The sequence below is a fragment of the Micromonospora sp. CPCC 205546 genome (assembly GCF_036902715.1).
GTDB lineage: Bacteria > Actinomycetota > Actinomycetes > Mycobacteriales > Micromonosporaceae > Micromonospora.
The window spans coordinates 1-57,018 of the sequence record NZ_JBAKHL010000009.1; the positions used below are offsets into that span (position 1 = coordinate 1).

The window sequence follows — 57,018 nt, forward strand, 5'->3', positions numbered from 1 at the left end:
CACCGCTTTCCCGGCCCGGGTCGGTGCCGGTGGCCATCCGCGCGGCCGGCGGCGCCGCGCCCGGCGGCGCTCCCGGGTCGGTGCCGGTCGGGTTGCCGACGCCGGCGGCCACGGCCGCCGACGAGGCGCTGACCGAGTCGCCCGTCGGCGTGCCGGCGAACGGCGGGCTGCGGTGCCCGGCCGGGCGGGGCTGCTCGACGAACGCCACGTGCCGCCACGAGTTCGCGGTCAGCGCGCCGGTGTTGTCGTACGACATGCCGAGCAGGTCCAGCCCCGAGCCGGGGACGTCGTTCCACTCCTTGCAGGCCACCTCGCACGCCTTGCAGCCGATGCAGACGCTGGTGTCGGTGAAGAAGCCCATCCTGGGCGGGGCGTCGGTCCAGCCCGCCTCCGGGGCGGGATCCAGCGGCCCGGAGAGGCTGTGCGGGTCAGGAAGCATCGCGGCCCTCCCCGGCGCCGTCGGCGGGAGCCGGCGGGCCGAGCGCCCCCGGCGTGAGCGTGGGGGCCGGGTGGCCGGGCACGATGCCCGCCCGCCGCTGGTAGTCGGCCACCAGGTCCAGCAGGGCGGGGCCGGTGGGCCGCCGGCCCGGGCGCACGTCACAGGTTCCGATCTTGCTCTCCTGGATCAGCACGTTCGGGTCCAGGGTGATCCCGAACAGGTCGTTGGCCGAGTCGCCGGTCACCAGGCCCTCGAACCCGAAGTGGTACGGCAGCCACACCTGGTGGATCACGCGGCCGTCCACGCGCAGCGGGGTGAGCCGGTCGGTGACGAGCACCTTCGCCTCGATCACGGCCCGGCCGCTGACCAGGTGCGCCCAGCCCAGGTGCGCCAGGCCCACCTGCGCGGCCAGCTCCGGGGACACCTCGACGAACATCTCCGGTTGCAGCTCCGCCAGGGGTCGCACCGTACGGCTCATCCCGCCCGCCGTGTGGTGCTCGGTGAGCCGGCTGACCGTGAACACGTACGGGAAGACCTGGCTGTGCTCCTGCGGCGGGCTCGGGTTCACCGAGTTCACCGGGTGCGCGTACACCTTGCGGGTGGGGTTGGCCTGCTGCCGGTAGAACGGGTTGCGCACCGGCGACTCGGCCGGCTCGTAGTGCGTCGGCAGCGGGCCGTCGAGCACACCGCTGGGCGCGTACAGCCAACCCTTGCCGTCGCCCTGCATGACGAACGGGTCGTCGCCGGCGATCCCCTCCGGGCCCGAGGCGCCCTGCGGCGGCCGGTACGTCGGCGGCTTGGTGCGCTCGAAGTCCGGCACGTCGTAGCCCGTCCACTCCCCGGCGTCCGGGTCCCACCACACGTAGCGCTTGCGCTCGCTCCACGGCCGGCCCTGCGGATCCGCCGAGGCGCGGTTGTAGAGGGTGCGCCGGTTCGCCGGCCACGCCCAGCCCCACTCGGCGGCCACCCAGTCCTGCTCGTGGCGCGACCGTCGCCGCGCCGCCTGGTTGACGCCGTCGGCGTACACCCCGGAGTAGATCCAGCAGCCGACGGCGGTGGAGCCGTCGTCGCGGGCCTCGGCGAACGCGGACAGCGGGCGTCCGGTCGCCACCTCGTAGCCGTTGATCTCGCGCAGCACCGCCTCGGCGCTCGGCTCCGCGTGCGGGCCGTGCGTGGGATAGTCCCAGGCCAGGTCGAGCAGCGCCCGGTCGCGCGGCAGGTCGGAGCCGGCCAGCTTCTCCCGCAGCCGCAGCCCCAGGTGGTAGAAGAACCACAGCTCGGAGCGGGCGTCGCCCGGCGGGTCGACGGCCTTCTCCCGCCACTGCAGCAGCCGCTGGGTCTGGGTGAAGGTGCCCTCCTTCTCCACGTGCGAGGCCGCGGGGATGAAGAACACCTCCGTCTTGCACTGCTCCGGCACGATCTCGCCGGTGGCGACCTCGGGGCTGTTGCGCCAGAACGTGGCGCTCTCGATCATGAACAGGTCGCGGACCACCAGCCAGTCGAGGTTGGCCATGCCGAGGCGCTGCGCCCGACCGTGCGTCGAGCCGACCGCCGGGTTCTGCCCGAGCAGGAAGTAGCCGCGCACCTTGCCGTCGATCATGTTCAGCACCTGCTGGTACGTCCCGTGGTCGCCGGTCATCCGGGGCAGGTATCCGTAGCAGAAGTCGTTGTCGGGCGTCGCCGCGTCCCCCCAGTACGCCTTCAGCAGGCTCGCCGCGTAGGCGCGGGCGTTGCCCCAGAAGCCCTTCTGGCCGGGGTGGCGGATGCTGTCCACCCACTCGTCGAAGGTGGGGTGGTCGGCGTGGTGCGGCATCGGCAGGTAGCCGGGCAGCAGGTTGAACAGCGTCGGGATGTCGGTGGAGCCCTGGATGCTGGCATGCCCCCGCAGAGCCAGGATGCCCCCGCCCGGACGGCCCATGTTGCCCAGCAGCAGCTGGATGATCGCGCCCGTACGGATGTACTGCACGCCGACGCTGTGCTGCGTCCACCCCACCGAGTAGATCAGCACGCCGGTGCGCTCCCGGCCCGAGTTGGCCGTCCACGCCTCCGCCAGCTCGAGGAACTTCTCCCGCGGGATGCCGCAGACCCGCTCCACCATCTCCGGGGTGTAGCGGGCGAAGTGCCGCTTGAGGATCTGGTAGACGCAGCGCGGGTGCTGCAACGTCTCGTCCCGCTCGACCTGCCCGCCGACCTCGGCGCCGTGCGACTCGTGGCGCAGTCCCGCGGCGGTGTCCCGCTCCTTGGCGGTGTGCCCGCTGCCGGAGTCCGACTCGTGCCCCGCGTACTGCCAGGAGTCCTGGACGTAGCTGCCCGTCTCGGGGTCGAAGCCGGAGAAGAAGCCGTCGCCGTCCTCGGTGTCGACGAACTGCTCGCTGACGATCGTCGCGGCGTTCGTGTAGGCCAGCACGTACTCCCGGAAGTCCAGCTCGTTCTCCAGGATGTAGCGCACCACGCCGCCGAGCAGCGCGATGTCGGAGCCTGCCCGGATCGGCAGGTAGGAGTCGGCCAGCGCGCTGGTGCGGGTGAAGCGCGGATCGACATGGAATACTTTGGCGCCGCGCCGCTTGGCCTCCATCACCCACTGGAAGCCCACGGGATGGGCCTCGGCCATGTTCGAGCCCTGGATGACGATGACGTCAGCGTTGGCGACGTCCTGCTGGAAGTCCGTCGCGCCACCGCGACCGAAGCTGGCCCCCAGACCGGGGACGGTGGCGGAGTGTCAAATGCGCGCCTGGTTCTCGATCTGCAGCGCCCCCATCGCCGTGAACAGCTTCTTGATGAGGTAGTTCTCCTCGTTGTCCAGCGTCGCCCCGCCCAGGCTGGAGATGCCCAGCGTGCGGTTCAGCGGCCGGCCCTCGGTGTCGACGTCCTCCCAGGTCTCCGCGCGCGCGGCGAGGATCCGGTCGGCGATCATGTCGAGCGCGACGTCGAGTTCCAGATCCTCCCACTCGGTGGCGTAGGGCCGCCGGTAGCGGACCTTCGTCTGCCGCAGCGGGCTGGTGACGAGGCTCTTGCTGGCCGACCCCTTGGGGCACAGCCGGCCCCGGGAGATCGGGCTGTCCGGGTCGCCCTCGATCTGGGTGACCGCGCCGGCCTTCACGAAGACGCGCTGGCCGCAGCCCACCGCGCAGTAGGGGCAGACCGATCGGGCCACGCTGTCGGCGGTCTGCGTCCGGGCCGTCAGCTCCGCCGACCGGTCGGACTGCGCCGCGGCGCCCCGCCCCAGCGGGTCGGTGCCGGTGAGCTGCCGGTAGACCGGCCAGCCCTGGATGAAGGTCCGCAGGCCCACGCGACACCCCCTCTCCCGGCCCGTACGACGTCGCCATCTTGAACATAGGCCAGGCCGCCTGGGACCGCGACCCGTGCCGCCCGATCGGCACCCCCACGCCCACGTCCGGGACCGGGCCGGCCATCCCGACGCTCGCGTCCGCGCGCCAACTCGTGCCCTGATGCTCGCGTCCGCGCCAGGTCGCACCCTGATGCTGTCGTCCGCGACCGGCGGTCGGCCCGCCCGGGGTACGGGTGTCGGAGGGGTCTTCGCGGCGGCCGCCCCGAGCACGCTCCAGGTCGACGACGAGTGCCCCTGGCACGACGCCGCCCCCGGGCCCTGGGGCTCGGGGGCGGCGCTGGTGTCGGTGTGCAGGTCGCCTCTCGGCGAGTGGCGCGACGCGGCTCCAGCCGGACGGTATTCCGCGAAGGCAATTTAGGTGAGGCCCGGGGACACTGGTCACACCGACACCTGACTCAACGGACGGTCCCCCGCCCGTGTTCCGACCCCCACCATGACCGCCGTCACAGCCCGACGGCGCCCGCGCGGGCGCCACGTCGCCTCGCCCACGCCGGGCACCACGTCGCCCTGGGCTACCGCCGCGACGGTGACGTTTCACCGGTTCGGACGCGGGTAGCTGACCGTCGTGACCGACGACGCACCCGTGACGGACGCGCCCGCGATCGAGGAGCCGGACACCCGGCGCCTCGACGACCTGCTGGAGGATCTCTACCACGGCCAGGAGCGGATCAGTCAGGCGGACATCTACCGCCGGGCCGTCGCCGCCGAGCTTCCGGCGCAGCTCCTCACCCGCATGGCCGCCCTGCCCGAGGGCGAGTACGCCGTGGACGAGGTGGCCGACCTGCTCGGCGGTTCGGTCACCTGACGCCCGGCGGGCACGGCCCGAGCGGGCCGGGACGACCCGTCGTGGGGCGAGACCGCCGCCCACCGTCCCCCGGGGGCGGACGGCCTTCGCACCGGAGGCCGACGAGCAGTGAGGAGAGCGAGATGTCGCACCACGAGGAAGAGCACGAGGAACTGCCGGCGCTCGGCCAACCCCCCAAGGGCCGCGACACCCTGCCGGAACCCGACTTCGCCAACGAGCACGACCGCACGGCGGTCGACCGGGACATCATCACCGGGGCGGACGCCGACGAGCGCGAGCCGGAGGCCTCCCGGGGCTGGGCCGGCGAGGACCACGGCACGACCCCCACCTGATCCTGGTACGACACGACGAGGGGGCCGGCTCGCGTCGGCCCCTTCGTCGTCGTGTACGTCCTGTCAGTCCTCGTCGTGGTCGCCCTCGGCGGCCTGCTGCGCCACCGCGTACGCCATCTGCAGGAAGTCCGAGGCGGCCACGGCGGTCAGCGCGGTCGCCACCAGGCGGGTGAGCCGGGGGGCGAGCACCAATCCGCCGGTGAGCCCGGTGGCGATCCAGACGGCGAGGCAGAACGGGCAGCTCAGCAGCTCACCGATGGCGTGCCGGGTGGAGCTGCCCTGGTCACGGACCTGCTCCATCACCTCGCCGCTGCCGATCGGCTTGTCGTACCGCGTGAACGGCGCCCGCAGCGGGCTCGTCACCGCGTCCTTTGACAGCAGCCGGCTCAGCTTGTGCGTGGCGATGCTGAGCAGCACCACGTCGGAGGGGGCGGGGCGCTCGGGCACCGGCCGGCCCGTCGCCCTCACCAGGCCGGCGATGCCGGCGGTCACCCCGGCGTAGGTGCCCATGGCCGCCAGGTAGCCACCCAGCGGCCGGTGTTCGTGCGGCGCGTACGCCTGGCGCAGCCGCGCCACCTTCTCCTTAACGGCGCTCACCCGGTCTCCTCGGTTCTCGCTCGCGGTCCGGCTCAGCCGGCCTGCAGGTTGTCGGCCACCTCGCGGGCGAGGCTGTCCAGCGCCTCGTCGGCCAGCCGCTCGGCGTCCGCTCCGCCGGTCAGGTCGAGCCGCATCCGGGCGCCACCGGCCTGGGCGGGCTCCACCCGGATCTCGGCGGACCACTGCTCGGCGGCGCTCCACCGGGCCCGCAGCTCCTCCGCGCTGATCTCCTCCGCCGGGCTGCCGTCGGCCCGCAGCGGCTCGGGCAGCCACGCCGACGCCCGGGCGGGGTCGGTGGCGGTGCTGAAGACCACTTCCGGCGGCGCGGACATCCCGCGCTCGGCGTACGCCATCACGCGTCCCGCAGCCGGCTCGGGTCGACCTCGCGGCCGGGGTGCCGGGCGAGGTACTCGGTCTCCAGCTCGGCGGTGCGCCGCAGGTGGTTGGCGAGCGCGGAGTCCGACGCGTGCCGCAGGGTGTCCAGGCGCGTGCGGTGCAGGCTGTGCACCTCCCGGATCAGGTCCTCGTCGGCCAGCTCGGCGGGGTCGACGCCGAGCAGCTCGCCGTCGGGCGGATCCGCCTCGCCGGAGGCCCGGTCGTGGACATGGTCGCCGTCCCACTCGGGCATCCGCTGCTCCGGGCTGCCGAAGTCGTCCTGCCGTACCGATCCCGTCATGATCGACCCCCTGCTCTGGTTTGGGCTCGCGTCTAGACGGATGCCCACACCGGGTGGCACCAAACCATCCCCGCGCCTACGACACCGTGTCGGAGACACCGGCGACCCCCGGTACTCTCGATGCCATGAACCGGCTCTGGACCCCGGCGTGGATCGCGCGCCACGTGGCCATGGTCGTGCTGGTCACCGGTTTCCTGGGGCTGGGCTGGTGGCAGGTCAGCCGGGCCGCCGCAGGCAACGCGATCAGCTGGGGCTACGCCGTCGAGTGGCCGATCTTCGCGGGCTTCGTGGTCTTCGTCTGGTGGCGTGAGGTCCGGCACACGCTGCGCGGGCGGGCGGAGACGACCGACGCGCCCGGGCAGGCGTCGGCCCCCGCCGGGACGCCGGCCGACGCCCCGACCCGTCCGGTCGTACGCCGACCGGTGCGCGTCGCCCGCGGGTCCGCAGCCGCCGACGGCGCTGAGGACGGCGACCTGGCCGCCTACAACCACTACCTGCAATGGCTGAACGACAACCCGGGCGCCAAGCCCGGTGACTACCCCGGCTGAGGCCGGGCGCGAAAGGACGGACGACGGTGGGCGCAGCCCTGACCCGGTACCGAGTCATCGCCTGGATCGTCGGCGTGGCGCTGATCCTGCTGGTCGTGATCGGCATGCCGATGAAGTACGGCTTCGACGACCCGATCCTGGTGGAGACCGTGGGCCAGGCCCACGGCTTCCTCTACATGCTCTACCTGGTGGCCGCCTTCGACCTGTCCCGTCGGGCCGGCTGGCCGCTGAAGCGGATGGTCCTGGTGATGCTGGCCGGCACGGTGCCGTTCGTCTCCTTCTACGCCGAACGCCGGGTCAGCTCCTGGGTGACGGCGGAGCAGTCCGAGCGCGCCCCGGAGCCGGTCGCCGGCTAGCTAGCGCCGGGGCCGCCACGGGTCGGCCGAGGCGAGCGGTTCCTCCCAGCCGCCGTAGCGGTTCATCTCCCGGGCCCGACGCAGGGCCCGGGAGACCTGGCCGAACTGCCGCTCGTCGTCGCTGCTGAACAGCAGCACCCGCTCCCCGCGCCGCCGGCCCCACAGCTCGTACGGCGGCGGTCGCCACCGGTCCCCCACCAGCGCCACCAGCACCGGCAGCAGGAACACCAGGCCGAGGACGAGGTACGCGCCCGCGGTGAGTCGTTGCAGCCCGCCGGTGAAGCCGAGCAGCAGGCCGACGCCGCCGATCATCGTGCCGGTGACCACTGCGGCCCGTACCGCGACACGGTCGTGCGGCCCGCGGCCGGTCTGCAGGTGGGTCAGGTCGGTGACCTGCCAGCTGTTGCGCCCGACGGTGAACCGGTCGACCGTCACGATGATCCCGGGCCGGGCGTAGAGAAGCGTGTTCTTCGTCGCGGTCGCCCATGGTGACCGCGTCTGTCGTGTGGCGCCCTGAGGGTTCATGGTTCTACCTCCCGCGGCTGGTGCCGGGTCGGCTCCCGTCGACGGTCTCGCATCGGTGCCGGTCGACGGGATTCCCGGCTGCGCGCTTCATTGTGTGGCGCACGTGCCAGCCGCGATGGCGATTTCGCCTCGCGTCCGGCGCAGGCCTCCGCGCGGTCCGCCGGTTCCGACCACCGTGTCGGGCTTGTCGGGCATACCGGGCCAGGTTCCTACGTCATGCGTCGACAACGACGATTGTCGTGAATCGCCCGATCGACGACAATGGCCGCCGCAGCGTGTGGCGCCCCGAGAAGCCGATCACCCTCGGTGGTCGTCGTGATCGACAATTTCCGCCCCTCGACCAACTTTCGCCCCTGCTTCAACTGCGCATCACTCCTGCCCCGGGATAGGTTGTCCGGGCCGGCCCGGTCGATCGCCGTCCACCCGGACAGCACCGGCCCGGTGTCGTCGGGGGCGTCAGCAGCCCACGGCGGCCGGTGGGAGAGGAGCCTTCCGCTCTTGTCGTCCCTCAGGAACACGCTGCGCGCCCTGGCGGTGGTCGTGGTGTCGGCCACGCTGCTCGCACCCGCGGTGCCCGCCCGGGCCGAACCGTCCCCCGCCGAGCTGACCCGGCGGATCGAGAACTCCTCCACCCAGCTCGAACACGTCGTCGAGGCGTACAACAAGCTCCGCGAGGAGATCAAGGCCAACGAGGCCGCCGTGGCACGGGTGCAGAGCCGCATCGGCCCCCTGGAACAGGAGACCGAGCGGAGCCGGGCGGACGTCGGCGAGATGGCCGTGACCGCCTACAAGACCGGCAGCAACCTGACCACCGCGGACGCGCTGCTGCGTCCCGGCGGCGCCGACACCCTGCTCGACCGGCTCGGCCTGCTCGACCAGCTCGCCCGGCAGCGGCAGGAGAAGATCTCGAACTTCACCGGCAACCAGCGCCGGCTGCTCGACGAGAAGACCCGGCTCGAGGTCACGCTGGGCCGGCAGGCGGTGCAGGCCCGCGAGATGACCGCCACGAAGAAGCGGATCGAACGCGACCTGGCCGAGCTCTACGAGCTGCGCCGGCAGGCGTACGGACGGGCCACCGAGAAGCCCGCCGCGCGGCCCGACAGGGCGAAGGAGGCACCGGCGGTCTCGGGGCGGGCCGGCGTCGCGGTGCGATACGCGTACGGCGCGCTCGGCAAGCCGTACGTCTGGGGCGCCGACGGGCCGAACGGCTACGACTGTTCGGGCCTGACCTCGGCGGCGTGGCGGGCGGCCGGCAAGTCGCTGCCGCACAACACCCGGATGCAGTGGGGAGCGGTGGCCCACATCAGCCGCGGCGAGCTGCGCCCCGGCGACCTCGTCTTCTACAGCGGGCTCGGGCACGTCGGCCTCTACGTCGGCGGCGGCCAGGTGATCGACGCGCCCAGCGCGGGCCGCAACGTGCTCAAGCGGGGCATGAACCTGATGCCCATCCAGGGCTACGGCCGGGTGCGCTGAACCCCGGCGAGTACGGCGAACGGGCGGCGTCCCCTGTCGGACGCCGGCCGTTCGCCGTTGTTCCTACCCTGCTCAGGCCGCCTGGGGGGCCTCCGCCCGGGCCAGCTCGCGGAGCCGACCGAGCGCCTGGATCTCCAGCTGCCGGATCCGCTCCCGCGACAGCGAGAAGCGCGAGGCCACCTCGGTCAGGGAGTGCTCCCGGCCGTCCTCGAGCCCGTAGCGGGCCCGCATGATGCCGGCCGAACGGTCGTCGAGGTGGTTGAGCAGGCCCTCGATGCGTTGCCGCTCCAACCCGGTGAGGACGATCTCCTCCGGCGACGGTGCGTCGCTGTCGGCGACCAGGTCACCGAGGTTGGTGTCGCCGTCGTCGCCCACCGGGGTGTCCAGCGAGACGGTGTCCTGCGACCAGCGGACCAGTTCGTTGACCCGCTCGACGGTGACCCCCAGGGCCGCCGCGATCTGCTCCGGCTCCGGGTCGCTGCCCAGCTCGCGGGTGAGCTGACGCGCCACGTTACGCATCCGGTTGACGTCCTCCACCAGGTGCACCGGCAGTCGCACGGTGCGCTCCTGCTGGGCGATCGCCCGGCTGATCGCCTGGCGGATCCACCAGGTCGCGTAGGTGGAGAACTTGTAGCCGCGCACGTAGTCGAACTTCTCGACCGCCCGCACCAGGCCGGTGTTGCCCTCCTGGATCAGGTCCAGCATGGGCATGCCCGAGCGGACGTAACGGCGGGCGATCGACACGACCAGTCGCAGGTTGGCCCGGATGAACAGGTCCTTGGCCCGCTCGCCCTCGGCGACCAGCCGCTCCAGGTCCTCCCGGTCGACACCGGCGGGGACGCGGTCGTCGCCGAGCAGGTGCTCGGCGTAGAGGCCGGCCTCGATCGCCTTGGAGAGGTCGACCTCCCTGGCGGCGTCCAGCAGTGGCGTCCGGGAGATCTCGTGAAGGTAGACGCCGACCAGGTCGCGCTCCTCGGCAACCTCGTCGGTTCGCATGCCGATGTTCTTGTCCACGTTTCCCACGGTCCCCTCGCTCGCGCCGGTTGCCCGGTTCCTTGCCATCCCCACGTCCATCAGCCCTCCCCCGTAACTTCCCGCTGTGCCCACCGGTGCTGACACCTGCACAACAGTTGAGACGCGTCGGGGATTCCATGTCGTGAGTCGAAAGTGTCACGAATGCCTGATAATCCGCTGAGAGCGCGATCCATGTTTGCTGTCAGCACCCCATGTGGCGGCTCTCCGATGGGCACCACACCCGGGGCGACGGATCGACGGGACGCCGTCCCCGGACCATGGCAACACCGGCCGGCCCGAGACACAGCGACCCGGGTCACCGTCGCGCTGCGATCCTGGTCACTGCCAGACACGCAGCGGTGGACCGGTCGGTTCATCCACGCCCGTGCTAATACCCCACCCCCCGGTGAACAATCCGGGAGGTGGATCCATGCCGCGTGTGACGGCAGTCGCACGGCGGGTGGGGCTGGCCCGGAGGGCTGTGACTGCGGGCCGGGGACTGCGGGGCGGTGGGTGGCGCCGGGGCTGAGGCCCGGGGTGGATCAGGAGCCGAGCAGGGTCAGGGCGCCACGGACCTGGTCGGCGGCGCGGACCAGGGCGGTCCGCGCGACGGACACGTCCGCCCCGGAGACGAGCGAGACCAGCGCCACCTTCATGTCGCCGTCGGCCTCGGCGAGGGCCCGCCGGCAGATCTCCTCCGAGCAGCCGGTGGCCTCCATCAGGATCGAGATCATCCGGCCCCGGAGCTTGGCGTTGGTGGCGACCATGTCGATCATGAGGTTCGAGTAGACCCGGCCGAGCCGCACCATCACGCCGGTGGAGAACGTGTTCAGCACCAGTTTCTGCGCGGTGCCCGCCTTCATCCGGGTCGACCCGGTGACGACCTCCGGCCCGGTGTCCACCCCGATGAAGACGTCCACCGACCGGGCGGCCGCCGCCTCCGGGTTGGCGCAGAGCAGCACGGTCGAGGCCCCCTTCGTCCTCGACGCGGCGAGCGCCCCCAGGACGTACGGAGTGCGTCCACTGGCCGCGAGTCCCACCACCAGGTCTCCGGACCGTACGCAGTCGGCGGCCTCGGCCGCGCCGCCCCGGTCGTCGTCCTCGGCGTCCTCGACCGCCCGCCACATGGCTTCCGGCCCGCCCGCGATGTGGGCGCAGAACCAGTGCCGGGGAGAGTTGAAGGTGGGTGCGAGCTCGGCGGCGTCGAGCACGCCGAGCCGGCCGGAGGTGCCGGCACCGAAGTAGTGCACCCGGTGCCCGCCGCGCAGGGCGGTCACCGCCAGGTCCACCGTCGCGACGATCTCGTCGAGGACGGCCGCGACGGCGCCGGGCACCCGTCGGTCCGCTTCGTTGATCACCCTGAGCACGTCGCGGGTCGACATGAGGTCGAGGTCCACGCTCAGCGGGTTGCGCCGCTCAGTCGGTGCGCCGACCCGGATCACCGGCCGGGCCGCCACCGGGGCCGTCGCCTCGTGGGGTTCCACCGCGCCCGCCGTCATGCCCGCCTCCGTCCCGGACCGACCCGGTGCGACCGGACGGCCTCGGCTGTCGCTTCGAGGGCCTTCCTCGCCCGGGACCGGTTGCGCGCGGCCACCCCGACGAAGAGGCAGTCGACGACCGTGAGCTGGGCCAGCCGGCTCGCCATCGCCCCGGAGCGGTAGGTGGTCTCCCGGGCGGCCGTGGTGAGCACGAAGTCGGCGACCTCGGTGATCGGTGACCGGGGGAAGTTGGTGAGCGCCACCGTGGCCGCGCCCCGGGCCCGCGCCTGCTCCAGCACCTCGATCACGTCGGAGGTGGTGCCGGTGTGCGAGATGCCGACCGCGACGTCGCCGCGCGCGAGCAGCGCGGCCGAGGTCAGCGCGGTGTGCACGTCGGGGAAGTAGAAGGCGGTGCGGCCGATGCGGTGCAGCTTCTGCTGGAAGTCCGAGGCGACGAAGCCGCTGGCGCCCGCCCCGTAGACGTCGATCCGGCCCGCACCCGCGATGGCCTCGACCACCTGCTCGCAGATCGCCGGATCGAGCTGCTCGGCCGTCTCCTCGACGGCCCGCGCGTCGTTGAAGGCGATGGTCGCGATGATCTGGGCGAGGTCGGCCCCGGGCGGGATGTCGCCGCCGACGACCCGGGCGTCCGGCGGCTCGATCCGGCGGGCGGCCTCGGCGGCCAGCCGGATCCGCAGCTGCGGGTAGCCGTCCATGCCGACGGACCGGCAGAACCGGATGACGGTCGCCTCGGATGTCTCCGCGGCGGTGGCGAGGTCGGTGATGGTCCGACGCGCGGCGTCGGCCGGGTCGGAGACCACCAGCCGGGCGACCCGCTGCTCGGCCGGCGACAACGACGGGAGCAGGCCGCTGATGTGGACGATCAGCCCACCCGGCTCGTGACTCGCAGAAATCTTCGGACTCTTCGCCACGGATGAAACTTACTTTCACAGGGCGTGAGCGTCAACCATGACTGCGCGTATTGGGAAAAGTACCGCCCGCCCGGACGCACCCGTTTCGTCCAGCGTGCCATGCCCACGGGCGGCGCCGCTTCCTGACGGGGCCAGCACGGGAGTGCCGGCGCTCCACCGGTCCTCGTGCGCCCCTCGTGCAGACCATGCCATCCCGCCGCCCGTCGCGGTGCCCCGGCATCCGCAGCCCGGCCCGCCCCACCAGTGTGGCGGCCGCCGCGCGTCGCCAGCGGCCGGCGCCCGACAGGACCTCGCCGGCGGCCGCGCTCAGACGGCCAGCGGGGCGATCGTGACCGGTTCCGCGTCCGGCGGGGTGGGCACGACGGCGGGTCCCGCGTCGCGCCCGTCCGCCAGCCGGTCGCCGCGGTCGTCGGCGGACGCCAGCCAGCCGGCCATGTGGGCCTGGATCTGCCGGGAGACCTCCTCCGGCGGGCGCCCCGCGTCGACCACCACGAAGGTCGGGTATTCCGGAAGGGTCCGGTAGGCGGTGTCGGCGGCGGTGAGGTAGCGCATGCTCTCGTGGTCGGTGCCGCGCTGCTCGATCCGCCGGTACGCCTCGGCCGGATCGACGGTCAACAGGAAGGTCACCTGCGGTCGCGGGAACATCCGGTAGCCGGCCCGGGCGAACCGCTCCCAGCGTTGGCCCCCGTGCGCCCGGATGCTCGCGTACTGGCAGGCGGAGTAGCGGTCCATGACCGCGACCCGGCCGGTGGCCAGGCAGCTCAGCAGGGCGACGGCGATCGCCAGCCAGCGGAGCACGGACTCCACCGCCAGCATCCCGCCGCGCCCGACGAGCCGCTGGGCGTCCGGGCGGCCGAGGCGGTGTGCGAGGCGGCCCAGCCAGCGCCGCCCGCCGGCGTTGCGGTGGTAGGTGGCGGGGCGGCCCGCCGCGGTGAGCGCGTCGGCCAGCCGGTGCGCCTGGGTGGTCTTGCCCGAGCCGTCGATGCCGATCAGGGCGACGGCGCGCAATCGGGCCCTGCCGCGCCGCGCCACCGGTGATCTGGACACCCTGCACAGGCTATCCGACCCACGCTCGCGATCCTCGGAGATTTGTGCCGTGTGCTCCCGGTTGACCCCGACCGTGCTTCCTGCCAGGTGTGGCCCGCCGGGATGCCGGGTACCGGAGTTGGATCAGCCGCCCACCACCTTCGACGGGAGACGCCAATGGCAGAGCGCGGGGACGAGAGCCTGGTGCACACGCTGAAGAAGGTCGCCGCCGTGCTCAAGCAGGAAGAGATTCCCTTCGCGCTCGGGGGCAGCTTCGCCGTGTACGCCCACGGCGGTCACTCCAGCGAGCACGACGTGGACTTCCTGATCCGGGAGGCCGACGTGGAACGCTCCCTGGAGGCGCTGGTCGCGGCCGGGTTCACCGCCGAGCGCCCGCCCGAGGACTGGCTGGTGAAGGTCTTCGACGACGGGCGCATGGTGGACCTGATCCACCGGCCGATCGAGACGCCGGTGACCGAGGAGACGTTCGCCGACACGGTCGTGCGGCCGGTCGACGCGATCCACATGCCGGTCCTCTCGGCCACCCAACTCATGGTGCACAAGCTGCTGAGCTTCTCGCAGCACTACTGCGACTTCGCCCGGGGTCTGCCGCTGGCCCGCTCGCTGCGGGAGCAGATCGACTGGGAACGGGTACGCAAGGAGACGCAGCACTCGCCGTACGCGGAGGCGTTCCTGGTGCTGCTGGACCGGCTGGAGGTGGTGCCGCGTTCCGGCACCCCCGACGGAGAGGGGAGACCGTGACCGAGCACCGCGACGTCGCCACCGGACCGCCCGACGAGTACGTGGAGGCGGAGATCCACCGGCTGCTCACCGAGGATCCGGACGTGGCCGAGCAGGGCATCACCGTCCTACGCCGGGAGCGCGGCCTCGTGCTCTACGGCGAGGTCGAGAGCCCGCACCGCCGGGAGGAGATCCTGCGCCGGGTGGCCCAACGCTTCCCGGACGTGCCGATCACCAGCGACATCGGGGTGATCCGCGCGCAGGCGCCCACGGAGATCGAGCAACTGCCCTGAGGAGGTTCCATGGTGATCCGGATCGCCGCCGTGGGCGACGTGCATCTGGACGAGGACGTGGTCGGCCGGTTCCGGCCGGCACTGGACGAGCTGCCCGAGCACGCCGACGTGCTGCTGCTCGCCGGCGACCTGACCCGGCACGGCACCGAGTCGGAGGCCCGGTGCGTGGCCACCGAGTTCGGCGGGCTCGGCGTGCCGGTGGTGACCGTGCTGGGCAACCACGACCACCAGTGCGACCAGGTGCCGCAGGTGGTCAAGGTGCTCGAGGACGCCGGGATCACCGTGCTGGAGGGTGACGGCGTCGTGCTGGAGTGCGCCGGCGGCCGGCTGGGCGTGGCCGGGGTGAAGGGATTCGGCGGGGGGTTCGCCGGCCGCTGCGCCAGCGACTTCGGGGAACCGGAGATGAAGTCCTTCGTCCGGACCACCACCCAGAGCGCGGACGCGCTCTCCGCCGCGCTGCGGGGCCTGGACTGCGACGTGCTGGTGGCGCTCACCCACTACTCGCCGGTGCCCGACACGCTCGCCGGGGAGCCGCTGGAGATCTACCCGTTCCTGGGCTCGTACCAGCTCGGCCAGGCGATCGACTCGGCGCCGACCGCCCTGGCCCTGCACGGGCACGCGCACGCCGGCAGCGAGCGGGGCACCACCCCCGGCGGGGTCCGCGTCCGTAACGTCGCCCACCCCGTGATCAAGCAGGCGTACAGCGTCTTCCACCTGGGCGAGCAGCTCGATCAGGCCCAGGTTTCCGGCGTCGGTGGCCCGGGTATTCAGCAATCATGGAGCTGATTCTCTGGATTCTCGCAGTCGTACTCGTGGTCGCCGGCATCTTCGCGCTGTTCCGGCGGCAGATCCTCTGGGGCGTCGTCCTCATCGTGGTCGGCCTGCTCGTCGGGCCGGGTGGTGTGAGCATCTTCAATTGACGAGGCGGCTACAGGCCGCCGTTCAGGACCCACCGGGGTCGTCGCGACCGGAACTCCGTCCTCCCGACAGGAGCCTCCGGCCGTGACGACCCCGGTGTCGTGCCGTCCGGAGGGTGACCGCGGGTTTACCGTCCACCTCCGGCGGCAATATCTCGACCATGGAGATGTCTGGGAGCGCTGAACGGGCCGGCGGCGCCCGGCAGTGGTGGGCACTGCTCGGCTTCGGGGCGGCGGTGTTCGTCGCCGCGGCGATCGGCGGGCTCGGCGTGCAGGGCACCTCGACCGAGTACGCGAGCCTCGAACAGCCCGCCTGGGCTCCCCCGTCCTGGCTCTTCGGACCGGTCTGGAGCCTCCTCTACGCGATGATCGCGGTGGCCGGCTGGCTGGTCTGGCGGCGGGTCGGCTTCGGCCCGGCCCTCTGGGCGTGGATCGCACAGCTGGTGCTCAACGCGATCTGGACCCCGCTCTTCTTCGGCGCCGGCCGCTACGGGCTCGCCTTCGTCGAGATCCTGCTGATGTGGGTGGCGATCGGCGTGACGGTCGCGCTCTTCCGCAAGGTGTCCCGCCCGGCGACGTTGCTGATGTTGCCCTACTGGGCCTGGGTCACCTTCGCCGCCGCGCTGAACTTCGCCATCTGGCGGCTGAACGCCTGAGCCGGGCCCGGCCCCGCCACGCAGGCCCCGCCACGCCGGGCCACGACGGACACCGGCCACGACGGCACGGGGCCCCGGCGCACGGCCGGGGCCCCGTCGTCCGCTCAGCAGCGGGGCACGCCGGGGATGTACCCGTCCGAGCCGGTGTAGACGTACGCGTCGGCGATGAAGCGGCCGGCGCCGATCCGGTCCCAGATCGTGCTGGTGCCGTAGGTGCCGGTGACGCTGGTGCCGCTGGTCTGACACTGGATGGTCACCTTGGCGCCGTCGGCGACGGTGCCCACGGCGGCGTAGCCGGTGCCGGGGCCGGAGCGGACGGTCAGCGGCGTACCGCTGGTGTTGACCGTGCCGGAGCCGGCGCTGCTGCCGCAGCCGTTGTCGCTGGTGTAGTTCCTGGTGCCCCAGTAGAGGGCGAGCGCGCCGTTGAACCGCACCTGGATGTCGGCACCGTTGAGCCGCTGCTCGTAGTGCAGGTGCGGGCCGCTGGAGCCACCGGTGCTGCCGACCCAGCCGATCACCTTGCCGTAGCCGACGCTCTGGCCCACGGAGACGTTGAAGCCGTTCAGGTGGGCGTAGTAGGTGTGGTAGCCGCCCGCGTGACTGATCCGGACGTACTTTCCGTAACTGGTTCCGCCGAGATCGGTCACCCGGTCGACCGTGCCCGGGGCGCTCGCCACCACGGGGTCACCGAGGTCGTCCGTGCGGTTGAAGTCCACCGCGTACGCCGGGCTGTGGCCGGTCCGGGTCTGGCCGGACCAGGACTGCCCGCACGGGAACGGCACCTTGAACGTGGGGGCGGCCATCGCCGGGGCCGCCGGGAGCAGCACGCCCACCGCCAGCAGACCGGCCGCCAGCAGGCCCAACCACCGCTTGCCCATCCAGCACCTCCTATGTCGAAATCCTTCGATCACCTGCCCTCAGGGTGACAGAAAATGCCATCGATGGAAAGAGGTCGAATTCCCGCGTGGGAGCGTGCCCAACAGGGGGTCTACGGGTTTCCGGATTGTTACTCGCTCGTGTCCGGATAGGGGTGGACCAGCCCAGATGCAAGCGCTTACATGTGGTGACGCCCATCGGACCGGCGCGGGTTCGATCCCTGACGCGCCGGCAAGGAAGGAGAACGGCATGGCGTTTGCCAGATCACGCCAGGCTTTCGCGATCGCCGGCGTACTGGGGCTGGCGCTGAGCGCCACGGCCTGCGGCACCGGCAACGACAAGAAGAGTGACTCCGCGGGGGGCTCCGCGGAGTGCGCCGCATACGAGAAGTACGGCGACAACGACGGCAAGAAGGTGACGGTCTACTCGTCGATCCGGGACATCGAGGCCGACCGCCTCGCGGAGTCCTGGAAGCAGTTCGAGGACTGCACCGGCATCGAGATCGACCACGAGGGCAGCGGCGAGTTCGAGGCCCAGCTCCCGGTCCGGGTCGACGGTGGCAACGCCCCCGACATCGCGTTCATCCCGCAGCCGGGCCTGCTCAAGCGCTTCGTCGACTCGGGCAAGCTCAAGCCCACCAGCGCCGACACCAAGAAGATGGCCGAGGAGAACTACCCGGCCGACTGGCTGAAGTACAGCACCGTCAACGGCCAGTTCTACGGCGCCCCGCTCGGCTCCAACGTGAAGTCCTTCGTGTGGTATTCGCCGAAGACCTTCAAGGAGAAGGGCTGGACGGTCCCGACCAGCTGGGACGAGCTGATCAAGCTCAGCGACCAGATCGCGGCCGCCGGCACCAAGCCGTGGTGCGCCGGCATCGAGTCCGGTGAGGGCACCGGCTGGCCGGCCACCGACTGGGTCGAGGACCTGATGCTGCGGACGCAGACCCCCGAGGTCTACGACCAGTGGACCACCCACGGCATCCCGTTCAACGACCCGAAGGTCGCCGAGGCCCTCGACCGGGCCGGCACCATCCTCAAGAACGAGAAGTACGTCAACGGCGGCTTCGGCGGCGTGAAGAGCATCGCCACCACCTCCTTCCAGGAGGCCGGCGTGCCGATCACCACCGGCAAGTGCGCGCTGCACCGCCAGGCGTCCTTCTACGCCAACCAGTGGCCGAAGGGCACCAAGGTGGCCGAGGACGGCGACGTCTTCGCGTTCTACTTCCCGGCCATCGACCCCGCCAAGGGCAAGCCGGTGCTGGGCGGCGGCGAGTTCGTCGCGGCCTTCGCCGACCGTCCCGAGGTCCAGGCCGTGCAGACCTACCTCGCCTCGGGTGAGCACGCCAACAGCCGGGCCAAGATCGGCGACTGGGTGTCGGCGAACAACAAGCTCGACCTGGCCAACGTCGCCAACCCCGTCGACAGGCTCTCCGTCCAGATCCTCCAGGACAAGTCCACCGTCTTCCGCTTCGACGGCTCGGACCTGATGCCGGCGGCCGTCGGCGCGGGGACGTTCTGGAAGGGCATGGTCGCCTGGATCAACGGCAAGGACACCAAGTCGGTCCTCGACGGCATCGAGAGCAGCTGGAAGTGATCTGAACCGGGTGGGCCGGTCCGCGCACGCGGGCCGGCCCACCCGGCTGATCAGAGACCTGGGAGGGTCGATGGAGTTCGACTTCGCTGCGGAACAGCCGAAGTTCCTCATGCTGATGTACGGGCTGGTCGCCTTCGTCGCGGTGGTGGGCGGTCTGCTCCTGCTCCTCGACGTGGTGCCGGCCTGGTTCGCCCGCCGCCGGGAGGGGCAGATCATCGCCGCCGCCGCGAGCGGCGCCCCGCTCCCCCGCCGGCGCAAGCCGCGGGAGGGCCTGTTCGCGCTCTTCTTCCTGCTGCCGACGCTGCTGCTGCTCACCATCGGGCTGGTGGTCCCGGCCATCCGCACCACGCTGCTCTCGCTCATGGACGCGAGCGGCAACGACTGGGTCGGGCTACGCAACTACGGCTGGATGTTCTCCGAGGACTCCATCGTCCGGGTGTTGATCAACACCCTGGTCTGGGTGCTCCTCGTGCCGCTGGTGGCCACCTCGTTCGGTCTGCTCTACGCCGTGATGGTGGACAAGGCCCGGTTCGAGGCGGTGGCCAAGTCGCTGATCTTCCTGCCGATGGCGATCTCCTTCGTCGGCGCGAGCATCATCTGGAAGTTCGTCTACGCCTACCGGGGCGAAGGGCAGGAGCAGATCGGCCTGCTGAACCAGATCGTGGTCAGCCTCGGCGCCGAGCCGAGGCAGTGGCTGCTGGACTCGCCGCTGAACACGCTGCTGCTGATCGTGATCATGGTCTGGATCCAGGCGGGCTTCGCGATGGTGGTGCTCTCCGCCGCGATCAAGGCGATCCCCGCCGACATCGTGGAGGCGGCCCGGCTCGACGGGGTCACCCCGTGGCAGATGTTCTGGCAGATCACCATGCCGAGCATCCGGCCGGCGCTGATCGTGGTGGTGGTGACGCTGTCGATCGCCACCCTCAAGGTCTTCGACATCGTCCGGACGTCCACCAACGGCAACTACGACACCAGCGTGATCGCCAACGAGATGTACAACCAGGCGTTCCGGTACGGCCAGAACGGGCAGGGCTCGGCGCTGGCGGTCTTCCTGTTCATCCTGGTGATCCCGATCGTGATCTACCAGATCCGCAACCTCCGTCAGCAGCGGGAGGGCTGAGATGACCACCGCAACGCCCACCGTCGCCGCCGGGACCCAGAAGACCGACGGCCGGGGCACCAACACCGCCGGACGGGTCCGCAAGCGGCTGAACAGCCGCACCGCGACCCTCGTCTCGATCATCATCGCGATGCTCTGGACCATCCCCACCTTCGGCCTGTTCATCTCCTCGGTCCGGCCGGAGGACGAGATCAAGAGCAGCGGGTGGTGGACCTTCTTCACCAACCCGTCGTTCACCCTGGAGAACTACCAGGAGGTGCTGTTCGGGCGCTCCTCGTCGTCGGGGCAGCTCGCCAGCTACTTCATCAACTCGCTGGCGATCACCATCCCGTCGGTGCTCTTCCCGCTCGCCTTCGCGGCCCTCGCCGCGTACGCGCTGGCCTGGATCAACTTCCGGGGCCGGGACTGGATGTACATCGCGATCTTCGCGCTGCAGATCGTGCCGCTGCAGATGGCCCTCGTGCCGCTGCTGAAGTTCTTCTCGACCGGCGTCACCATCGGCGGGGTCACCGTCATGCCGGCCTGGGACCTGGTCGACGAACAGAAGTTCGCGCAGGTGTGGTTCGCGCACACCTGCTTCGCGCTGCCGTTCGCCGTCTTCCTGCTGCACAACTTCATCTCGCAGCTGCCCGGAGAGCTGATGGAGTCGGCCCGGGTCGACGGGGCCACCCACCCGAAGATCTTCCGCTCGATCGTGCTGCCGCTGATCACCCCGGCGCTGGCCGCGTTCGGCATCTTCCAGTTCCTCTGGGTCTGGAACGACCTGCTGGTCGCGCTGATCTTCGCCGGTGGCGGCGACGAGACCGCCCCGCTCACCGTCCGGCTGGCCGAGATGGCCGGCACCCGGGGCAACGAGTGGCAGCGGCTCACCGCTGGCGCGTTCGTCTCGATCGTCGTACCGATGATCGTCTTCCTGTCCCTCCAGCGCTTCTTCGTGCGCGGCCTGCTCGCCGGCAGCGTCAAGGGCTGAGGGGTCTCCGCCGCCGCCGGGACCACCCGGCGGCGGCGGGGACGGGCGGAGCGGGGGATAGCGTGACGAATATCGACGATGTCGCACGCCTGGCCGGGGTCTCCACCGCCACCGTGTCCCGGGCGTTGCGCGGGCTGCCGACGGTCTCGGCCGCGACCCGACGCCGGGTGCTCGCCGCGGCCGAGCAACTGGACTACGCCGTCTCACCGAGCGCCTCACGGCTGGCCGGCGGGCGCACCGGCACCGTCGCCGTCGTGGTCCCCCGCATCACCCGGTGGTTCTTCGGCACCGTCGTCGAGGCGGTCGAGGACATCCTCCAGCAGGCCGGCTACGACCTGCTGCTCTACAACCTCGGCGGGCGGGAGCAGGTCCGTCAGCGGGTGCTGCGCACCGCCAACCTGCACAAGCGCGTCGACGCGATCATGCTGGTCGCCACGCCGCTGCGCTCCGCCGACCTGACCGCCCTGACGAAGCTGAAGCTGCCCGGGGTGACCATCAGCTCCGGCACGGTGGTGCCCGGCTGGCCCTGGGTACGCATCGACGACGTGCGCGTCGCGCGGACCGCCACCCGGCACCTGCTCGACCTGGGGCACCGGCGGATCGCGCACATCTCCGGCGACCCGGACGACGAGCTGGCCTACACCACCCACCTCGACCGGCGACGCGGCTACCGCGACGCGCTTCGCGACGCCGGGATCGACCCGGACCCCGTCCTCGACGTGGAGTCGCAGTTCACCATCAGCGGCGGTACGCGGGCCACCGAGGAACTGCTCCGGCGCGGCGACCCGCCGACGGCGATCTTCGCGGCCTGCGACGAGATGGCGATGGGGGCGATGACCGCGCTGCGCGACGCCGGCCTGCGGGTGCCGCAGGACGTCAGCGTGATCGGCGTCGACGACCACGACCTGGCCGGCGTCCTCGGGCTGAGCACGATCGCCCAGCCGGCGGCGGAGCAGGGCCGGCTCGCCACGCGGATCCTGCTCGACCCGCTGCACGGCCGCGCCCTGCCGACGGGGAGCAACCCCTATCTCGACACGCCGGGGTCACCGGTGATCCTGCCCACTCGGCTGATCGTGCGTGAATCGACCGCACCACCCCGGGCACACTAACGGGAAAACCGCCGACGCCCGGCAGCGTCCGACCGTCCGGCTCGACACACGGGAGAAGGCCCTGAACAGCAACCCGACGCACCAGGACACGACCGCCGGCCCGGCCACCGGTTGGTGGACCAGGGCCACCATCTACCAGGTCTATCCGCGCTCCTTCGCCGACTCCGACGGCGACGGGATCGGTGACCTGCCCGGCATCACCGCCCGCCTGGACCACCTCGTGGAACTGGGCGTGGACGCGCTGTGGCTGTCGCCGTTCTACCCGTCCCCGCAGGCCGACGCCGGGTACGACGTGGCCGACTACCGCGACGTGGACCCGCTCTTCGGCAGCCTCGCCGACGCCGACCGGTTGATCGCCGAGGCGCACTCACGCGGGCTGCGGGTCATCGTCGACCTCGTGCCCAACCACACGTCGTCGGCGCACCGGTGGTTCGCCGAGGCGCTCGCCGCCGCCCCCGGCACCCCGGAGCGCGACCGCTACGTCTTCCGCGACGGCCGGGGGCCGGACGGCGCACAGCCCCCGAACGACTGGCAGAGCGTCTTCGGCGGGCCGGCCTGGACCCGCGTCACCGAGGCCGACGGCCGCCCCGGGCAGTGGTACCTGCACCTGTTCGACTCCGGTCAGCCCGACCTCAACTGGGACAACCCGCAGGTACGGGAGGAGTTCCTGGACGTGCTGCGGTTCTGGCTGGACCGCGGCGTCGACGGCTTCCGCGTCGACGTGGCGCACGGCCTGATCAAGCAGGCCGACCTGGCCGACTGGCAGGAGCCGCAGGAGATCCTCTCCGGTCAGGAGATCGACAAGCCGCGCCCCCCGATGTGGGACCAGGAGGGCGTGCACGAGATCTACCGGGAGTGGCGGCGACTGCTGGACGGCTACCCGGACGAGCGGATCCTGGTCGCCGAGGCGTGGGTCGAGCCGGCCGAGCGGCTGGCCCGCTACGTCCGCCCGGACGAGATGCACCAGGCGTTCAACTTCGAGTACCTGCTCGCCGCGTGGACCGCGCCGGCCCAGTACGCGGTGATCACCCGCTCGCTGGAGGCCACCGACGCCGTCGGCGCCCCGACCACCTGGGTGCTGTCCAACCACGACGTGGTCCGGCACGCCTCCCGGCTGGGGCTGCCGATCGGCGGCAAGCGGCCCAACGGCATCGGCGCCGGCGACCCGCAGCCGGACGCCGCCCTCGGCCTGCGCCGGGCCCGGGCGGCCACCCTGCTGATGCTCGCCCTGCCCGGCTCGGCCTACCTCTACCAGGGCGAGGAGCTGGGCCTGCCCGAGCACACCACGATGCCCGACGAGGCCCGCCAGGACCCGACCTGGAAGCGCAGCGGACACACCGAGCGGGGTCGGGACGGCTGCCGGGTGCCGATCCCGTGGGAGGCCGACGCCCCGTCGTACGGCTTCGGGCCGACCGACGCGAGCTGGCTGCCGCAGCCGTCGCTCTGGGCGGAGTACGCCCTGGACCGGCAGCGCGACACGCCCGGCTCGACGTACGAGCTGTACCGCACGGCGCTGCGGCTGCGCCGCGAGCACGGGCTCGGCGAGGGCACGCTGCGGTGGCTCGCCTCCGGCGACGAGGTGCTCTCGTTCCGCAACGGCGCGCTGACCGTGCTGACCAACTTCGGCGACGTGGCCGTGCCGCTGCCCGCCGGGACCGAGCTGGTGCACGCCAGCGCCCCGCTGGACGACGACGGCGCCGTTCCCACCGACGTGACCGTCTGGGTCCGCCCGAACTGACGCGGCGGAGGGGTCCTTCGGCAACGGCCGAGGGGCCCCTCGCGCTACAGGCGCTCGGCGCGGTCGTGCAGCAGGTCGCGCACGGCGCCGATGTCGCCCGGCGAGGTCCGCGAGGCCAGCCAGTACATGACGCCCGTCGGGATGAAGAAGAGCTGGAAGGCCGCCAGCCCGACGGCGTAGTTCAGCGGCGGCGGGAAGGCCGCCCGCAGGCCGTGGAAGGCCACCCCGACCAGCCCGTTGCCGGCCGCCCGGCCGACGCCGTTGACCAGGTTGCCCAGGCTGTAGACGGTGCCCCGGTGCTCGGGCGGGTTGACGTCGGCGATCAGGGCGAACCAGTTCGGCGAGTTGGCCGAGGTGAGCGCCAGCGCCACCACGGCGGTGAGCAGGCTCAGCCCGACCGTCGGCTCGGTGACCACGCTGGCCAGCACGGCCCGCACCACCGCCCCCGATCCGGCGCCGTCGGGCACGTCGATGCGTACGGGCACGAAGAAGAGCACCAGGTAGAACGGCAGCGCCGCGAGGATGCCGACCGCCGCGACCAGCGCCCGGCCCCGGGGCGTACGCCGTTGCAGCGCGTCGCCGACCAGTCCGCCCACGATGGAGAGCACCCCGCCGAGCTGGAACAGGGTGGCGAAGACGCTGCCCACGACCACCGCGGTCGCGGCGGTGTAACCCTGGTCCTCGGCCCGCTCGGCGAAGAGCACCGGCAGCCAGACCAGCGACCCGAAGGCCGCCTGGGCGGTCAGTCCCTGCAGGATCAGCCAGCGGTTCGTGCGCCGGCTGAGGATCCTCGGCAGGTCCGCCCGGCTGATCCGGTAGTCGTACTCGGCCCCGGCGGCGAGCGCGTCGGCCAGCTCCGGCTCGCTCTGCCCGCGCCGGATGTCGTAGGTGAACAGGTAGGCGACGGTCGCCGCGAGACCGACCCCCGTCAGCAGCAGGAACGGCCGCCGCCAGTCGGCCGCCCCGAGCAGCCCGCCGACCAGCGTGCCGGCCAGCGTGCCGACGCCCTGGGACAGTCCCCAGAAGCTCATCACCAGCCCCCGGCGGCGCGGCGAGATCAGGTCGGTGACGACCGAGAACCCGACCGACCCGACCGCGCCCAACCCGATCGCCGCCAGGACCTGCGCCGCCAGGAACGCGGGGTAGTTCACCGCGAACGCGCTGCCGCCCGTGCCGAGCGCCCAGATCACGGTGCCGACCATCAGCAGCGGCTTGCGGTTCGCACGGTCGCCGACGTACGCCCAGCCGACGGCGGCCACCGCGCTGGCCAGGAAGCTCACGGCGGTGACCAGGCCGAGCAGCCGCTGCGGCACCTCGAAGGCGTCGGAGATGGGCCCGTACAGCGGGGGCACCAGACCGATCGCGACGTTGTCCAGCGAGGCGAGCAGCACGAAGACCACGACGCTGTAGAGCCGGTGCGCGGGCGTCCCGCCCCGGGCCCGCGCCGGCCCGCCCCTGGTCAAGGTCATGTGCGGCAGCCAACCAGGATCAGGTCACGAGCGGGTGACGACGCGCGGGCGCGCCGGGCGCTCAGAGATAGCCGCCGATCGCGGGAGGGGCGGCGGGCACGGCAGGCGTACCCGCCCGCAGCGCGTACAGCTCGGCGAGGGTGGCGCCCTGCGGCGGCACCCCCGCCGCCGAGCCCAGCCACCCGGTCGCCTCCTCGTGGGACAGGGGTCCCACCTCGATGCGGGCCAGGCAGCGCCCCGGGCGGACCACCGCCGGGTGCAGGCGGGACAGGTCCTCGTTGGTGGTGATCGCGACCAGCACGTCGCGCCCCTGCCCGAGCAGCCCGTCGGTCAGGTTGAGCAGCCGGGACAGTGCCTGGCCGGCGGCCTGCTTCGCCTCGCCCCGGATCAGCTCGTCGCAGTCCTCCAGGATGAGCAGCCGCCACCGGCGGCCCGTCCCCTGCTCGCCGTCCTCGTCGCCGACCGCCACCTCGGACAGGTACGCCGTGTCCGCGAAGAGCACGTCCGGGTCGAGCACGGCGTCGACCTGACACCAGTCGCGCCACCGCCGGGCGAGGGCGCGCAGCGCCGTGGTCTTCCCCGTCCCGGGCGCCCCGTGCAGCAGCACCAGCCGCCCGGAGAGGCGCTCCGGGGTGGTCGCCATCAACTCGTCGAGCGCGTCACGTGCCGCGGCGGCGTAGTTCGACCGGATCGCCGTCCACTCCGGCGCGGCGATGGCGCGTACGTCGCGCTGACTGCCCCGGCGGGGGTTCTGGTGCCAGAAGCCGATCCGGCCGGCGCCCGGGTCCTCCGGTTCGGCGGCGCCGTCGACGATCCGGTCGAGGGCCGGGCGACCCACCTCCTCGGAGACCGCCGTGACCGTCACCTCGGCGCCGCGCCCCTTCCAGGTGACCACCCTGGCCGTCCAGCCGTCGCCGGCCAGCAGGCGGGACAGCTGCCGGTTCTCCACCGCCGTACGCAGCACCCGCCCGTCGGGGGCGGTCAGCGGCGCGTCGGGACGCACCCGGGAGAGCCGGACCGTGTGCGACCACGGGTGCCGCCCGGTGACGAAGTCCGCCAGGACCAACGCGTCGATGACGTCGCAGGGGGTGTCCGCGTCGTCGTACTGGAGCATCGAGGGAATGCCGGTGCCGGGCGCCGCGTCCGCTTCGGGGGTGGTTCGCATCCGTCGATGATCGCGAGCCCGGGCGCGCCCGTACAGTCGTTTACCCCGCCACGGCGTCGACCCGGTCGAGGAAGTGCCCGCGGGCGGCGGCGTACCGCTCCCGGACGGCGGGGACGGGGGCGGCGGCGTACTCCTCGGTGCCCGCGACGGACCACGCGGGGGCCGCCGCGCCGCCCAGGGCGACCCAGGCGGCCTGGCGGGCCGCGCCGTCGGCCACGTACTCCCCGGGCGGCGGGACGACCACCGGCACCCCGAGGACCTGCGGCGCGATCCGGCGCACCGCCACCGAGCGGGCACCCCCGCCGACCAGGATCACCCGATGCACCGTGGCGCCCTGGGCGGTGAGCGCGTCGAGGCCGTCGGCGAGCGCGCAGAGCAGCCCCTCGACGGCGGCGCGCGCCAGGTGCGCCGCCGTCGAAGTGCGCAGGGTCAGCCCGTGCACGGCACCGGACGCCAGCGGCCGGTCGGGCGTGCGCTCACCCTCCAGGTAGGGCACCATGACCAGCCCGTCCGCGCCGGCGGGGGCGGCGAGCGCCAGCCGGGCCAGCTCGTCGAGGTCGACCCGGAGCATGGCCGCGGCAGCGTCGAGCACCCGGGCCGCGTTGAGCGTGCAGACCAGCGGCAGGAAGCGGCCGGTGGCGTCGGCGAAGCCGGCGACCGCGCCGCTCGGGTCGGCGGCCGGGGAGTCGGCGACGCTGAACACGGTGCCCGAGGTGCCGATGGAGACGACCACGTCGCCCGGCACCGCGCCGACGCCGAGCGCGGCGGCGGCGTTGTCCCCGGTGCCCGCGCCGAGCACCGCCCCGTCGGGCAGGCCCGGGAGGGCGTCGGGGCGTGCGGCGCCGGCCGGCTCCGCCGGGCCGAGCACGCCCGGCAGGTGCGGCCGCCCGCCGAACGCCCGCTCCAGCAGGTCGGGGCGGTAGTCGCCGGTGGCCGGGGACCAGTAGCCGGTCCCGCTGGCGTCGCCCCGGTCGGTGCGCAGCGCCGACAGGCCCGGCGCGCCGGCCAGCCGCCAGGTCAGCCAGTCGTGCGGCAGACAGACCGCCGCCACCCGGGCCGCGTGCCCCGGCTCGTGCCTGGCCAGCCAGCGCAGTTTCGTGACGGTGAAGCTGGCCACCGGCACGCTGCCCACCGCCTCCGCCCAGAAGCGGCGGCCGGCCTCCCCGCCGCCGGCCTCCTCGACCAGCTCGGCGGCGGCCCCGGCGGAGCGGGTGTCGTTCCACAGCAGGGCCGGCCGGACCACCCCGCCCGCCTCGTCGAGACAGACCATGCCGTGCTGCTGCCCGGCGACGGAGATCGCCGCCACGTCGGCCAGCCCGCCCGCGGCGTCGACCGCCGCGCCCAGCGCGGACCACCACGCCGCCGGGTCGACCTCGGTGCCGTCCGGGTGCGGCGCCCGACCCTGCCGGAGCAGGGCGCCGGTCTCCGCGTCCCGGACGACCACCTTGCAGGACTGGGTCGAGGAGTCGACCCCCGCGACGATCGCCATCGCCGGCGGCCTCAGCGGGCGCCGAGCAGGTGCTCGACGGCGAGCTGGTTGAGCCGGACGAAGCCGAAGCCCCTCGCGGCGGCGGTGTCGACGTCGAACTCCTCGAACGCGCTACGGTCGGCGAGCAGCTCGGCGTAGCCCTCCCCCGGGGCCAGCGTCGGCGTGCCCAGCTCGGCGACCCGGCTCGCGGCCAGCGACCCGGCGACCTCCGGGTCCGCGCGGAACGCCGCCGCCCGCTCCTTGAGCAGGAGGTAGGTGCGCATGTTCGCCTCGGCCGACGCCCAGACGCCGGCCATGTCCTCGGTGCGCGAGGGCTTGTAGTCGAAGTGCCGGGGGCCGTCGTAGGCGGGCACCCCGCCGGGACCGCCGTGCTCCAGCAGGTCGACCAGGGCGAACGCGTTGAGCAGGTCGCCGTGGCCGAAGACGAGGTCCTGGTCGTACTTGACGCCGCGCTGACCGTTGAGGTCGATGTGGAACAGCTTGCCCTGCCAGAGCGCCTGCGCGATGCCATGGGCGAAGTTCAGGCCCGCCATCTGCTCGTGCCCCACCTCCGGGTTGAGCCCGACCAGTTCGGGGCGGGCCAGGGTGGAGATGAAGGCCAGTGCGTGCCCGACGGTGGGCAGGAGGATGTCGCCGCGCGGCTCGTTGGGCTTCGGCTCGATGGCGAAGCGCAGGTCGTAGCCGGAGTCGACGACGTACTGGCAGAGCAGGTCGACGGCCTCCCGGTAGCGCTCCAGCGCGGACCGGACGTCCTTGGCGAGGTCGTACTCGGCGCCCTCCCGGCCGCCCCACATCACGAAGGTGCGGGCGCCGAGTTCCGCGGCGAGGTCGACGTTGCGCAGCACCTTGCGCAGCGCGTAGCGCCGCACGTCGCGGTCGTTGCTGGTGAAGCCGCCGTCCTTGAAGACCGGGTGGGTGAAGAGGTTGGTGGTCACCATCGGCACCACCATGCCGGTCTCGTCGAGCGCCTTGCGGAAGCGGGCCACGTGCCGGTCCCGGGTGACGGCGTCGACGCCGAAGGGCACCAGGTCGTCGTCGTGGAACGTGATCCCGTACGCCCCCAGCTCGGCGAGGCGGTGCACCGCCTCGACCGGGTCCAGCTCGGGACGGGTGGCGTCGCCGAACGGGTCGCGGGCCTGCCAGCCCACCGTCCAGAGGCCGAAGGAGAACTTGTCGGCGGGGGTGGGACGGGGTGCCATGGCAGACCTCCGGGTGTCGTCCGCTATTTGTTCAGTGGTTGAATTATTTGACCGGCCTGTGGCAGTGTCAAGGGGTGACCCGACCCGACGCCCCGGCCGGGGCGGTGCGGCAGGGCAGCCTGCGCGAGTGGAACCTCGCCCTGGTGCTCGACCGGATCGCCGCCGCCGACCGCCCGCCCTCCCGGGCCGAGCTGGCCGCGGGCACCGGTCTCACCCGGGCCACCGTCTCGGCCGTCGTGGAGGACCTGCTCGCCGGCCGGTTGGTCGCCGAGGCAGAGCCGACGCCCCGCACCGGCGCCGGGCGGCCCTCGCGAGGGCTGGTGCTCGCCACCGACGGCCCGGCGGGGCTGGGCCTGGAGATCAACGTCGACTACCTGGCCGCCTGCGTGGTCGACCTCGCCGGCCGGGTCCGCCACCACCGGGTGCACCGCGCCGACCTGCGCCCCCTCTCCCCCGCCGAGGCGCTCGCCCGGCTCACCGACCTGGCCGCCCGCGCCCGCGCCGACGCCACCGGAGAGGGGCTCACCCTGGCCGGCGCGGCCCTGGCCGTTCCCGGCCTGGTCGACGACGCGGGCCTGGTCCGCCTCGCCCCGAACCTCGGCTGGCGCGACGTGCCCGTCCCCGCGCTGCTCGGCGCCGGGCCGCCGCTGACCGCGCACGTCGACGGCGTACCCCCGCTGGTGGTCGACAACGAGGCCAACCTCGCCGCCCTGGGCGAGCTGCACGCCGGGCCGACCGGCCGGGCCAGCTTCCTGCACGTCTCCGGCGAGGTCGGCATCGGCGCCGGGATCGTGCTCGACGGGTCCCTGTTCCGGGGCGCGCGCGGCTGGAGCGGCGAGATCGGTCACATCCCGGTCCGGCCCGACGGTCCGCCCTGCCGCTGCGGGGGCCGGGGCTGTCTGGAGACGTACGCCGGTCAGGAGGCGATCCTGGCGGCGGCCGGGCTGGCCGGCGCGGACCTCCCGGCGGACACCGCGACGACCCGGCTGGCCGAGCTGGCCGGGGCCGGCGACCCCGCCGTGCTACAGGCCCTCGCGGGGGCCGGGACCGCCCTGGGCGTCGCCGTCGCCGGCGTGGTGAACCTGCTGGACCTGGACACCGTGGTGCTCGGCGGCGGATACGCCCCGCTGGCGCCGTGGCTGCGCCCGCCGGTGCTCGCCGAGATCTCCCGCCGGGTGCTCACCGCGGCCTGGTCGCCGGTCACCGTCCGCCCGGCGGCCCTCGGCGCCGCCGCCGCGGCCGTCGGCGGGGCCGGTTCGGTGGTACGCCGGATCCTGGCACGTCCGGCCGGTTGGCTGGCCCGCCCGACCTGAGCCCCGTTCCTCCGATGGCGGCGCGGCTCGGCCTCGGTACGCTTGCCCCGAGGCAACGACCCCCATCCGAGGAGTGCACGACCAGCATGCGCACAGGTCGACAGACCGGGGCGCCCGGCGAGCGGCGGTGACCACCGCCTCCCGGGGCGGTGTCAGGGGTCCCACCGACGGCGGGCGGCCCGCCCGCTCCGGCCGTTCCCCCGACCCCGCGCGACCCGCCAGCTCCGGGCTCACCCGCGAGGTGCTCGACGGGCTCTCCGAGGCGGTCGTGGTGGTCGACCGGGCGGGGCTGGTGACGCTGGTCAACGCGATGGCGACGGCGCTGCTCCCCGAGGCCGCGCCCACCACGGACCTGACCACCTGTGCAGTGCCGGCCGTGGCCCGGGCGGTGGGGTCGGGGGCGGCCAGCTTCGACGCCGAGCACGGTGGCCGCCGGCTGCGCGGCGTACGGCGCGACCTGGCCGACGGGCGGCACGCCTGGTACGTGCGGGACGTGACCGAGGAACACGCGCGCGTCGAGGCGCTGCAGGTCGAACGCTCCCGGACGGTGTTCCTCGCCGAGGCCGGCAGCCGTCTCGGCCTCTCCCTGCAGCGCGAGCAGACCCTGCGGACCACCACGACCCTGCCCGTGCCCTACCTCGCCGACCTGGCCGTGGTGGTCCACCTGCCGCCCCCGCCCGCGCAGGGCCAGCCGCACTGGGTCCGGTACGACGGGAGAGACCCCGCCCCGACGAGCGGGCTGGCGACCTGGTCCCTGACCGGCTCCCTGCCCGGGCTGGCCGAGGCGCTGGCCGGCCACCCGGTGGGCCCGTCCCCGTGGCCCGACGGGGCGGCGGTCGACCTGACCACCGTGCTCCCGCCCGACTTCGGCAGCCCCGGCACCGTGCTCGTCAGCCCCATGCGGGGCGCCGGACGCACCACCGGCGCCCTGGTGCTCGTACGCCGCGCCGGGCGCGCCGGCTTCGCCCGCCGCGACGTCGAGCTGGCCCGGGAGTTCGCCGCCCGCGCGGGCGCGGCCCTCGACGCCGCCGAGCTCTACGGCGAGCAGGTCCACCTCGCGCGGGTCCTGCAGAACAGCCTGCTCCCGCCCGGCCTGCCGGCCGTGCCGGGCGCCGCCCTCGCGGGCGGGTACCGGGCGGCCGGCGACCGGCTGCGCATCGGCGGCGACTTCTACGACGTGTTCCCCGTCCCCGCAGGCGCGATCTTCGCCCTGGGCGACGTGGCCGGCAAGGGTGTCGGCGCGGCAGTCCTCACCGGGCGGGTCCGCCAGTCCCTGCGGACCCTGCGCCTGGTCGAGCAGCGGCCGCTGGAGCTGATGCGGCTGCTCAACGAGGCACTCTTCGACGCCCCGGACGCGGCCCGGCGCAGCCAGTTCACCACCCTGCTGCTCGGCACCCTCGACGCGGTGCCCGGCGGCGGAGTCGCCGTCCGGATCGCCGGCGGCGGTCACCCGTCCCCGCTGCGGGTCGACGCCGACGGCGCGGTCACGTCGGTGGCCGTCGGCGGGATGCCGGTGGGCGCGCTCGCCGCCGCCCGGTTCGCCGAGGTCGACCTCCGGCTCGGCCCCGGCGAGCTGCTGCTCGCGTACACCGACGGGGTGGTCGAGGCGCGCGGCGGGCCCGACGGCCAGGAGATGTTCGGCGAGGAACGGCTGCGCGCGGCGCTGGCCTCGGCCGCCGGGCTGGCCCCGGCCGCGCTGGTCGACCGGCTCCTCGAACTCGTCGACGGATGGCTCGACGGGCAGCACCAGGACGACATCGCCATGCTGGCCGTCGCGGCGGCACCGGCCTGAGCGGCCTCCTCGTCCGGCTACGGCGCCCGGGTCAGGCCGTCCGGGCCACCCGTGCTCCGGTGCCCGGCCGTTCCTGCGTCGGCAGGTCGACCGGACGGCCGGACGGTGCGCCCGGCCACGGGCCGGCCGCCTCGACGGACTGCACGGAGGCGCTGCGGTGGCGCGCGGCCTCGTCGAACTCCCGCATGCCCCGCAGCAGGGCCTGCCGCCCCTCGGGGGTCATGTCGGCGAGGATCGCGGCGAGCTGCTGACGCCGGTCGTCGCGCAGCTCGGCGAGGAGCCGGCGGGCCTCCTGGGTGAGGTGCAGCGAGATCTCCCGCCGGTCGAACCGGCCGGGCTCGCGTTCCAGCATGCCCGCCGCCACCAGGCGGTCGCAGAGCCGGCTGGCGGAGGAGAGCAGCATGTCGAGCCCGGTGGCCAGGCGGCGGAGGTTGATTCCCTCGTGCTGCTCGACCAGCATGATGGCGCGCAGCTGCGCGCCCGAGACCCGACTGGTCGTCCGCTCCCGCGCGGCCTCCCAGACCGTCAGCAGGGCATCGGCCACCGCGTCGAGCTCGACCGCCATACTCGTCTCGGGTCCGTAGGGACCGGGTACTTCCGCCATGGTGGGCCCGAGCGTACTCCGAATCCACTGGTCTGGGCTCGTGCCGAAGGAGCGACGATGAGCGAACCGGTCAATCAGGCACGGCGCGTCCTCAACGAGGCGCCCGCGGACCTCCTGCTGGACCGGATCGCCGACGTCCTGGCCGCGGGCTACGGGACCACCCGGGTGGACCTGCTCCAGGTCGACTACCGGTTGGCGGCGCTGCTGCCCCTCGTCGGGGAGGAGCCCGTCACCACCCCCGGGCACCCCGCCTGGCGCTGCTTCGACCACCAGAGCCCGATCGTCGCGGACGACACCGGCTACCTGCCGGTGTCCATGCGCGGGGAACGCCGGGGCGTGCTGGTGGTGGCGCCCGCGCCGACCGGGCGGGAGACGCTCGACGAGCTGACGGAGATCGCCACCGCGCTCGCCCACGAGATCGCCGCGGTCACCGAGGGCACGGACGTGTACCGGGTCGCGAGCCGCAGCAGGCGCCTCACCCTCGCCGCCGAGATGCAGTGGGAGATGCTCCCCGGCCGCAGCCGGACCCGCCCGTCGTTCAGCCTGGCCGGGCAGCTCGAGCCGGCGTACGCGGTGCGCGGCGACAGCTTCGACTGGTCCGACGACGGCAACCGGGTCTGGCTGTCCACCATCAACGGCACGGGCGAGGGGGTGGCCGCGGCGATGCTCACCTCGCTCGCCACCCACGCGCTGCGCAACGCCCGCCGCTCCGGGCTCGGCCTGGCCGACCAGGCGGCCCTCGCCGACCAGGCGATCTACGACCTGCACCGGGGCGACCAGCACCTCGCCGCGCTGCTGATGGAGCTGGACCTGCGCTCGGGGCTGCTCACCGTGGTCGACGCCGGCTCGCCCCGGCTGGTGCTGCTGCGCGACGGGAGCACCCGGGAACTGCCGCTGGAGGCGCAGTTCCCGCTCGGCATGTTCGAGGCCACCGACTACCGGGAGCAGCACTTCGAGCTGTGCCGCGGCGACCGGCTCTTCGTGGTCAGCGACGGCGTCATCGACGCCACGGGGCGGAGCGTCCGCTACGGCGAGAGCGCGCTGGAGCGGTTCCTGCGCCGGACCGGGCCGATGGAGCCGCTGGACGCCGTCCGCTCGCTGATCGGCGACCTGCGCGCGTTCGTCGCCGGCGACCTGAGCGACGACGCGGTGGTGGTGTGCCTGGACTGGACCGGCCCCCAGGACTGAGCGCCGGGGACGCTCAGTACGCCCCGCGGCTGTTGAGCACCGCGCCGAAGGTCTTCCACAGGATCGTCAGGTCGGCGGCGAGCGACCAGTTCTCCACGTAGTAGAGGTCCAGCCGGATGCCGTCCTCCCAGCTCAGGTCGGACCGGCCGCTGACCTGCCAGAGCCCCGTCATGCCGGGCTTGACCAGCAGCCGGCGGGCCACGTCGCCGTCGTAGCGGGCCACCTCCGAGGGCAGCGGCGGGCGCGGCCCGACCAGGCTCATGTGCCCGAGCAGGACGTTGACCAGCTGCGGCAGCTCGTCCAGCGACCACTTGCGCAGCAGCCGCCCGATCCGGGTCACCCGAGGGTCGTCGCGCATCTTGAACATGAGGCCGTCGGTCTCGTTGCGGGCGGCCAGCGCGGCCAGCAGGGCGTCGGCGTCGACCACCATGGTGCGGAACTTGTAGACGCCGAACTCCCGCCCGCCCTGCCCCACGCGGGTCTGCCGGAACAGCACCGGCCCCCGACTGTCGATCTTGATCGCCAGCGCGACGACGGCCAGCAGCGGCAGCAGCAGGGTCAGGGCCACCGAGGAGACGGCCCGGTCGACGAAGCCCTTCACCAGCTTGCGGGCCCCGCGGAACTCCGGCGCCTCGACGTGGATCAGCGGCAGCCCGGCGACCGGGCGGGTGTGGATGCGCGGGCCGGCGACGTCGGTCAACGCCGGGGCCACCACCAGGTCGATGCCGGTGCCCTCCAACTGCCAGCCCAACCGGCGCAGCCGGGTGGCGGTCAACTCGCCGGAGGCGGTCACCGCGACGGTGTCCGCGCCGATGGCGGTGGCCGCCTCGGGGATGCCGCGGAACGAGCCGACCACCGGCACGTCGCCCAGCCGCTGCGCGACCGGGGCGAGCAGCGCGTCCGGGATGCAGGCACCGACGACCTGGTAGCCCGCGTACGGCTCGCGGCGCAGCGTGTGCACCAACTCCAGCACGTGCGCCGTGTCGCCGACCACCAGCACCTTGCGCGACCAGCCCGCCCCCTCGGAGCGGGCCCGGTGCAGGCGCTTGCGGGCGGCGAACCGGGCGACCTCCAGACCCAGCATGCCGACGGCGAACGAGATGCCGAGGAATCCCCGGGAGACGCCGACGTCGGCGATGTAGCCGGCGATCGCGACGCCCCCGGCGAGGCGCAGGCTGGCGGTGCTGACCCGGCGGTACTCGTCGGCGCCGTAGCCGAGGACGCGGTCGTCGTAGCAGCGCAGCACGCGCAGCGAGACCAGCCAGGCGACGACCAGCCCGGGAGCGACCAGGATGTAGGGGATCTTCGAGCCGCCGGGGGTGTCGCCGCCGAACCGGGCGACGTAGCCGACGAGCACGGCGACGGTCAGGACGGTGGTGTCCAGCACCACCAGGGACCGGATGTAGGCGCGCTCGCGGGCGCGGGCCGGCCCTGGTCGTGGTTTCTCCGGTTTCGACGACGTGCTGGCGGGGGTCAACAGCGTCGCTGAGGTCACCGGCCCTCCCCACTTCGGTCGACGACGGCCCGTACGGCAGGCCCGCGTCGCGGGTCGACCGAAGGGGCACCAGGACATCCTGCCCCGACAACCACGGTCGCCGATCGCTTCGGACGCATTACCGTCACTACTTTCCCCGAGGAACACCCTTCCGGGAAAGGGCCCACGGCGCCCGGTCCTGTGCGACGGGTCCGCCCCGCGCTGTACTGCGGCTCAGGTGGGAGCCTTGCGCAACGCGATCGCCTTCAGGAAGATGTCGCCGATCCTGGTGGGGTCCTCGGTGACGAAGGCGCCGCCACCGGTCACGTCGGTGATCGACTTCAGCTCGGCCTTGCTCACGTCGCCGCCGATACCGATGATCACGACCTGCACCGGCCGCTCCGGGTCCTTGATCTCGTCGAGTTCGCTCAGCAGCTTCTGCTGCGTGATGCCGTCGGAGTCCTCGTTCTTGCCGTCGGTGAACAACACGACCGAGTTGACCCGGCCCGGCTCCCAGTTGTCCTGCACCTGCTGGTACGCCGCCAGCACCGTGTCGTAGAGGCCGGTGTTGCCGGTCGAGGAACGGATCGCGCCCAGCGACTGCTCCAGCTTGCCGCGCTGACGGGACAACGGCCCGATCGGAAGCAGTTCCCGGTGGTCGCGGTTGCCCACCAGGCGGGTGGAGAACGTCCAGAGGCCGATCGACCAGGAGTCGTCGAAGAGGTTCAGTCCCCGCCGGGCGGCCTCGACGGTGACCTGCTGCCGGGTCGCGTTGCCGGCGTTGGCCACCTTCTCCTTCATCGACCCGGAGACGTCGATCACGGCGAGCATCCGGCCGGACTGGGTGGCGATCGACCAGCTGGACACGGCACGGTCCATGGCCTGCGGGTCGAGCCCGCCCGTGGCCGAACCGCCGCCGTTGGCCGGCGGGGTCGCGCCGCCGGCCGGGCTGGGCGCGCCCTGCGGCGCGTCGAAGCCCGCGCCCCAGTTGCCGTCCGGCGCGCGCAGCGACTGTCTCGCCAGCCGGTCGCCGAAGCCGTCGGTGGTGAGCACCTCGTAGAGCACCCGCGCCGCCGACGCCTTGGCCGGCTCGATGCCGGGCAGCACCGCGTACGGGTAGTCCAGCGGCGCGGGGGCCGGCTCCAGGTAGAGCGCCGCCAGCGGCACCGGCGGCTTCTTGCTGTTGTACTGGATCACGTCCTCTTCCGAGAGCGCCGCCGCCCCCAGGCTGCTGGCGATCGTCGTGGGATCCGAGGCGGTGGGGAACCGGGCGAGCAGGTCCGGCCGCAGCGCCGAGCGGTCGGTGGCCAGCGCCCGCAGCGCGGCGACCTTCTCCTTCTCGGCGTCCGGGCCGCCGGAGGCGCTGGCGGCGGCCGTCAGCGAGAGCAGGCCGGACAGGCCGGCGGCGTCGCGGGTCGGCTCGACGATCCCGGTGCGCAACGGCTTGTCGCTCTGCACCTGCTGCAGGAGCTGGGTCCAGCTGAACTTCTTCTGCGGCCAGCCCAGCCGCGTGGCGATCGGCACCGGCATCGCCACGACCACGGGGCTGCGCGCGATGGACGCCCCGTTGCCCGGCTCGAAGGCGGTGGCGCCACCGGTCTTGAGCCGCAGCAGCCACGTGGAGGAGTCGGGTACCCAGACGTCCGGGCTGACCGACGTGCCGCTGGCCTGCCCCACGCCGGCCAGGGTGACGCCGTGCTTCGCCGCGACCGTCGCCGCCACGTCGACCGGATCGGTGGCCGCGACGTTCACCGCGATGCAGGTGCCGCCCACCGCGGCGCCGTCCTTCACCCACTGCGCGGCGGCGGCGTCGACCGCCGGGGCGAGTTCGGCCGCGACCGCGACGGAGAGTTCGATCCGGCCCGAGCAGTCGGGTTGTGCCAGCTGCTGGTAACCGAACCAGCCGCCGGCCGTGACGGCGAGGACGCCCACGGCAGCGGCGGCGGTGGCTGCGTGAAGGTTCCTACGCATGCGATGGCGGCCTGCTGACACCTGACCATCTTGCGGACCCGTCCAGACGACTGCCACGGGCCGTTCGGACGAAAGTTACGCAGGAGAAATAGTTGATCGCTAAATTGTCACCATGAGTGAGGATGCCGCCTCATCGTGTTGACATCGGCGACATCGTTGCTGGTCAGGGCAGCACGCAGGTGGGGCTCGCCACCGCCACCGGCTCGCCGACCGGAGCCGGGACGCCGGTGGCCGCGTCCACCCGGAAGGCCCGCACCATGTCGGCCCGCTCGTCGGCGACGTAGAGGTGCTCCCCGGTCAGGGCGAAGTGCCGCGGCCACTCCCCGCCGGTGTCCACCTCGGCGACCAGTTCCGGCAGCTCGCCGGCGAGGGCGAAGACCGCGACGGTGCCCGCGCCCCGGTTGGCGACGTAGAGGAAGCGCCCGTCCGGGCCGACCGCGATCTCCGACGGCTGGACGTGCCCGGGCCGGTCGCTGGCCTCGACCCGCCCCCGCTGGTGCAGCGCGCCGTCGCCGGTCAGCTCGTAGGCGGTGACGGAGCCGTCCAGCTCCCCCGTGACCCAGCAGCGCCGCCCGTCGGGGTGCCGGGCCAGGTGCCGGGGGCCGACGCCGGCAGCCGTACGCACCCGGGGCGCCCGGGGCACCAGCCGGCCGCTGGCCGCGTCCAGGTCGTAGCGGTAGATCGAGTCGGTGCCCAGGTCGACCGCGAGCAGCGGGCCCCGTCCCGGGTCCGGGTTCACCATGTGGGCGTGCGCGCGTTCCTGGCGCTCCGGGTCCGGGCCGTGTCCCTCGTGCGCCACCAGGTCGCTGCGCTCGGCGGGCACCCCGTCGGAGTCGAGCGGGAACAGCGTCACGGCGCCGCCGCCGTAGTTGGCCACGACGAGGTGGCCGCAGTCCGGGACGACCGCCAGGTGGCAGGGCTCCGCGGCCCCGGTGGATCGCGTGCCGAGCGGGGTGAGGTCGCCGTCGGCGCCGACGGCGAAGGCGCTCACCTGCCCGTCGGGCAGCTCGTTCACGGCGTACAGCACGGGCAGCCGCGGGTGCCGGGCGAGGAACGAGGGCGAGGGGGTGACCGCGACGGTGCCGAGCGGGGTCAGCTCACCGGAGCCGGGGTCCCGCCGCGCCGCCACGATGCCGGTGCCCCGACCCCCGCTGTGCGCCGTGTAACCGCCGACGTGGACCATCTCGCCCTGACCTGTCACCGATCCGCCTTCCGCCGATTCCTCCACCGCTCCCCTCAGCCTTCCCGCTGGGCCGCCGGCTTAGCCCCGAAAATCCCGCCGAATCGCGGCGGCTCGTCGACGGACACCGGGCCGCCGCGCCGGATCAGGCCGCCGGTACCGGTTCCCCGCGCTGCCGGGCCACGTGCTCGACCAATGCGATCAGCACCTCCTTGCCGGACTGCCGGTCCCGCGCGTCGCAGAGCACCAGCGGCACGTCGGGGTCGAGGTCCAGCGCCTGGCGTACGGACTCCAGGCTGAACTTGCGGGCGCCGTCGAAGCAGTTCACCCCCACCACGAACGGCACCCCCCGCTGCTCGAAGTAGTCGATCGACGGGAAGCAGTCGGCGAGCCGGCGGGTGTCGGCGAGCACCACCGCGCCGAGCGCCCCGAACGCCAGCTCGTCCCAGAGGAACCAGAACCGGTCCTGGCCCGGGGTGCCGAAGAGGTAGACCTGGAGATCGTCGTTGATCGTGATCCGACCGAAGTCCATCGCCACCGTCGTGGTGGACTTCGCCTCGACGCCGGAGAGGTCGTCGGTGCCGATGCCGGCTCCGGTCAACACCTCCTCGGTCTGCAGCGGCCGGACCTCGCTGAGCGCGCTCACCAGCGTGGTCTTGCCGGCGCCGAAGCCTCCGGCGATCAGGATCTTGAGCGCGAGCGGGATCCGCGGGCCGGATCCGGTTCGGTCATAGCGCACGGAGTCCACTGACCACCGCCTTGAGGATGTCGTCGTCGGGCAGGTATGCGGCGGCCGTCGGCTGGTGCACCGCGACCAGCCCCCGCGCCAACAGGTCGCCGAGAAGTACGCGGACCACGCCCACGGCGAGGTCGAGGTCGGCCGCGAGCTCCGCGACGGGGACCGGCCGGGCGGCCAGCGCCACCAGGCGCCGGTGCTCGGGGTGCAGTTCGGGGTGGACGGCCGGGTCGACGGCCGCCTCGGCCAGCACGTACGCGACCAGGTCGAATCCGTCCGCGGCGGAGCGGACCCGGCCGCCGGTGAGGGTGTAGGGCCGCACGACCGGGCCGGCGTCGTCGTCCAGCCACTCGTGCTGCGGCCCGGGCGACTCAGCCCGCATCGGCGGCCCCCGCCGTGGACCGGGCCGGCGCGCTCAGATTCTCTCCGACCCGGGTGACCAGCATCGCCATCTCGTACGCCACCAGGCCGATGTCCGCGTCGGCGTCGCTGACCACGGCCAGACAGGCGCCCTGCCCGGCGGCGGTGACGAAGAGGTACGCGGACTCCATCTCCACCACGGTCTGCCGGACCGCTCCGCCGGCCACCTGCCGGCTCGCGCCCCGGGCCAGGCTGGAGAAGCCGGACGCCAGGGCGGACAGGTGCTCGGCGTCGGCACGGTCCATGCCGGCGGAGGAGCCGATCAGCAGCCCGTCGGCCGAGAGCACCACCGCCTGTCGGGCGGGTGGCACCCGTTCCACCAGCTCGTCGAGCAACCAGTCGAGATCGGCGCTCTGCCTCGTCGGATGCATCAGGCGTCCCTCTCCGTCGCGGTCGTGGGTTCGGTGTCCGCCGGCCGCTCGGCCGGCGTCGGGCTCGGGTCTTCGCGCGGTCGGTCCGGCCGGTCGGCGGTGCCGGCGGCGGCCGCCCCGGGGACCGCCCCGGAGGCGGCGCGCTCCGGCGCCGTGGCGGTGGCCGTTCCCGCCGTGGCGGTGGCGGCGCGCTCCGGCGGCGTCCCGCCGGCCGCCGCGCGACCACGGGCGGTACCGGCCTGCAGGGCGGACATCGCCCGGCGCGCCTCCTCGGGACTGCGTGGGGTGGGCACCTCGATCACCGGTTGCCGCAGCGTCGGCCCGTCCAGCGCCGACCGCCGGCCCGCGTCGCCGCCGGGAGTGTCCGGGTGCCCCGGAGGCCGTCGACGCACCCGCCGGGGAAGCCCGTCGAGCTGGGCGGGACCGCCGGAGGCCGCGTCCCGGGGAGCCGCGCCGGCCGGGTCCGGAGCGCCGGGCGCCACGGCGGGCGGGACCGGGCCCCTCGAGGGCACGCCGGGCGGAGCGGGCCGGGCCGGGTCCGGGGCGGCCGGGGCCGCCGAGGTGGACCCGGCGGAGCGGGCCGGGCGGGGCAGGGTACTGAGCCGGCTCGCCCGGGCGAGCCGCCGCTCCTCCGGCGTGCCCGTGGCACGGGGCGCCACCGGCGGGCCACCGGTCGGCGGCAGGGCGGGCTCGTCGGTGACCAGGTCGGTGGGGATGAGCACGACGGCGGTCAACCCGCCGCCGTCGGACGGACGCAGCCGCACCCGGACGCCGTGCCGGGCGGCGAGGCGGGCCACCACGAAGTGCCCGAGCCGGGCGGTCTCGGTCGGCTCGAAGTCGGGCGAGCGGGCCAGCCGGCGGTTGGTGTCCTCGAGCGCGGCGGCGGACATGCCCAGACCCCGGTCGGTGATCTCCACCACGTAGCCGTTCGCCACGTGCTGCCCGCAGACCTCCACCCGGGTCTGCGGCGGCGAGAACGCGGTGGCGTTCTCGATCAGCTCGGCGAGCAGGTGGATCACGTCGCCGACGGCCCGTCCCAGCACGCCGGCCGGTGCCACGGCGGTGATGTCGACACGGTCGTACGACTCGACCTCGGAGATCGCTCCCCGCACCAGGTCGACCGTGGCGACCGGGTTGCGCCAGCCCCGGCCGGGGGCCGCGCCGGCCAGGATGACCAGGTCCTCGGCGTGCCGCCGCAGCCGGGTGGCGAGGTGGTCGACACGGAACAGCTCCGCCAGCTCGTCCGGGTCCTCGGTGTGCCGCTCCATCCGGTCGAGCAGCGCGAGCTGCCGGTGCACCAGCCCCTGGCTGCGCCGGGCGATGTTGAGGAACACCTCGTTGAGCCCGCGGCGCAGGGTCACCTCGTCGACGGCCGACTGGACCGCCGTGCGCTGCACCTCGGTGAACGCCCGCGCCACCTGGCCGATCTCGTCGCCGCCGTACTCCAGCGGGGGCGCCTCCCGGGCGACGTCGACCTGCTCGCCCCGGCGCAGCCGGGCCACCACGTCCGGCAGCCGGTGCTCGGCGGTCTCCAGCGCCGCCGTGCGTACGCCGCTGAGCCGGTGCGCGAGGTTGCGGCCGACCCGCAGCGCCACGAGGACCGAGACCACGACGGCGGCCAGGCCCAGCACTCCGGCGGCGGCGAGCCGGACCAGGATGCGTACGGCCGACGGCACCGACCGTTCGGCGAGCCCGTCGGCCTGCGCCAGCTCGAACTCGCGCAGCGCCTCGTGCACCGCCTGGTAGCTCTCCTGCCAGGCCGCCGGGTCCACGGCCGGCCGGGTGGCGGACCCGGCACCCACCAGCGTGTCCTGCATCGTCCGCAACCGGCCGAAGGCATCCCCCTCGGTCAACCGCTGGAACGCGGCGCGTTCGGCGTCCGGCAGGTCGGCGACCGCCGTCTCCGCGAGGAACCGCTGGTTGCCTATGGTCTGCACCAGCTGCAGGTGCTCTCCGCCGGCGAACCGGCCGGCGGTGAACGCCCCGGCGAGCAGGGCGTCGGTCTGGCCGAGCAGCTCCCGGGACCGGCCGAGCCCGGTGACGGCGAGGGCCTGCCGGTTGAGGTCCCGGTCGGGCAGGTTGGCCATCGCCGAGAACGCCTGGAAGGCAGAGTTGATCATGCCGCTGTAGAGCCCGACCGCGCCGGCCCGGTCGACCGCCCGCCGGTCGATGAACCCCCGCCCGGCCGGCAGCGCCTCCAGTGCGGTGACCAGCTGGTCGAGCCGGGCGTCGAGGATGTCGTCGGCGGCGTCGCGCAGTTCCTCCCCGCCGACCCGGCGGCGCAGCTCGGCGATCGCCCGGTCGGTCCGCTGCCGCTGCTCGGCGAGCCCCGGCGCGGCGCCGTCGCCGGCCAGCTGGACGACCGAGAGTCGGCGCTCCCGTTGCAGCTCGGCCACCACCGTCTCGCCCGGGCGGCCGAGGTCGTAGAGGAGCGTCCGGGCGGCGAGGAGGTCCAGGGCGGGACCGAAGGTGAGCGTGGTGGCGAAGATCCACAGTGCCAGCAGTGCCGTCACCGGCACGACGACCAGTGCGGTCAGCTTCGAGCGGATCGGCCAGTCGCGGGTGTTCAATCGGACCTCGCCCGGAAGGTGTGGCTGTGGGGACGCCGGCGCCGGCCGGGCAGCGTCGCGGTCGGTGGTCCCGGCCCGCGGTGCCGGGCAGGTCCGGCGGACGCCTTGGGCAGAATACGTAATCCTCGCCCGATGCACTACCGTCCGTCGCGTCGGGCCTACCGGACGAACGTCCACAATCGACGAACGCCCCGCCGGTGGTGGCCGGCGGGGCGTTCGTGCGGGCGCGGATCAGGCGTCGACGGGGATGCCGAGGCCCTCGGCGAGCCGACGGCCGTAGTCGGAGTCGCACTGGCTGAAGTGCCAGACCATCTTCTCCTGGATGTGCTTGTCACACTGGGCCAGCAGGGTGGTGAGGTTGAGGATCAGGTCGTCCCGCTCCCAGTCGGCCATCTCGCGGTAGCGCCGGCCGGCCTGGGAGTAGTTGTTCTGCCGCTCGATCGGGGCCTTCATGACCTGCCCGGAGACGAACGGACGGTACTCCCGGTAGGACTCGTCGGCCTCCTCGAGACCGGCGACGGAGGACGGCTCGAAGTTGATGTGCGGGTTGGCGCCGCGGTTGTCCACCCCGTACGACATCTGGCCGCCGCCCTGGTTGGTGCGGACCGCCACGTCCTCGCGCGGCCGGTTGACCGGCAGCTGCAGGTAGTTCGGGCCGACCCGGTAACGCTGGGTGTCCGAGTAGGAGAACGTCCGGCCGACCAGCATCTTGTCGTCGGAGAAGTCGATGCCGTCGACCAGCACGCCGGTGCCGAAGGCGATCTGCTCGTTCTCGTCGTGGTGGTCGGTGATGTTGCGGTTGAGCGTCATCATGCCGACCGGCAGGTAGGGGAAGTCCTCCTCCGGCCAGATCTTGGTGTCGTCGAGCGGGTCGAAGTCCAGCTCCGGGTGCTCGTCGTCGCTCATGACCTGGACGTTGAGCTCCCACTTCGGATGGTCGCCGCGCTCGATCGCCTCGTAGAGGTCCTTCGAGGCGTGGCCCAGGTCGGTGGCCTGGATGGCGTCCGCCTCGGCCTGGGTGAGGTTGTGCTCACCCTGCTGGCTCAGCCAGTGGAACTTGACCAGCACGCCCTCGCCCTCGGCGTTGACGAGGCGGTAGGTGTTCACCCCGGAGCCGCGCATCGTCCGGTAGTTCTTCGGGATGCCGTACGGGGAGAAGAGCCACGTGAGCATGTGCATCGACTCGGGCGTGTTCGACATGAAGTCGAAGATCCGGTTCGGCTCCTGGCGGAAGGTGACCGGGTCCGGCTTCAGCGAGTGGATCACGTCGGGGAACTTGATCGCGTCGCGGATGAAGAAGATCTGGAGGTTGTTGCCCACCATGTCCCAGTTGCCGTCGTCGGTGCGGAACTTCACGGCGAAGCCGCGCGGATCGCGGGCCGCCTCGGAGGAGTCCCGCCCACCGATGACGGTGGAGAAGCGGATGGTGACCGGGGTCTTCTTCCCCTTGGTCTGGAACAGCTTCGCCCGGGTGTACGTCGACGCCGGCTGGTCGCCGATCGTCCCGTACGCCTCGAACTCGCCGTGCGCCACGAAGCCGCGGGCGTGCACCACCCGCTCCGGGATCCGCTCCCGGTCGAAGTGGCTGATCTTCTCCAGGAAGTGGTAGTTCTCCAGCGTCGCGGGGCCGCGCGAGCCGACCGTCCGCTGCTGCTGGTTGTTGTGCACGGGGTGACCCTGACGGGTGGTGAGGATCGGCTTGCTGGCGTGCGGGTCGCTCATGGCTCTCCTCCTGATCGGTGGGGCGGCTGGCGTCAGTCGCGGCGCGACTGACACCCGGGGCACCGGCCCCAGTAGGTGACCTCGGCGAACTCCACCGCGAACGCGGAGGCCCCGGGGTCCAGGCAGGGCCCAGGGGTCCGGTTGCGCGGGGTGTCGACGATCGCGCCGCAGTCCCGGCAGACCAGGTGGTCGTGGTCGTCCCCGCCCAACTCGTAGAGCGCGGGGCCGCCGGCCGGGACGAACCGGCGCAGCAGGCCCGCGCCGGTGAGCGCGCGCAGGACGTCGTAGACCGCCTGGCCCGAGATCCGCCCGAGGCTGATCCGGGCGAGTCGCGTGATCGCGTCGGCGTCCAGGTGCGGCCGGTCACGCACCGTAGCCAGCACCGCGAGTCGGGGCCGCGTGACACGCAGCCCCACCGCCCGCAGGCTTTCGGCATCGGTTCTGACCGGCATCACCCCACCCAACCCTGTTTTCTGGAACGAGTCAAGTTTTCGCGCCCGGTCACGCTGTGTGACTCGTCATGGCTGCGGCGGGGAATGCCCGGGGCGGCTGCGCCCCGTCGGCGACCGGCGGACGACGGGTCGGGCAGGAAAGTGCCCCGGAACGGGATTGGCGATCAGTGAAGGGAGGGAATACCACCTGACGAAGGAGGAGCCATGTCGCCCACGCAGGTAATCGTCATAGTTCTCGTCGTGCTGGTGATCGCGGCGGTGGCCGTGGCCGCCCGGTCGTACGCGCGCCGCCGCGCGCTGCGGTCGCGGTTCGGGCCCGAGTACGACCGTGCCGTCTCCGAGCAGGACAGCCGCACCGCCGCCGAGCGGGAGCTGCGGGAACGGGAACGTCGCCACGCGGAACTCACGCTCACCCCCCTCGCCCCCGAGTCCCGTGCCCGGTACGCGGCCGCGTGGGAGGAGCTCCAGGTCCGCTTCGTCGACTCCCCCGCCGAGACCGTGGGCGAAGCGGACGAGCTGGTCACCCGGCTCATCGCGGAACGGGGCTACCCGACCGGCGAGTTCTCCGACCAGATCGCCCACCTCTCCGTCGAGCACGCCCGCACGCTGGGCCACTACCGCGACGCCCACGAGATCCACCTGCGCAACTCCCGGGGCGAGGCCAGCACGGAGGAACTCCGCCAGGCCGTCGTGCACTACCGCGCCCTCTTCGCCGACCTGCTCGGCGAGGAGCCGGTCGGAGCCCGACCGTCCGAGCAGCGCAACCCGGACAGCCAGCACGACGCCACGAGCCGCTAGGAGGATGACCATGCGCCAGGAAGAGCAGCGGGTGGGCAACGAGCACCCCGAGGCCGTCCGCTCCGAGCCGGTGCCGGTGCCGGTGCCGCCTCCGGGCGACCGGGCCGGTCGGACCGACGTACCCGAGGACGCCCTCGACGACCGGGGCACCTTCGACGATCCGGCGGTCGCCGGCGACGGTGACCGGACCGACGGCGATCCGTCGCGCGGCCGGGGCGCCGGCAGGGCCCGGCCGGACGACCGCGACACCGACGGCGACCGGGCCGGGTTCCACGAGCCGGGGCCGGTGCCGACGGCCTTCGGCGCCACCAGCGTCGGCGGCGCGGTCGCCGCGTCCGCGCTGGCCAGCCCCCTTCCGGAGGACGAGCCCGACCCGCGCGCGGAGTCCACGGCACGGCCGGGCGACGGCGCCGTGGGCGGCCCCCGGGAGGGCCGCCGGGCGGACCCGACCGCCGAGTTCCACCGCTCCGTCGGGCTCGGCGACGACCGGCACGACGACCGGCAGGCTCGCCGGGGCGACACGGAGGCGCTGGACCCGGACGACGCCGACGGCCGTCGCGAGCGCCGGTCCGACCTGACCGGCGACGCGGAGGGTGGCGCGGCCGCGGCGGCCGGGTACGGCAGCGCCACACCGGCCATGGTCGACCCGGACGCCGGGCACACGCCGGCCGCCCGCGCGGGCACCGGGGATCTGGAGGCCGCCGGGATGGACCGGCCGGCGGGCGCGACGGTGGCCGCGGAGCCGGCCAGCCTCTTCGACCCCTCGACGGCGCAGGGCTTCCGGGACCGCTGGCGCGACGTCCAGCTGCGCTTCGTCGACGACCCCCGCGCGGCGGCGGGCGAGGCCCAGTCCCTGGTCGACGAGGCCATCCAGGCGCTCTCCTCGGCGCTGTCCGCCCAGAAGAACAAGCTGGGCGGCTGGCAGGACGCCGGTTCGGCCGACACCGAGCAGCTCCGGATGGCCGTGCGCCACTACCGCGACTTCCTGGACCGGGTGCTCGGACGCTGACCCGACCTCCAGTGGGAGGCGCCCCCGGCCGGTCGGCCGGGGGCGCCTCTCGCCGTCCGGCGTCGCTTCCCCGTCCCCCGCAGACGCGGGACGGGCCGCAGAAGGATTCGCGGGCGGTTTCGTCGCCGTGGGCGTGAAACGGCGCGTTCGGGGTAATTGGCCGCGCGCGCACTCATCCGGCACGGACGACGACGGAGGGTTACCGGGATGGACGGCGATGGCCTGCGGCTGAACATGAACGTCCTGGACTACGGCATCCTGGCGCTCTACTTCGTCACGGTGCTGGGTGTCGGCTTCGCCGCCCGGCGGGCCATCAGGACCAGCGTCGACTTCTTCCTCTCCGGCCGCTCGCTGCCCGCCTGGGTGACCGGGCTCGCCTTCGTCTCCGCCAACCTCGGGGCGTTGGAGATCATCGGCATGGCCGCCAACGGCGCCCAGTACGGCGCGATGACGTTGCACTACTACTGGATCGGCGCCGTACCGGCGATGGTCTTCCTCGGCATCGTGATGATGCCGTTCTACTACGGCTCGAAGGTCCGCAGCGTGCCCGAGTACCTGCGCCTGCGCTTCAACCGCCCCACCCACCTGCTGAACGCGCTCAGCTTCGCCGTCGCCCAGGTGCTCATCGCCGGCGTGAACCTCTACGCCCTGGCCCTGATCATGCAGGCGCTGCTCGGCTGGCCGCTCTGGGTGGCCATCGTGATCGGCGCGCTGATCGTGCTGGCGTACATCACCGTGGGCGGGCTCTCCGGGGCCATCTACAACGAGGTGCTCCAGTTCTTCGTGATCATCGCGGGCCTGCTGCCGATCACGATCCTGGGACTGGTCAAGGTGGGCGGCGTCGCCGGCCTGATGGACGCGGTGCGCGAGTCGAAGCTGGGCGAAGCGGGGCTGCACACCTGGCAGGACACCGGCGGCACCGACAACCCGCTCGGCGCGCACTGGATCGGCATCGTCTTCGGCCTCGGCTTCGTGCTCTCCTTCGGCTACTGGACGACCAACTTCGCCGAGGTGCAGCGCGCGCTGTCGGCCAAGAACATGAGCGCCGCCCGGCGTACGCCGATCATCGCCGCGTACCCGAAGCTGCTCATCCCGGTGGTCACGGTGATCCCCGGCCTGGTCGCCCTGGTGACGGTGCAGGGACTCGGGGCGGAGAGCGGCGACCTGGTCTACAACAACGCGATCCCGCTGCTGATGCGCGACCTGCTCCCCAACGGCGTGCTCGGCATCGCGGTGACGGGCCTGGTCGCGTCGTTCATGGCCGGCATGGCGGCCAACGTGAGCGGCTTCAACACCGTGTTCACCTACGACATCTGGCAGCAGTACGTGCGGCGGGACCGCCCCGACGACTACTACATCCGCATCGGCCGGTGGGCCACGGTCGGCGGCGTCCTGGTCGGCATCGGGACCGCCTTCATCGCCGCCGGGTTCAGCAACATCATGAACTACATCCAGGCGCTCTTCTCGCTGTTCAACGCGCCGCTGTTCGCCACCTTCATCATCGGCATGTTCTGGCGCCGGATGAGCGCGGCGGCCGGCTTCCTCTCCCTGCTCATGGGCACCCTGGCGGCGCTGGCGACCTACCTGCTCTACAAGGCCGGGGTGGTGCACTTCAACTCGGACCTGGAGGAGAGCTTCTGGGGCGCCGGCATCGCCTTCGTCACGGCGGCCGTCGTCGCGGTCGTGGTCACGCCGTTCACCGCGAGGAGGCGCGACGAGGACCTGCGCGGGCTGGTGTACGGCATGGGCGCCGTCGACGTGAAGGGCGACGTGCTGACCGGGGACGCCGTCTGGTGGCGCTCCCCGGTGCTGCTCGGCCTGATCGCGGTCGTGCTGTCCCTCCTGCTCTACGTGCCGTTCTTCTAGGAAGGGGTCCCCGCCATGAGCATGGACAACCTCAACCCGCACGGGCACGACCGGTCGGTCGAGGCCACCGAGGAGGCCCGCCGCCGCTCGGCCGCCGCCCGGCTGTTCGACATCCGCCGGGTGATCGGTGGCCTCTTCACCGCGTACGGGGCGATCGTCACCCTCATCGGGATCTTCGACGGCGATTCCGCGGTGCGGAAGGCGCAGGGGGTCCGGATCAACCTCTGGGCGGGCCTCGGCATGCTCGTCTTCGGGGTGCTGATGCTGCTCTGGCAGTGGCGCAATCCGGTCGAGCCGCCGGAGACCTCCGACGAGGAACGCTGAGCCGGCCGGTCGACGCGCGGCATGGGCACCGTCGCTCCGGGTACCCGAGCAGGATCAGGAGAGCACCTGGTGACGGGAGGGCAGCGACATGACGGATCGTGACCGTGACCGGCCGCTGGAGGAGAGCCCGGAGATGTCCGCGGCGGCCGAGGACGACACCGGCATCCCGCAGCTGATGACCGGGGGCGGCGCCGATCGCGACACTCCGTCGTTCACCGGGCCCGCCGACGACACCGGCGGCGACGAGCTGATCGGCGACCCGTACGCCGCCGGCACCGGCGCGACCGGCACCGGCACGGGCGCGGCCCCGGACCACATCCGCACCGGGGCGGAGCAGCCCTGGGAGCCGGAGGACCTGGTCGCGGCCCGGGGGCAGGACCTGACGCCGGAGAACGTCGAGCGGGCCCGCCGGGACCTGGCCGAGCTGGGCCGCGCGGCGATCGAGAAGACGGTGCCCTGACCGGCGTACGCGAGGGGCCCCCGGCCCGACCGTCGGACGGTCGGACCGGGGGCCCGGGGAACCTGCCGCTGGAGCGCCTCACCTACTGCCAGCGGCGGGTGGGCTCCGCTCTCAGAGCGCCGGGTACGCGTTCTGCATGAGCTGCGCGAACTGCGCCGGGAACCAGGCACCCGAGATCGGGGCGTCCGGCAGGGCGCCGCTCATGCTGTTGCCGTTGCGGGCGTTGCCGGTGTAGGTCGGGTCGCACATCCGGTCGAAGCCCTTGCCCTCGTTGTTCGGGATCTCCTTGCTGGAGCCGTCCGACTCGCCCGGGGGCTTCACCCACACGTACGCGTCGATGCCCGGCTCCGGCGCGGCCTTCGGGCGCTCGCCCAGGCCGGCCCCGGCCTGGTTGCACCAGTTGCCGGCGTGGATCCGCCGGTCCACCCGACCGCCGTTGACGTAGGTGTCCACGCTGGTCGTCGCGCCCGGGCCGGTGGGCCGGGCGGAGCCGCCCCAGCCGTTGCGGGACGTGTCGATCAGCATGCCGATCTTCGAGTCGAAGCCCTTGGCGACGAGCTCGTTGCGGAACGCCTGGGCGAACGAGAGCTCGTCCACGTAGAAGTTCCAGTCGATCCACTTCGACTGCCGCACGCTGGTCCCGTTGACGTTGTCCGTGATCTTGACGTACGGCTCGCGCAGCGCCGAGTAGTTGGCGGTGTTGACGATGAAGCCGTGGACGTTGTTCACCGTGCTGCCGGAGGCCACGGAGGCGTCCTTCAGGATCTGCGCGGTCGGGCTGAAGTTGCTGTCCCAACCGATCCAACCGTGGTGGGCGGCGTCGATGTAGTTGTAGACGTTGCCGATCGCGCCCAGCTTCGACAGGGCGTACCCGACGCCGTTGACGTAGGCACCGTTGGCCTTCACGGTGTCGCACATCGCGGTGCCACCCGGGTTGCCGGAGGTGTTGGTCACCAGGTTCGGCAGCGAGTCGATCTCGATGATGTTGACGATCCGCAGGCCGGCGTACTTCGGGTCGGCCTGGATCGCGGCGATCGGGTCGATGTACTCGCTCTTGTAGCGGGGCAGCTCGTCGGCGCGCAGCTCACCGTTGGAGGCCAGCGCGGCGCAGTCCCGACCGGGCAGGTTGTAGATGACGAACTGGATGTAGTCCGCGCCCTGCTCGAGGGCCTTGTTCAGGTGGTCGCGGACGCCCATCGCGCCGTTGGAGCTGCTGTCCGGGGTGCCGTTGATGGCGGCGATCCGGTCGATCCACACGGCGGTCGGGTTGTTCGACACCCGGTTGCCGCCCGCGACCGACTCGGCCTTGGCCTTCCACTCCGGGTTCACGTACCCCTGGGCGTTCAGGTAGGGGTTGTCCACCTTCTGCCCGGGCGGCGGAGTGGTGGGCGGCGGCGTCGTGGGTGGCGGCGTCGTCGGCGGGGCGGTGGTGGGCGGCGGGGTGGTGGGGTTGGTGCCGCCGCCGTTGCAGGTCACGCCGTTGAGCGTGAACGAGGTGGGCTTCGGGTTGCTGCCGCTCCAGGCGCCGTTGAAGCCGAGGCTCACCGTGGCGCCGCTGGCCACCGCGCCGTTGTAGGACTCGTTCTGCGCGGTGACGTTCTGGCCGCTCTGGGACCAGCGGGCCGACCAGCCCTGCTGCACCCGCTGGTTGCCGTCGGGGAAGGTGAAGCCCAACGTCCAGCCGTTGAGGGCGTCGCCGACGTTCTTGATGTTGACGGTGGCGGTGAACCCGCCCTGCCAGTCGCTGGTCGTGTACGACACGTCGCACTGGGTGGCGGCGTGCGCCACGGTGACCGGGAGGGTCACCAGTCCGCCCGCGACCAGAGCGCCCGCGCCGCCGAGCGCGAGGGCCCGGCGGGGGCCGGACAGCCTTCTCCACACATTCATTGCCACTGATCTCCTTGGGCGAGACCGGATCCGCGAGCGGCCCGGCGTTACGGCCCGGCGGGCGTCCGAGGCGGACGTCCGTCGATGCCACGGGTTCTTCGGGGGCGCCCGACCCGGACGGGCGTTTGGTGGTGGTGGTCCGACCGGCGACGACGGCCCGGCCGGGAGGCGGGAGGTCGTCCGGCGAACCGGTGCCCTCGACTCCTGCCTGCGCGGTGTGGCTCCTCGAACCGCGTGCAGCGATTCTTGCATGGGAGCGCTTCCATGGCAATGCCTCGATGTGACGCCGGGGACCGACGGGGCCGCCGCGCCGCGCGGGGCGCGGCGGACCGGACGGCGCGGCACGGCTCGGCCGCAGCCGCGCAGACAGCGCCCGGGAACGCCAGCCGGGCGGGAAGCGCCCGGGAGCGACCGGCCGGCCGCTAAAGGGGCGTAGCACTCCTAGCGACCTTCCCTCGCTTAGTCGCCAAAACGCGAATTTTTCCCTGCATAGCTCGTGAAACGGTCTAACGTCATCGGTAGCTCGGTTGTCGCCGAGCCCAGGACAAGAGGGATGGAGTGACGCAGGTCATGGCAAACAAGATGCTCGGGAAGGTCGTTGCGGGCGCTGCCCTCGGTGGGGCCTCCCTGCTCGTGTTCACGCCGGGGATCGCGTTCGCGGACGGCCAACAGGACGCCGAGGGCAAGGTCTACGCCAAGCCGCACGTCGTCAAGGCGGGCGACACGGTCAAGCTGCTCGAGGTCTGCCCGGACCGTCAGGAGCACGCCTTCGTCTGGTCGAAGGTCACCGGCAAGGTGAAGCTCAAGCCGGCCGAGGGCCGGGGCGACTGGCGTGGCGGGGAGGAGGACTCCCGCGACCACGACAAGGGCCGGGACCACGAGGACAAGGGCCGCGACCACGACAAGGGCCGGGACCACGACAAGGGCCGCGACCACGACAAGGACGGCAACGGCAGGGACGAGAGCCCCAAGCCGCAGCCGCCGGCCAACGGCACCAGCCAGCCGCAGCCGCCCGCCAACGGTGGGCAGCCGCCCACCAACGGCCAGGGTGGCGGCGCCGCCGACACCACCGGTGACGAGGGCGAGCGCGGCTGGAAGGGCTACGAGCACGGCCAGGACGCCGAGGGCGAGCGCGGCGACAAGGGCCACGACAAGGGCGACCGCGAGGGCCGCGAGGAGGAGTACGACCGCAAGGGCCACGAGGGCAACGGCTCGGACGAGTACGACCGCGAGGACCACGACGGGTACGGCTCGGACGAGTACGACCGCAAGGGCCACGACAACGGCGGGTCGGACGAGGAGTCCGAGGGCAACGGCAAGGACCGCTGGGAGCACAAGCGGGACTTCGTCTACTACGGCGAGGCCGAGGTCTCCGAGGACGCCCAGCCGGGCCGCTACAAGCTCAAGGGCTCGTGCGGCGAGGGCGAGCTGGTCGTCCTGCCGCGCGGTGGGGTCGACGGTGGTGACGGTGGCGTCGGCGCCGGCACCGACCGGGGCCTGGCCGCCGGTGGGGCGAGCCTGATCGGCGCGGCCGCCCTGGGCGGCCTCGTGCTGATGCGCCGGCGTCGGACCGATGAGTCCTTCGTCTGACATGACGGCGACACCGGCCGGCGGCCGTCACGGGACACCGTGGCGCGCCGCCGGCGCGGCCGTCGTCGTCGTGGTCGCCATGGTCGGCGCCGGGCTGATCGGCGCCTCGTTCAGGACCGCCCCCGCTCCCCGCCCCCCGCAACCCCTGGCCGCGTCCGCCAGCACCGGCGCGGCGGCCCCCGACGCCGACCCGGACGTCGCCGCCGGCACGGGCCTGGCCCGCTCCGCCCCCACCACCATCAAGATCCCCCGGATCGGGGTCGACGCCGCGATCATGTCGCTCGGCACCAACCCGGACGGGACGGTCCAGGTGCCCCCGCTCGAGCGGGCGCAGCTGGCCGGCTGGTACGAGCCGGGACCGAGCCCGGGTGAGGTCGGCAACGCCGTCATCGTCGGGCACGTCGACTCGGCGGCGATCGGGCCGGCGGTCTTCTTCTCCCTCGGCGCCCTGCAACCCGGCGACACCATCACCGTCGCCCGGCAGGACGGCCAGCAGGCCACCTTCACCGTCGAGTCGGTCGGGGCGTACCCGAAGACGCAGTTCCCGACCGAACGGGTCTACGGTCCCAGCGACCGGCCCGGCCTGCGGGTGGTCACCTGCGGCGGGACCTTCGACCCGGCCGCCGGCAGCTACCCGGACAACGTGGTCGTCTTCGCCTCCATGCCGGCCTGAGCCGGCAACGGCACGGTGGTCGCACCGTACGACGCGACGCGGTCCGGCCGGTCGAGCAATCGACCGGCCGGACCGCGTGTCGTACGCGTCAGGCGGCGGCGGAGGTCCGCACCAGGGTGCGGATCTGGCGCAGCAGCACCGACAGGGCGGCGAGGTCCGCCCGGGACTCGTCGAACTCGCCCATCGCCCGCTCGGCGCGGTGGATCGACGTGGCGTTCGACTGCTCCCACTGCAGCACCCGCTCCTGCGGCGACAGGCTGCCCGGGGTGGAGTCGAGCACCTCCACGGTCAGCGCGGCCAGCGCGGCGTACAGGTCGTAGCGCAGCGCCATCCGGGCCAGCGTCTGCCAGCGGTCCTCACGCGGCAGCAGGGAGATCTTCGACAGCAGCGAGTCGACCCGGAAGCGGTCGGAGAGCACGAAGTAGACCGAGGCCACCTCGCCGACGTCGCGCCCGCTGCTCGCCGACGTCTCCACCACATCGAGCAGGCCGAAGCTGTACATCAGCCGGGTCGCCTGCTCGGCCAGGTCGCGCGGCAGCCCCCGCTCGGTGAGCGAGTCGATGTGCGCCGCGAGCGACTCCCGCTCGCTGCCGTGGAAACGCTCCTCCAGGTCGGGCAGGAGCCGGGCCACGCCGTCACGCAGCCGCGCGATCTCCGCCGGCACGTCGATCGGCGAACGGCGGTTCGTCACCAGCCACCGCACCGCCCGGTCGAGCAGGCGCCGGGTGTCCAGATAGACGCTGGTCTGCAACCCGGGGTCGATCCTGTTGTCCAGGGCCTCCACCGCGTCCCACACGGCGCGCAGCCCGAACACCTCGCGCACCACCACGTACGCCCGGATCACGTCCGCCGCCGAGGCGGCCGTCTCCTCGACCACCCGGAAGAGGAACGAGATGCCGCCCCGGTTGACCGCCTCGTTGACCAGCACCGTCGTCACGATGTCCCGGCGCAGCCGGTGCTGGCCCATCCGGTCGGCGAACCGCTCGCGCATCGGCGTCGGGAAGTAGTTGACCAGGACCTCGGTCGTCCACTCCTCGTCCGCGAGCCCCTCGGCCAGGATCTCCGTCTCAAGGACGATCTTGACGTACGCGAGCAGCACCGCGAACTCCGGCGCGGTCAGCCCCGACTCGGTGCGCACCGCCAGTTCGTCGTCCGGCGGCAGCGCCTCCAGGGACCGGTCCAGCGCCCCGGACCGCTCCAGGTCGGTGATCATCCGACGGTGCACCGGCAGCAGCGACGCCGCCTGCGCCTGCGCGTTGTTGATCGCCCGCGCCTGGTCGTAGTTGTCCCGCAGCACCAGCTCGGCGACCTCGTCGGTCATCCCCGCGAGCAGCTCGTCCCGCTCGGGCAGGGTCAGCGCGCCGTCGGCCACCGCCGTGTTCAGCAGGATCTTGATGTTCACCTCGTGGTCGGAGCAGTCCACCCCGGCCGCGTTGTCGATGAAGTCCGTGTAGATCCGACCCCCGGTCTGGGCGTACTCGATCCGGCCGAGCTGGGTCCAGCCCAGGTTGCCGCCCTCGCCGACGACCCGGCAGCGCACGTTCCTGCCGTCCACCCGGATCGCGTCGTTGGACTTGTCGCCCACCTCCGCGTTGGTCTGGTTGGACGCCTTCACGTAGGTGCCGATGCCGCCGTTCCAGAACAGGTCCACCGGCGCGGTCAGGATCGCCTTCATCAGCTCCTGCGGGGAGAGCTGCTCGGTGTCGTCGCCCAGGCCGAGCCGCTCGCGGACCTGCGGCGAGATCGGCACCGACTTGGCGGTACGCGGATAGACCCCGCCGCCGGCCGAGATCAGCTGCCGGTCGTAGTCCTCCCAGGACGAGCGGGGCAGCTCGAAGAGCCGCTTCCGCTCGGCGTACGAGGTCGCGGCGTCCGGGTCGGGATCCAGGAAGATGTGCCGGTGGTCGAACGCGGCCACCAGCCGGATGTGCTCCGACAGGAGCATCCCGTTGCCGAACACGTCACCGGACATGTCGCCGACGCCGACCACGGTGAAGTCCTGGGTCTGGGTGTCGTGGCCCATCTCCCGGAAGTGCCGCTTCACCGACTCCCAGGCGCCCCGGGCGGTGATGCCCATCTTCTTGTGGTCGTAGCCGGCAGAGCCGCCGGAGGCGAACGCGTCGCCGAGCCAGAAGTTGTGCGCCGTGGAGATCTCGTTGGCGATGTCCGAGAACGTCGCCGTGCCCTTGTCCGCCGCGACCACCATGTAGGGGTCGTCGCCGTCGTGGCGGACCACGTCTTCCGGCGGCACGATCTCGCCGCTGACGATGTTGTCCGTGACGTCGAGCAGGGCGGAGATGAACTCCTTGTAGCAGACGACCGCCTCGTCGCGGTCCCCCGGCTTCTGCTTGAGCACGAAGCCGCCCTTGGCGCCGACGGGCACGATCACGGCGTTCTTCACCATCTGCGCCTTGACCAGGCCGAGCACCTCGGTACGGAAGTCCTCGCGGCGGTCGGACCAGCGCAGCCCGCCCCGGGCCACCGGCCCGAACCGCAGGTGCACGCCCTCGAAGCGCGGCGAGTAGACGAAGATCTCGAACTTCGGCCGCGGGGCCGGCAGGTCCGGGATCGCCTGCGGGTCCAGCTTGAGCGCCACGTACGCCTTCGGCCGCCCGTCGGAGCGCTTCTGGTAGAAGCTGGTGCGCAGGGTGGCCTGGATCATCGTCAGGTAGGCGCGCAGGATGCGGTCCTGGTCCAGGCTGGCGACGTCGTCCAGCGCGGTCCGGATGTCGCCCACCAGCTCGGCGCTGCGCTGCTGCCGCTGCTCGTGGCCGTCCTCGCCGGGCGCGAACCGCACCTCGAACAACTCCACCAGCAGGGCGGCGATCCTCGGGTACGCGATGAAGGTCTGCTCCATGTACTCCTGGGAGAAGACCGTGCCGGCCTGGCGCAGGTACTTGGCGTAGGCGCGCAGCACCACCACCTGCCGCCAGGTCAGGCCGGCGCGCAGTACCAGCTCGTTGAAGCCGTCGACCTCGGCCTCGCCCCGCCACGCCGCCGCGAACGCGTTCTCCACGTGCGGGCGCACCTCGGACAGCTCCTGGTGCCCCTCGGGCAGCCGCAGCCCGAAGTCGTAGAGGTAGACCCGGCCGTCGATCCGGTCCACCTCGTGCGGGTGCTCGTCGACCACCTTCACGCCGAGCGAGTGCAGCACCGGCAGCACGGCGGAGAGCATCATCGGCTCGCCGTAGCGGTAGACCTTGAAACGGACGTCCATCGCCTCGTCGACGTCCGGCCCCCGCCCACCGGCGCGCGGCGCGAGCTGCTTGCGGAACAGGTGCATCTCCAGCTGGCCGGGCTCCTCCAGCAGCTCCAGCTTGGCCAGGTCCTTCATCGCCTCGTACGGCGTGTGGCCGTCCTTGTAGCCCTCCGGGAAGGCGTCGGCGTAGCGGGTGAACAGGTGCTTGGCCTGCTCGTCGCCGAGCTTGCGCTCCAGCACCAGCCGGTAGTCGTCGTCCCACAACCGGGTGGCGTCGGCCAGTTCCTCGGCGAGCAGGTCGGCGTCGATGTCGCCCGGGACCTTCGTCGGGTCGGTCCGGACGATGAAGTGCACCCGGGCGAGCATCGACTCGGTGACCCGGGTCGTGTAGTCGACCCCGACACCGTTGAGCTCGCGCAGCAGGATGTCCTGCATCCGCAGCCGGTTCTGGGTGGTGAACCGGTCCCGGGGCAGATAGATCAGGCAGGAGATGAACCGCCCGTACGCGTCGCGGCGCAGGAACACCCGCAGCTG

Annotated in this window: 51 protein-coding genes and 1 pseudogene (1 of these 52 only partly in view); 25 read left to right on the forward strand and 27 right to left on the reverse strand. The window is 72.9% G+C overall.

Annotated elements, in window-relative coordinates; genetic code table 11:
• Positions 1-439: pseudogene (locus V6U77_RS07470) on the reverse strand (4Fe-4S dicluster domain-containing protein); the annotation flags it as partial.
• On the reverse strand, positions 429-3,728 hold the full coding sequence (gene fdh, locus V6U77_RS07475) for a formate dehydrogenase (protein WP_334605481.1): 3,300 nt from the start codon (positions 3,726-3,728) through the stop codon (positions 429-431). The gene fdh and the pseudogene V6U77_RS07470, both read right to left, overlap by 11 nt.
• A 616-nt stretch (positions 3,729-4,344) precedes the next feature.
• On the opposite strand from fdh, the gene V6U77_RS07480 reads away from it, so the two are divergent.
• Positions 4,345-4,593, forward strand: a complete 249-nt coding sequence (locus tag V6U77_RS07480) for a hypothetical protein (protein ID WP_334605605.1) — start codon at positions 4,345-4,347, stop codon at positions 4,591-4,593.
• Between the two features lie 122 nt (positions 4,594-4,715).
• Complete coding sequence (locus V6U77_RS07485; RefSeq protein WP_334605482.1) at positions 4,716-4,925, forward strand: hypothetical protein; 210 nt, start codon at positions 4,716-4,718, stop codon at positions 4,923-4,925.
• A gap of 63 nt (positions 4,926-4,988) precedes the next feature.
• Here the strand turns inward: V6U77_RS07485 and V6U77_RS07490 are convergent, their stop codons facing one another.
• The 3 genes from V6U77_RS07490 to V6U77_RS07500 are packed head-to-tail and all read right to left on the reverse strand — an operon-like array spanning position 4,989 to position 6,201.
• Positions 4,989-5,522 carry a DUF1360 domain-containing protein gene (locus V6U77_RS07490; protein ID WP_334605483.1) on the reverse strand — a complete coding sequence of 178 codons (534 nt, stop codon included), beginning with the start codon at positions 5,520-5,522 and terminating at the stop codon, positions 4,989-4,991.
• A gap of 32 nt (positions 5,523-5,554) precedes the next feature.
• Positions 5,555-5,875: a hypothetical protein gene (locus tag V6U77_RS07495; RefSeq protein ID WP_334605484.1), complete on the reverse strand. Its 321-nt coding sequence runs from the start codon at positions 5,873-5,875 to the stop codon at positions 5,555-5,557.
• The gene (locus V6U77_RS07500; RefSeq protein WP_334605606.1) at positions 5,875-6,201 is read right to left on the reverse strand and encodes a DUF6158 family protein; all 327 of its coding nucleotides are present in this window, start codon (positions 6,199-6,201) and stop codon (positions 5,875-5,877) included. Before V6U77_RS07500 ends, V6U77_RS07495 begins: the two co-directional genes overlap by 1 nt.
• A gap of 122 nt (positions 6,202-6,323) precedes the next feature.
• Between V6U77_RS07500 and V6U77_RS07505 the strand changes: the two genes are divergently transcribed.
• A complete protein-coding gene (locus tag V6U77_RS07505) occupies positions 6,324-6,746 on the forward strand; it encodes a hypothetical protein (protein WP_334605485.1) in 423 nt (140 codons plus the stop codon).
• A gap of 26 nt (positions 6,747-6,772) precedes the next feature.
• The gene (locus V6U77_RS07510) at positions 6,773-7,102 is read left to right on the forward strand and encodes a DUF3817 domain-containing protein (protein ID WP_334605487.1); all 330 of its coding nucleotides are present in this window, start codon (positions 6,773-6,775) and stop codon (positions 7,100-7,102) included.
• Here the strand turns inward: V6U77_RS07510 and V6U77_RS07515 are convergent, their stop codons facing one another.
• Positions 7,103-7,627, reverse strand: a complete 525-nt coding sequence (locus V6U77_RS07515; protein WP_334605488.1) for a DUF6232 family protein — start codon at positions 7,625-7,627, stop codon at positions 7,103-7,105.
• Between the two features lie 498 nt (positions 7,628-8,125).
• Between V6U77_RS07515 and V6U77_RS07520 the strand changes: the two genes are divergently transcribed.
• Positions 8,126-9,100, forward strand: coding sequence for a C40 family peptidase (locus tag V6U77_RS07520; RefSeq protein ID WP_334605489.1), 975 nt, complete (start codon positions 8,126-8,128; stop codon positions 9,098-9,100).
• A gap of 72 nt (positions 9,101-9,172) precedes the next feature.
• Here V6U77_RS07520 and V6U77_RS07525 read toward each other — a convergent pair whose 3' ends face one another.
• The 4 genes from V6U77_RS07525 to V6U77_RS07540 form a co-directional block, all read right to left on the reverse strand.
• Positions 9,173-10,162: a sigma-70 family RNA polymerase sigma factor gene (locus V6U77_RS07525; RefSeq protein WP_334605490.1), complete on the reverse strand. Its 990-nt coding sequence runs from the start codon at positions 10,160-10,162 to the stop codon at positions 9,173-9,175.
• Positions 10,163-10,656: 494 nt separating this feature from the next.
• Positions 10,657-11,613 (reverse strand): N-acetylmuramic acid 6-phosphate etherase, encoded by a 957-nt coding sequence (murQ, locus tag V6U77_RS07530; protein WP_334605492.1) that lies wholly within the window; start codon positions 11,611-11,613, stop codon positions 10,657-10,659.
• A complete protein-coding gene (locus tag V6U77_RS07535) occupies positions 11,610-12,524 on the reverse strand; it encodes a MurR/RpiR family transcriptional regulator (RefSeq protein ID WP_334605493.1) in 915 nt (304 codons plus the stop codon). The genes murQ and V6U77_RS07535 overlap by 4 nt, the downstream gene beginning before the upstream one ends.
• 306 nt (positions 12,525-12,830) lie before the next feature.
• Positions 12,831-13,571 (reverse strand): dTMP kinase, encoded by a 741-nt coding sequence (locus V6U77_RS07540; protein ID WP_334605494.1) that lies wholly within the window; start codon positions 13,569-13,571, stop codon positions 12,831-12,833.
• A 102-nt stretch (positions 13,572-13,673) separates the two neighbouring features.
• Between V6U77_RS07540 and V6U77_RS07545 the strand changes: the two genes are divergently transcribed.
• From V6U77_RS07545 to V6U77_RS07565, 5 genes are all read left to right on the forward strand, one after another.
• Complete coding sequence (locus tag V6U77_RS07545; protein ID WP_334605495.1) at positions 13,674-14,312, forward strand: nucleotidyltransferase; 639 nt, start codon at positions 13,674-13,676, stop codon at positions 14,310-14,312.
• Positions 14,309-14,584, forward strand: a complete 276-nt coding sequence (locus V6U77_RS07550; protein WP_334605496.1) for a hypothetical protein — start codon at positions 14,309-14,311, stop codon at positions 14,582-14,584. Before V6U77_RS07545 ends, V6U77_RS07550 begins: the two co-directional genes overlap by 4 nt.
• A 9-nt stretch (positions 14,585-14,593) precedes the next feature.
• On the forward strand, positions 14,594-15,370 hold the full coding sequence (locus V6U77_RS07555; protein WP_334605497.1) for a metallophosphoesterase family protein: 777 nt from the start codon (positions 14,594-14,596) through the stop codon (positions 15,368-15,370).
• Positions 15,361-15,504, forward strand: a complete 144-nt coding sequence (locus tag V6U77_RS07560) for a GPGG-motif small membrane protein (protein WP_210832187.1) — start codon at positions 15,361-15,363, stop codon at positions 15,502-15,504. The genes V6U77_RS07555 and V6U77_RS07560 overlap by 10 nt, the downstream gene beginning before the upstream one ends.
• A gap of 158 nt (positions 15,505-15,662) precedes the next feature.
• Positions 15,663-16,157: a TspO/MBR family protein gene (locus V6U77_RS07565; RefSeq protein ID WP_334605499.1), complete on the forward strand. Its 495-nt coding sequence runs from the start codon at positions 15,663-15,665 to the stop codon at positions 16,155-16,157.
• 104 nt (positions 16,158-16,261) lie between these two features.
• Here the strand turns inward: V6U77_RS07565 and V6U77_RS07570 are convergent, their stop codons facing one another.
• Positions 16,262-17,035, reverse strand: a complete 774-nt coding sequence (locus tag V6U77_RS07570) for a peptidoglycan DD-metalloendopeptidase family protein (RefSeq protein WP_334605500.1) — start codon at positions 17,033-17,035, stop codon at positions 16,262-16,264.
• A gap of 247 nt (positions 17,036-17,282) precedes the next feature.
• On the opposite strand from V6U77_RS07570, the gene V6U77_RS07575 reads away from it, so the two are divergent.
• The 5 genes from V6U77_RS07575 to V6U77_RS07595 all read left to right on the forward strand — a co-directional run bounded on the left by V6U77_RS07575 (position 17,283) and on the right by V6U77_RS07595 (position 23,563).
• Positions 17,283-18,626 (forward strand): ABC transporter substrate-binding protein, encoded by a 1,344-nt coding sequence (locus tag V6U77_RS07575; RefSeq protein WP_334605502.1) that lies wholly within the window; start codon positions 17,283-17,285, stop codon positions 18,624-18,626.
• Between the two features lie 70 nt (positions 18,627-18,696).
• On the forward strand, positions 18,697-19,746 hold the full coding sequence (locus V6U77_RS07580; protein WP_334605503.1) for a carbohydrate ABC transporter permease: 1,050 nt from the start codon (positions 18,697-18,699) through the stop codon (positions 19,744-19,746).
• Position 19,747: 1 nt separating this feature from the next.
• The gene (locus tag V6U77_RS07585; RefSeq protein WP_334605504.1) at positions 19,748-20,716 is read left to right on the forward strand and encodes a carbohydrate ABC transporter permease; all 969 of its coding nucleotides are present in this window, start codon (positions 19,748-19,750) and stop codon (positions 20,714-20,716) included.
• Positions 20,717-20,778: 62 nt separating this feature from the next.
• A complete protein-coding gene (locus V6U77_RS07590) occupies positions 20,779-21,825 on the forward strand; it encodes a LacI family DNA-binding transcriptional regulator (protein WP_334605505.1) in 1,047 nt (348 codons plus the stop codon).
• Positions 21,826-21,886: 61 nt separating this feature from the next.
• The gene (locus tag V6U77_RS07595; protein ID WP_334605607.1) at positions 21,887-23,563 is read left to right on the forward strand and encodes a glycoside hydrolase family 13 protein; all 1,677 of its coding nucleotides are present in this window, start codon (positions 21,887-21,889) and stop codon (positions 23,561-23,563) included.
• A gap of 44 nt (positions 23,564-23,607) precedes the next feature.
• Here the strand turns inward: V6U77_RS07595 and V6U77_RS07600 are convergent, their stop codons facing one another.
• The 4 genes from V6U77_RS07600 to xylA form a co-directional block, all read right to left on the reverse strand.
• On the reverse strand, positions 23,608-25,032 hold the full coding sequence (locus V6U77_RS07600; RefSeq protein WP_334605506.1) for an MFS transporter: 1,425 nt from the start codon (positions 25,030-25,032) through the stop codon (positions 23,608-23,610).
• Positions 25,033-25,093: 61 nt separating this feature from the next.
• The gene (locus tag V6U77_RS07605) at positions 25,094-26,197 is read right to left on the reverse strand and encodes a DUF5925 domain-containing protein (protein WP_334605507.1); all 1,104 of its coding nucleotides are present in this window, start codon (positions 26,195-26,197) and stop codon (positions 25,094-25,096) included.
• A 40-nt stretch (positions 26,198-26,237) separates the two neighbouring features.
• Positions 26,238-27,686 (reverse strand): xylulokinase, encoded by a 1,449-nt coding sequence (xylB, locus tag V6U77_RS07610; RefSeq protein WP_334605508.1) that lies wholly within the window; start codon positions 27,684-27,686, stop codon positions 26,238-26,240.
• Between the two features lie 11 nt (positions 27,687-27,697).
• Entirely contained in the window at positions 27,698-28,885 is a 1,188-nt protein-coding gene (xylA, locus tag V6U77_RS07615; RefSeq protein WP_334605509.1) for a xylose isomerase, read from the reverse strand.
• 74 nt (positions 28,886-28,959) lie between these two features.
• Between xylA and V6U77_RS07620 the strand changes: the two genes are divergently transcribed.
• Together V6U77_RS07620 and V6U77_RS07625 are read left to right on the forward strand one after the other, a co-directional pair.
• On the forward strand, positions 28,960-30,198 hold the full coding sequence (locus V6U77_RS07620; RefSeq protein WP_334605510.1) for an ROK family protein: 1,239 nt from the start codon (positions 28,960-28,962) through the stop codon (positions 30,196-30,198).
• A gap of 127 nt (positions 30,199-30,325) precedes the next feature.
• Positions 30,326-31,990, forward strand: coding sequence for a PP2C family protein-serine/threonine phosphatase (locus V6U77_RS07625; RefSeq protein ID WP_334605511.1), 1,665 nt, complete (start codon positions 30,326-30,328; stop codon positions 31,988-31,990).
• Positions 31,991-32,021: 31 nt separating this feature from the next.
• On the opposite strand, the gene V6U77_RS07630 is transcribed toward V6U77_RS07625, so the two are convergent.
• Positions 32,022-32,594: a MarR family winged helix-turn-helix transcriptional regulator gene (locus V6U77_RS07630; protein WP_334605512.1), complete on the reverse strand. Its 573-nt coding sequence runs from the start codon at positions 32,592-32,594 to the stop codon at positions 32,022-32,024.
• A 57-nt stretch (positions 32,595-32,651) separates the two neighbouring features.
• Between V6U77_RS07630 and V6U77_RS07635 the strand changes: the two genes are divergently transcribed.
• On the forward strand, positions 32,652-33,782 hold the full coding sequence (locus V6U77_RS07635) for a PP2C family protein-serine/threonine phosphatase (protein ID WP_334605514.1): 1,131 nt from the start codon (positions 32,652-32,654) through the stop codon (positions 33,780-33,782).
• Between the two features lie 13 nt (positions 33,783-33,795).
• On the opposite strand, the gene V6U77_RS07640 is transcribed toward V6U77_RS07635, so the two are convergent.
• The 9 genes from V6U77_RS07640 to V6U77_RS07680 all read right to left on the reverse strand — a co-directional run bounded on the left by V6U77_RS07640 (position 33,796) and on the right by V6U77_RS07680 (position 44,642).
• A complete protein-coding gene (locus V6U77_RS07640; RefSeq protein ID WP_334605515.1) occupies positions 33,796-35,277 on the reverse strand; it encodes a sugar transferase in 1,482 nt (493 codons plus the stop codon).
• Positions 35,278-35,490: 213 nt separating this feature from the next.
• On the reverse strand, positions 35,491-37,248 hold the full coding sequence (locus V6U77_RS07645; protein ID WP_334605516.1) for a VWA domain-containing protein: 1,758 nt from the start codon (positions 37,246-37,248) through the stop codon (positions 35,491-35,493).
• Positions 37,249-37,390: 142 nt separating this feature from the next.
• On the reverse strand, positions 37,391-38,428 hold the full coding sequence (locus tag V6U77_RS07650) for a lactonase family protein (protein WP_334605517.1): 1,038 nt from the start codon (positions 38,426-38,428) through the stop codon (positions 37,391-37,393).
• Between the two features lie 124 nt (positions 38,429-38,552).
• On the reverse strand, positions 38,553-39,155 hold the full coding sequence (locus tag V6U77_RS07655; RefSeq protein WP_334605518.1) for a GTP-binding protein: 603 nt from the start codon (positions 39,153-39,155) through the stop codon (positions 38,553-38,555).
• Positions 39,136-39,525, reverse strand: coding sequence for a DUF742 domain-containing protein (locus tag V6U77_RS07660; protein WP_334605519.1), 390 nt, complete (start codon positions 39,523-39,525; stop codon positions 39,136-39,138). Before V6U77_RS07660 ends, V6U77_RS07655 begins: the two co-directional genes overlap by 20 nt.
• Positions 39,515-39,934 carry a roadblock/LC7 domain-containing protein gene (locus V6U77_RS07665; RefSeq protein ID WP_334605520.1) on the reverse strand — a complete coding sequence of 140 codons (420 nt, stop codon included), beginning with the start codon at positions 39,932-39,934 and terminating at the stop codon, positions 39,515-39,517. Before V6U77_RS07665 ends, V6U77_RS07660 begins: the two co-directional genes overlap by 11 nt.
• On the reverse strand, positions 39,934-42,504 hold the full coding sequence (locus V6U77_RS07670; protein WP_334605521.1) for a sensor histidine kinase: 2,571 nt from the start codon (positions 42,502-42,504) through the stop codon (positions 39,934-39,936). The genes V6U77_RS07665 and V6U77_RS07670 overlap by 1 nt, the downstream gene beginning before the upstream one ends.
• A 231-nt stretch (positions 42,505-42,735) precedes the next feature.
• Entirely contained in the window at positions 42,736-44,226 is a 1,491-nt protein-coding gene (locus V6U77_RS07675) for a catalase (RefSeq protein WP_334605522.1), read from the reverse strand.
• A gap of 32 nt (positions 44,227-44,258) precedes the next feature.
• Positions 44,259-44,642, reverse strand: a complete 384-nt coding sequence (locus V6U77_RS07680) for a Fur family transcriptional regulator (protein ID WP_334605523.1) — start codon at positions 44,640-44,642, stop codon at positions 44,259-44,261.
• Between the two features lie 240 nt (positions 44,643-44,882).
• Here V6U77_RS07680 and V6U77_RS07685 point away from each other — a divergent pair, with 240 nt between their 5' ends.
• The 5 genes from V6U77_RS07685 to V6U77_RS07705 all read left to right on the forward strand — a co-directional run bounded on the left by V6U77_RS07685 (position 44,883) and on the right by V6U77_RS07705 (position 49,135).
• Positions 44,883-45,476 carry a hypothetical protein gene (locus tag V6U77_RS07685; protein ID WP_334605524.1) on the forward strand — a complete coding sequence of 198 codons (594 nt, stop codon included), beginning with the start codon at positions 44,883-44,885 and terminating at the stop codon, positions 45,474-45,476.
• 10 nt (positions 45,477-45,486) lie between these two features.
• Entirely contained in the window at positions 45,487-46,485 is a 999-nt protein-coding gene (locus tag V6U77_RS30010) for a hypothetical protein (RefSeq protein WP_442934391.1), read from the forward strand.
• Positions 46,486-46,692: 207 nt separating this feature from the next.
• Positions 46,693-48,351: a sodium:solute symporter family protein gene (locus V6U77_RS07695; RefSeq protein WP_334605525.1), complete on the forward strand. Its 1,659-nt coding sequence runs from the start codon at positions 46,693-46,695 to the stop codon at positions 48,349-48,351.
• A 15-nt stretch (positions 48,352-48,366) separates the two neighbouring features.
• Positions 48,367-48,675 (forward strand): hypothetical protein, encoded by a 309-nt coding sequence (locus V6U77_RS07700; RefSeq protein ID WP_334605526.1) that lies wholly within the window; start codon positions 48,367-48,369, stop codon positions 48,673-48,675.
• A gap of 88 nt (positions 48,676-48,763) precedes the next feature.
• A complete protein-coding gene (locus V6U77_RS07705; RefSeq protein WP_334605527.1) occupies positions 48,764-49,135 on the forward strand; it encodes a hypothetical protein in 372 nt (123 codons plus the stop codon).
• A 111-nt stretch (positions 49,136-49,246) separates the two neighbouring features.
• On the opposite strand, the gene V6U77_RS07710 is transcribed toward V6U77_RS07705, so the two are convergent.
• Entirely contained in the window at positions 49,247-51,022 is a 1,776-nt protein-coding gene (locus V6U77_RS07710; RefSeq protein WP_334605608.1) for a glycoside hydrolase family 6 protein, read from the reverse strand.
• Positions 51,023-51,592: 570 nt separating this feature from the next.
• Between V6U77_RS07710 and V6U77_RS07715 the strand changes: the two genes are divergently transcribed.
• Positions 51,593-52,612, forward strand: coding sequence for a hypothetical protein (locus tag V6U77_RS07715; RefSeq protein WP_334605528.1), 1,020 nt, complete (start codon positions 51,593-51,595; stop codon positions 52,610-52,612).
• A 1-nt stretch (position 52,613) separates the two neighbouring features.
• The gene (locus V6U77_RS07720; RefSeq protein WP_334605529.1) at positions 52,614-53,285 is read left to right on the forward strand and encodes a class F sortase; all 672 of its coding nucleotides are present in this window, start codon (positions 52,614-52,616) and stop codon (positions 53,283-53,285) included.
• Positions 53,286-53,373: 88 nt separating this feature from the next.
• Here V6U77_RS07720 and V6U77_RS07725 read toward each other — a convergent pair whose 3' ends face one another.
• Positions 53,374-57,018 carry the 3' portion of an NAD-glutamate dehydrogenase gene (locus tag V6U77_RS07725; RefSeq protein WP_334605530.1) on the reverse strand. It continues 1,425 nt past the right edge of the window, so only the last 3,645 of its 5,070 coding nucleotides appear in the window; its start codon lies off the right edge, out of view; its stop codon occupies positions 53,374-53,376.

Bases quoted from the DNA above. Each gene is read 5' to 3' on its own strand.
- V6U77_RS07700 (WP_334605526.1), top strand. From the start codon at position 48,367: ATGAGCATGGACAACCTCAACCCGCACGGGCACGACCGGTCGGTCGAG.
- V6U77_RS07695 (WP_334605525.1), top strand. From the start codon at position 46,693: ATGGACGGCGATGGCCTGCGGCTGAACATGAACGTCCTGGACTACGGC.
- V6U77_RS07630 (WP_334605512.1), bottom strand. From the start codon at position 32,594: ATGGCGGAAGTACCCGGTCCCTACGGACCCGAGACGAGTATGGCGGTC.
- xylB (WP_334605508.1), bottom strand. From the start codon at position 27,686: ATGGCGATCGTCGCGGGGGTCGACTCCTCGACCCAGTCCTGCAAGGTG.
- xylA (WP_334605509.1), bottom strand. From the start codon at position 28,885: ATGGCACCCCGTCCCACCCCCGCCGACAAGTTCTCCTTCGGCCTCTGG.
- V6U77_RS07580 (WP_334605503.1), top strand. From the start codon at position 18,697: ATGGAGTTCGACTTCGCTGCGGAACAGCCGAAGTTCCTCATGCTGATG.
- V6U77_RS07485 (WP_334605482.1), top strand. From the start codon at position 4,716: ATGTCGCACCACGAGGAAGAGCACGAGGAACTGCCGGCGCTCGGCCAA.
- V6U77_RS07575 (WP_334605502.1), top strand. From the start codon at position 17,283: ATGGCGTTTGCCAGATCACGCCAGGCTTTCGCGATCGCCGGCGTACTG.
- V6U77_RS07685 (WP_334605524.1), top strand. From the start codon at position 44,883: ATGTCGCCCACGCAGGTAATCGTCATAGTTCTCGTCGTGCTGGTGATC.
- V6U77_RS07565 (WP_334605499.1), top strand. From the start codon at position 15,663: ATGGAGATGTCTGGGAGCGCTGAACGGGCCGGCGGCGCCCGGCAGTGG.
- V6U77_RS07675 (WP_334605522.1), bottom strand. From the start codon at position 44,226: ATGAGCGACCCGCACGCCAGCAAGCCGATCCTCACCACCCGTCAGGGT.
- V6U77_RS07635 (WP_334605514.1), top strand. From the start codon at position 32,652: ATGAGCGAACCGGTCAATCAGGCACGGCGCGTCCTCAACGAGGCGCCC.
- V6U77_RS07495 (WP_334605484.1), bottom strand. From the start codon at position 5,875: ATGGCGTACGCCGAGCGCGGGATGTCCGCGCCGCCGGAAGTGGTCTTC.
- V6U77_RS07710 (WP_334605608.1), bottom strand. From the start codon at position 51,022: ATGAATGTGTGGAGAAGGCTGTCCGGCCCCCGCCGGGCCCTCGCGCTC.
- V6U77_RS07515 (WP_334605488.1), bottom strand. From the start codon at position 7,627: ATGAACCCTCAGGGCGCCACACGACAGACGCGGTCACCATGGGCGACC.
- V6U77_RS30010 (WP_442934391.1), top strand. From the start codon at position 45,487: ATGCGCCAGGAAGAGCAGCGGGTGGGCAACGAGCACCCCGAGGCCGTC.
- V6U77_RS07555 (WP_334605497.1), top strand. From the start codon at position 14,594: ATGGTGATCCGGATCGCCGCCGTGGGCGACGTGCATCTGGACGAGGAC.
- murQ (WP_334605492.1), bottom strand. From the start codon at position 11,613: ATGACGGCGGGCGCGGTGGAACCCCACGAGGCGACGGCCCCGGTGGCG.
- V6U77_RS07600 (WP_334605506.1), bottom strand. From the start codon at position 25,032: ATGACCTTGACCAGGGGCGGGCCGGCGCGGGCCCGGGGCGGGACGCCC.
- V6U77_RS07715 (WP_334605528.1), top strand. From the start codon at position 51,593: ATGGCAAACAAGATGCTCGGGAAGGTCGTTGCGGGCGCTGCCCTCGGT.
- V6U77_RS07505 (WP_334605485.1), top strand. From the start codon at position 6,324: ATGAACCGGCTCTGGACCCCGGCGTGGATCGCGCGCCACGTGGCCATG.
- V6U77_RS07665 (WP_334605520.1), bottom strand. From the start codon at position 39,934: ATGCATCCGACGAGGCAGAGCGCCGATCTCGACTGGTTGCTCGACGAG.
- V6U77_RS07525 (WP_334605490.1), bottom strand. From the start codon at position 10,162: ATGGCAAGGAACCGGGCAACCGGCGCGAGCGAGGGGACCGTGGGAAAC.
- V6U77_RS07705 (WP_334605527.1), top strand. From the start codon at position 48,764: ATGACGGATCGTGACCGTGACCGGCCGCTGGAGGAGAGCCCGGAGATG.
- V6U77_RS07720 (WP_334605529.1), top strand. From the start codon at position 52,614: ATGACGGCGACACCGGCCGGCGGCCGTCACGGGACACCGTGGCGCGCC.
- V6U77_RS07605 (WP_334605507.1), bottom strand. From the start codon at position 26,197: ATGCGAACCACCCCCGAAGCGGACGCGGCGCCCGGCACCGGCATTCCC.
- V6U77_RS07570 (WP_334605500.1), bottom strand. From the start codon at position 17,035: ATGGGCAAGCGGTGGTTGGGCCTGCTGGCGGCCGGTCTGCTGGCGGTG.
- V6U77_RS07560 (WP_210832187.1), top strand. From the start codon at position 15,361: ATGGAGCTGATTCTCTGGATTCTCGCAGTCGTACTCGTGGTCGCCGGC.
- V6U77_RS07585 (WP_334605504.1), top strand. From the start codon at position 19,748: ATGACCACCGCAACGCCCACCGTCGCCGCCGGGACCCAGAAGACCGAC.
- V6U77_RS07545 (WP_334605495.1), top strand. From the start codon at position 13,674: ATGCCGGGTACCGGAGTTGGATCAGCCGCCCACCACCTTCGACGGGAG.
- V6U77_RS07660 (WP_334605519.1), bottom strand. From the start codon at position 39,525: ATGCGGGCTGAGTCGCCCGGGCCGCAGCACGAGTGGCTGGACGACGAC.